We start from the raw sequence: 53,141 nt of genomic DNA, 5'->3' as shown, positions 1-53,141 counted from the left end.
TCCCCTCCCACTACCTCCCCGCCCCCCCCCCCCCCCCCCCCCCCCCCACCCCCCCCCCCCCCCCCCCCCCCCCCCCCCCCCCCCGGGCCGTCAGCAGGGCCGGTCGGCGGTGTCAGCCGCCGACCGCCTTGCGCATGTGCTCGGCGGCGCGCCGCTCGAACTCCTCGTGCGGCACGTCCTCGATGTGGGTGGCGATCGTCCACCGGTGACCGAACGGGTCGAGCACCTGCCCGGTCCGGTCGCCGAAGAAGTGGTCCTGGATCTCTCGCTGCGGCGTCGCACCGGCCTTCACCGCTCGGGCGAAGGTGGCGTCGACGTCCTCGACGAACAGGTACAGCGTGACCGGGGAGCCGCCGATGGCGTGGGGGCCGAGCAGTCCGGCCTCCTTGAGCTCGTCGGACAGCATGACGATCGTGCTGCCGATCCTGATCTGCGCGTGCATGATCTTGCCGTTGGGTGCGGTGGAGCGGGCCAGCTCCTGCGCCCCGAAGGCCTCGGCGTAGAAGGCGATCGCCTCGCTCGCGCCGTCCACGGACAGGTAGGCCGTCAGCTCCGCGTAGCCGTCCGGAATCGGATTGACCATTCTCGACCTCTTGGTTGTTCGGGTGCGGGTATCGGGTGTGGGGTGTCGGGTGTGGGGTGTCGGGTGTGGGGTGTCGGATGTGGGGTGTCGGGTCTACGCGGCGGTGATCCGGTCGAGTGCCGCGAGGAAGGTGCGCAGTTCGTCCTCGGTGCCGAGCGAGACCCGCAGGTGGCCGGGGTAGCCGAACATGCCGGTGTCCCGGACGAGGATCCCGTGCTCCTTCGCGAGTGCGTCCTGTGCCTCCCGGGAGGCGTCGACCCGTACGGCGACGAAGTTGGTCTCCGACGGCACGTACTGGTGGCCGCGCCGCTCCAGTTCCGCGTAGAACCACTCGCGGCGTTGCGCGGCGCCCTTGCGGATCCCGTCCAGGAACGGTTGGTCCGCCAGCGCGGCCAGGGCAGCCGCCTGGGCTACGCGGTTGACGCTGAAGGGAAGGACGGTCAGGGTGCGGCGGACTTCGGCGATGAGGTCGGCGGGGCCGACCGCGTAGCCGATCCGCAGGGCCGCCAACCCGTACGCCTTCGAGAAGGTGCGCAGCGCCAGCACCGGGGCGTCCCCGTCCAGGAAGTCCCGGGTCTGGGGCAGGCCCGGGTCGCTGAACTCCTGGTACGCCTCGTCGAAGACCAGCGGCACACCGCTCGCCCGCGCCGCGGCGACCAGGGCGGCGAAGTCCTCCTTCGCCAGGGCCGTCCCCGAGGGGTTGTGCGGGTTGCACACGTACCCGATGCCGTGCTCGGGCAGTGCGTCCGCGAAGTCCCCGATGTCGATGACCCCGTCGCGCAGGGGCCGGGCGACGGCTCCGCGGCCGATGCGTTCGAGGGCCTCCCGGTAGCCGGGGAAGGTTCCCGCGGTGACCAGGCCGGGCCGCGCGAGGTCCCCGAGGGTCAACGCTGTCGCCAGCACCAGTTCGTCGCTGCCGTTGGCCACGGCGATCCGGTCCTCGGAGACGCCCCAGTGCGCGGCGAGCGCCGTGACGAGGGTGTCCCGCTGCGGCGACGGGTAGCGGCTGACGCGTTCCAGTGCCCCGGTCGCGGCGGCGACCGCGGCGGGGCTCGCGCCGTACGGGCTCTCGCTCAGGTGCAGGCGCACCATCGAGTCCGCGTCGGGCACGCTGGTGTTGTAGACCTTCGGCTCCGGCCGGGCGGGCGCAGTCACAGGTCGGATCCCAACAGGATGCCGAAGCAGTAGCTGCCCACCGCTGCTTCCTTGGTGACGAACTGGTGGACGCTGCCGGCCGGGATGCGCATGACCGCCGGGGAGGTCAGCTCGTGGACCACCCCGTCGAGGTGGACCTCGATGCGGGCCTGGCCCGGAAGCGGCGAGACGAGGAGGTAGATCTCGTCGACGTCGTGGGTGTGCGGCGCGGCGACCGGCTTGTCGACGAGCGTGCTGAGCTCGCCGCCGGCGATCTGCACCGGCATGCCGCCGAACATGTCGCCGGTCAGGTAGAAGGGGGCGGGCTGGTGGTGTCCTGCGACCGCGAGCGGGATCGGCAGCTCGGACACGATCTCCGCGGTGGTCCGGAGGGTCTGGGTGGTCGGGGTGGTCACGCTGCCTCCAGGACGAAGAGGTACGTGTGCGGCGCGCCGAAGGGCACCGCGTTGCGCAGGCGCATGCCGCCCTTGTCGAAGAGCTCCTCGTACTGCTCGCGGGTGTAGATCGGGACGCCCATGAGGGCGTGCGCCAGTTCGAAGCCGCTGGAGAAGATCGGCAGGGTGCCGTCGCCGTTCCTCGGCCGGACGGTGGTGTCGCCCAGCAGGAAGGTGTTCGCCTTGGGGAACGCGGCGCGCAGGCGGGGTATCACCTGGTCGCGGCGCTGCGGGTCGACGAGCAGGTCGTGCAGGAACATGAAGCTCATCACGACGTCGGCCTGGTCGGCGCCCTCGACGCGGTGGTCGTTGAACAGGATGTCCAGCACGTCCGCGCACACCGGCTCGACGGTGCCGCGCAGCCCGTAGCGCTCGACGGTCTCCGCCCCGAGTTCGGTGGCGGACTTGCTGATGTCGATGCCGATCCCGCGGCTGCCGGGGCGTCCCTTGACCAGCCGGGAGACCCGCTCGCTGACGCCCGCGCCGAGGTCGACGAGGGTGGTGAAGTCGAGCCGGGCGATCTCCTGGTCCAGGAGGTGCCGCATGAGGGCGCTGTCGGCCTGGGCCGAGCCGAGGGCCACCATGCCCTCGTCGCGGTGCAGGTCGACGCCGAAGCGGCGGTCCCCTCGGGCGACGGAGGCGGCGTTCGCGAAGATGTCGTGGTAGCCGCCGACGCCCCAGGTGAAGAAGCCGATGGCCTGGCGGACGTCCTCGCCGCTGCGGGTCGCCTCGACGCGGTCGCCGCGGACGTCGACGTATCCGAAGGATTCGGCGCCGCTCACCAGGGAGCGGACGACGGCGGGATCGAGGTCGTTCTCCCGGCAGAACGCGGCGATCCCGACGGAGCCGTCGTCCTGGAGTCTCTGGAACAGTCCGAGGCGCTCCAGTGCGTGGAGCACGTGGGCGCAGATGAAGCCGTTGAAGGCGGTGTCGGGGTTCAGCGGCGTGGGCGCCTGGCCCTGCCACTGTTCAGTCAAAGCGTGTACCGGCGACAATCGTCTACACCTCTCAGGAATGCGGCGGGCGGGCCGCAAAGGCACCGCCCGCCGCGTGAAATGACCTGCTCAGAAGGCCTCGAGACGGGCCAGGTTGGTGGCGAGGGAGTACGGGGTGAGGTCGACGCCCGGCGCCTTGCCGAGGTAGAGGTCCCGGATGATCTGGCCGGCGAGGGGGGCCTGCGCCAGGCCGTGGCCGGTGAAGCCGCCGGCGAAGAAGATCCGGTCGTGCTGGCCGCTGCCCTTGCCGATGATGGCCGACTTGGTGGGCGTGACGTCCAGGGTGCCGGTCCAGGCGCTGTGCAGCTTGAGGCCGTCGAGCTCCGGGTACCACTTCGGCAGCTCGTCGACGGCGGCCTGGTACCAGATGTCGCGCAGGCCGTCCTGCTTGGAGATGCGCTCCAGGCCGACGAGGATCGACTTGCCCATGCCCATCGTCTTCAGCCCGGACACGGGGTGGAAGGTGAAGGGCAGGTTGTGGATGTCGCGGTCGGTGCGGAGCGGGTCGCTGTGCAGCAGCTCGGCGAACTGCCCCCACACCGGCAGGTCCAGGCCCGCCAGCTTGGCGACGTCGCCGCTCCAGGGACCGGCCGCGATGACGACCGCGCCGGCGGTGAAGTCGCCCATCGTCGTGGTGACCACGCCGCTGGCGCTGTCGATCCCGGTGACGGAGACGTGGGAGTACAGGCGGGCGCCGTGCTGCCGCGCGGCCTCGGCGTACCCCTGGACGATCGCCTCCGGCTTGATCCGGTAGGTCGCCGGGTTCCAGACCGCGGCCTCGATGGTGTCCTTGTCCAGCCACGGGTTGAGCTCGACGGCCTGCTCGGCCGTGAGCATCTCCACCGCGGCGCCGGCCTCGCGGTGGTCCGCCAGGTCGGCCTCCAGCTCGGCCGCCTGCTGCGGGCTGGTGAGGATCGTCAGCAGGCCCAGGTCCTCCAGGCCGACGTCGACGCCCGTGGTCGCGGCGAACTGCCGGAAATCCGCGAGGCTGCGCGTCGCGAGCTCGGAGTCGTGCGGCTTCCGGGGGAAATAGGTGCGGAAGGCACGGGCGGTCTGGGAGGTGGTCCGGGACCCGAACTGGTTCTTCTCGACGAGCACGACGTCAACGCCCGCCTTTGCGGCGTGGTAGGCGATGGACGTGCCGATCACCCCTCCGCCGATGACCAGCATTTCCGCCGTGTTCTTCTGCTCAGACATTCGCACCCCTCGTAATGGTCGGACGGTAGGTCCAGTTGTCGCCTTCGATGTCCCACGGGAACAGCTGCAGGTTCCAGGCACCGAGCGCATTCACGTACGTGGCCATCTGCGCCATGAGGGCGACGAAGTCCTCGCGCGTGGTGATGACGTCGAATGCGGCGACCACTTCCTTGGTGATGTCCCAAAGGGTGTTCATTCCGGTGTAGCCGAGGAACTCGGTCGGCTTCACGAGCAGGATCTTCGCCAGCTCGATCAGCGAGGAGAGCGGCATCTCGATGTTCCGGCCGGCCCGCACGAGGGTCGTGTAGTTCACGTATCCCAGCGGACGGGTCTCGCCGTTCACGGCGACCAGGGTCGTGAGGACCGAGTTCTTCGTGCCGGCCCCGGAGGTGCCGCGGGACTTGCCCTCGTGGATGTCGAGGAGTTCGTCGGTCGGGTCGACCAGGACCCGCTCGGTCTCCGCGGCGATCCGCTCGACCAGCCCGCGGAGCTTCTCGTTGCCGACGTCGACCCGCTTCACGCCGTGGCCGGCCGGGCCGTCCACGCGCCGGACGTGGGCGATGATCGGCTCGCCGTTGCCGTACACGGACTCCCAGATCATCTGCCCGATCTTGGGCAGCTGGTCGACGTCCTCGGGCACGACCTGCCCGATGGGCGAGGTCGGCATGGGCTCGGTGAGCTCGCCGTACTTGATGGTCAGGTGCTGCACCGGGGAGAGGAAGACCGTGCCGTTGGGCTGGATCTTCCGGTTCACCTTGTAATCCGGGACCGCGTGGAGCAGATCGTGGGCCGGCGGCACGTGGTAGAAGCAGTCGCCGGCCACGAGGGCGTGACCCTGCAGGGTCTTGTACGGCAATGACGCCCAAAGCGGCTCGACGAGGTCGGAGTTGCGCCCCTCGTCGAGGGTGACACGAACCTTGGCGCCGATGGGCTCCCAGGCGATCTCAATTTGTCGCATTGTACTCCTATCTCCTGCTATTCGGCCCCTGTCGCCCAGGAGAGAGCGCATGACAGGTTCCAGGGAGTTGGATACCGACAACGGGCTCGATGCCGTCGCGAATCGAATATAGGGATAGAGGCCGTTCGCCCGATCGACAGGCTTGATTTTTCTGTCAAATCCGAGGTTCTGTGTCACTTCAAGCCACGACCCCATTTAGGGAATACCAAATTCCGGCACCGCCGCAACGCTGCCGGAATTATTCGTTCAGGTAAATGAGAGGTAAAGGATTCCCCATGTCTGCTGGTCACATCCGGGGCGGCGCCCTCGCCGGAGCAACCCGGAAACGCAGCAGGGCCGCCCACGGTGAACGGTGGGCGGCCCTGCGGCCGAGCCGGCGGTCAGGCCGGATCGCGTGCGGTCACACCTCGTTGGCGGCCAGCGAGAACGGCGTGATGTCGACGCCGGGGTGCCGGCCGAGGTGCAGGTCCCGGACGATCTTCCCTACGGCGGGCGCCTGGCTGAGCTCGTGCCCGGTGAACCCGGTGGCGAAGAGGATGCGTTCGTGCCCGCCGTCGGCCCGGCCGACGATCCCCGACCTGGACGGCGTGATGTCGAGGGTTCCGGTCCACGCACTGTGCAGGGTGGCGCCCCGCAGGCGCGGGTACCAACGCCCCACCTCCTCGGTGGCCTCCCGCAGCCAGATGTCCCGCATGCCCGGCTCGGTGGAGAAGCGCTCCAGCCCGACCAGGAAGGACGGCCCCATCCCCATCGTCTTCAGCCCGGCCCCGGGGTGGAACGTGAACGGTGTCGTGACGACCTCTTCGCCGACCGGGTCGGTGCGGAACAGCTCTGCGAACTGGCCCCACACCGGAAGCTTGAGGCCGGCCAGCTCGGCGACCTCCCCGCTGCCCTGCGCGTCCGCGATCACGACGGCTCCGGCGGTGAAGTCGCCGGCCGAGGTGGCGACACGGCCGGTGGACGCGTCCAGCGCGGTCACGGTGACTCCGGTGACCACGCGCGCACCGTGCTTGCGGGCGCCCGCCAGATAGCCGCGGAGCACCTCGTCCGCCCTGAGGCGGATCATCTGCGGGCACCAGAGCGCGAACTCGACGCCGGCCGGATCCAGCCAGGGGTTCCGTTCGACGGCCTGGGCGACGGTCAGCTGCTCCAGCCGGACGCCCGCCTCGCGCTGTGCGGGCAGCTCGGCCTCCAGTTCGGCCGCCTGCTCGGGGGTCGTCGCCACCACGAGCATTCCGGTCTCGGCCACCTCGAGATCGATCCCCAGGGTGCTGCCGAACGATCGGAAATCGGCCAGACTCCGCACGACCAATTCCGAGTCGTACACCCGTCCGGGAAAATACGTACGAAATGCGCCGGCGGTCTGGGTCGCGGTGGCGCCGGCCTGATCCCGCTCGAGCAGAACGACGTCGACACCCGCTGCGGCGCAGTGATAGGCGACGGAGGCCGCGATCACCCCGCTGCCGATGACGACCAATTCCGCCGTGTTCTTCTGATCGGACATGCGCAATCTCCCGTGACGTGGCCTACCCGCGTCGGCCCGCACCCCGAACGGCGGAGGTACGGGGGTGTTCGTTCGGCCGATGGGCTGAATCAGCCGAAATCATGGGGAGCCGCTGTGAACCGGCCAAAGAATCGTGGCGCACATGTGTCAGGTCGACCGGCACGGCCGCCGAGTTGACGGATCATCCGTCAACTCGGCGGCCGGCGCGCCGGGGAGGCGGAGCATGGGGCGCATGAGGCAGCCTGCGTCGATCGACCGACCGGGGTCGCGGGAGGACCGCCCGCGGAGCCGCGGCGACAGGGGCCGCCGCGGCCGGTCAGTGCTGCCGTGGCGTCACTTCTTGGGCGCCTGCAGGCTCCAGATGCGGCCGTCGGGGTCGCGGACCTTCATCTCCTGGGTGCCGTAGTGGGTGTCCTCGAACGGCTGGACCACGTCGAGGGACGGGTCGGCGTCGAACTCACCGGCGTCCGCGACCCGGAGCACGACCTGGGCCTCGGGCTTCTGGTCCTCGGGGACCTCGGCGAGCAGGACGTACGCGCCGTTGCCGTTGCGGAGCATCCCCGACCCCTCCTCGGTCGAGAACTCGACGTTGTAGCCAAGCGCCTGGAGGAACTTGGCCGCCTTGCCCCAGTTGTGGGTCTCGAGGTAGACGCCTTCGATACCTTCGGTGGTCATGCCTGCTTTCCCTTCGAGTGTTCCTGCTCTTGGTCGGCGAGATACGTGCGCAACGCCTCGGTGACCAGTGCCGAGAGCGATTGCTCGTTCTCAATCGCATGGTGCTTTATCTGCCGGATCAGATCCACCGGCAAGTAGACGTTGAACTGCTTGACTTCTGCACGCATGCTAGCATGCTAGCATGCGCCGATTCCTTGAACCACGTTTGTATGAACGCGAGTTACGAGCCGAGGAGGGCTCCGAACAATGAAACGCCAATGGTGGACGCTGATCGTGGTGTGCGCCGCCACGTTCATGCTGCTGCTCGACGTCACGATCGTCGCAGTCGCACTCCCGGACATCCAGCAGTCCCTGCACGCGAGCTTCAGCGGCCTGCAATGGACGACGGACGCCTACGCGTTAAGTCTCGCGGCGCTCCTGCTCACGTCCGGGTCCCTCGCCGACCTGTACGGCAGGCGGCGGCTGTTCCTGATCGGCCTGGCGGTCTTCACCGCCGGATCGCTGCTCTGCGGCATCGCCCAGGACCAGCTGACGCTCGTCCTGTCGCGCGCCGTGCAGGGGGTCGGCGGCGCGATCCTGTTCGCGACCTCGCTCGCCCTGCTCGCCGGCGCCTTCCAGGGCCGTGAGCGCGGCGCGGCCTTCGGCATCTGGGGTGCCGTCGCGGGTGTCGCGACCGCGCTCGGCCCGGTGCTCGGCGGTGTGATCACCAGCGGGATCAGCTGGCGCGGCATCTTCCTGGTGAACCTGCCCATCGGCATCGCCGCGATCGTCATCACCCTGCGCCTGGTGGACGAGTCCCGGCCGCCGCGCGCCTCCCGGGTCGACTGGCTGGGCATCGTGCCGCTCACCGTGGGTCTGTTCAGCCTGGTGTACGCGCTGATCAGGGCCAGCGACACCGCGTGGGACGACCAGGGCGTACTGATCTGCTTCGGCCTGGCGGCGGTGTTCCTCATCGCCTTCGCGGTGATCGAGTCGCGGGTCTCCGAGCCGATGTTCGACCTGTCGCTGCTGAAGACCCCGACGTTCCTGGGCGGCTCGATCGCGGCGTTCGCGATGAACGCCTCCCTGTTCGCGATGTTCATCTACATCGTGCTCTACCTGCAGAACGGCCTCGGCTTCAGCGCGATGGGCACCGGCATCCGGCTGCTGGTCAGCTCCGGCTGCACCCTGGTCGCGGCCATGGTGACGGGCCGGGTGATGAGCCGCGTCCCGACCAAGTGGCTGATCGGCCCGGGCCTGGTCGTGGTCGGCATCGGCCTGCTGCTCATGCGGGGCGTGACCGCCGAATCGGGCTGGACCCACCTCATCCCCGGCTTCATCGTCACGGGCATCGGCGCCGGCATGGTCAACCCGCCGCTCGCCTCGACCGCGGTCGGCGTCGTCCAGGTGTGGCGCGCCGGCATGGCCTCCGGTGTCAACCAGACCTTCCGCCAGGTCGGCATCGCCGTCGGCATCGCCCTGTACGGCTCGATCTTCACGTCGTCGCTGCACGACTCCCTGCGGGACGGGCTCTCGGGCGTCCCCGCGCTCCAGGGGCGCACCGACCAGATCGCGGACGCCATCCGCATGGGCGCCCCCGAGCGGGCGATCTCCGCGGCCCCCGCGGAGTTCCACGAGCAGGTGCGGACCGCGGCCCACGCCGGCTTCGCCACGTCCCTGAACGACCTGCTGCTCGTCAGCGGCATCCTGGCGCTCGTCGGCGGTGTCCTGGCCTTCGCCCTCATCCGCGCCAAGGACTTCGTTCCCCAGGGCCCCCCTGGCGGCGGCCCGGGCCGCCCCCCGTCCCAGCCGCAGAACACGGAGGCCTCCCCGGCCCGCTGACGGTCCGGACCTCCTGACCGCGCCTCACCCGAGAACAGCACTGCACCCGACAGGCCCGTCGGGTGCAGTGCTGTTTTCCGTACCGGCTCCGGCGGTTCAGTTGGAGCCGGGGGCGTGGCGGCGGTGCTGTTCGAGGAACGGGGCGAGCAGGCCGGGGACCGCTTCCTCGGCGAAGGCGAGGCCCTCCGACACCGACACGTCGCGGACCTTGTAGACGCCGTTTCCGGCGGCCGTGGCCGCGCCGAGGGTGAGCAGCCCCGCCCGGCGCTGGAAGAACGAGCGGGTGATGGACCAGCCGATGATGCCGTCCCGCTGGAGGGCGACGGTGCGGCGGTTGAAGGTGCCCGCGCGGGTGACCAGGTAGTGGCCGTGGAGGGCGTGGCCGAGGCTCCGGTAGGCGTCGAGGGCGAAGGCCGCGCCGACCGCCAGCAGGGCCAGGCCGGTGATCCAGCCGGTGTGCACGAGCACCGGCGTGAGCCACAGCCCGGGGCCGATGAGGACCGCGGCGACCAGGGCCGCGTACATCAGGGCGCGGTTGAACCTGCGCCGCAGGGCGGCCCGGGGGTGCGGTACGAGCACCGCCTCGGCCGTCGGGGAGGTGGCCTCGCCCAGGACGTCGGCCGCGATCCGCTGGGACAGGGCCAGCGGTACGGCGGGGGTGAGCCGGCTGCGGCTGCTGTTCTCGTCCTCGTCGCCGAGGCCACTGGCGACGGCCTTCAGCCGGGCGCCGCCGGCCCAGCGCAGCAGCAGCGGTTCGGCCACCTCGGCCCCGCGCAGGCGCTGCTCCTCGATGCTGACGGAGCGGGTGATCAGCAGGCCGCGGCGGATGCGGAGCATGCCCGCCTCGGCGCGCTCCAGGCGGTAGCCGCCCCATCCTTCGATGAAGGTGACCGTCGATCCGACGATGCCGATCAGAACGATGACGACGAGCGTCACCAGGATGCCGAACCAGAGGGGCACGGAGCCGAAGCGGTCCGTCAGGTCCTTGACGATGCCGAGTTCCAGCGGGTCGATCTTCATCTCGTGCAGCGTGCGGTAGGTGCTCGCGACGGCGATGAAGACACCGCCGACGCCCCAGACCGTCAGCGGCGCGTACCGCAGCCACGCCCAGTCCAGTTCGGCCATGGCGGCGTCGGCGTCGGCCCCGGTGGACGCGTGGCCGCGGCGGGCCCGCCGCAGTTCGGTCAGGTGCCGGCTCAGCGCCGTCGCGTCGCTGACGCTGAGGCCGTCCAGGGACAGGCCGCCGGCCTCGGAGCCGCCCTGCTCGCCGGTGCCGACCTTCAGGGAGGTGAGGCCGAAGATCCGGTGCAGGGGGTTGGCGGTCAGGTCGACGCTGCGGATGCGGTCGACGGGCACCGAGCGCTGGCTGCGGAAGAGCAGTCCCTTGTGGAGCTCCACCCGGTCCTCGGTGACCCGGTACCGGGTGGTGATGAGCCGCATGATGCTGATGCCGGCGATGACGAGGCAGGTGATGAAGAAGGAAGCGAGCGTGATCAGGGCCTGGAGGTTCGGCTCGCCGCCGGTGAGGACCGAGGTGGCCGCGAACATGGCCACCGGGGCGGCCATCACGCTCAGGTTGACGAGGATCAGGCGGGGGTTGAGCCGGCCCCAGCCGTCCTGCCCGGTGGTGTCGTCCGAGCTCTGCACCGAGGCGTCGCGGGTCACGTGGCGTCTCCCGGCACGACCTGCACGGTCCGGGTCAGGTGTTCCACGAGCCCGGTGGCGACCTGGTGGTCCAGCCCGTTGATCTTCACGGCGCCCGCGGAGGAGGCGCTGGTGACGGTGATCCCGGACAGCCCGAACATCTGCTGGAGCGGGCCGCGGAGCATGTCCACGGTCTGCACGCGGGACAGCGGGACCACGCGCCACCGCTGCCAGAGCCATCCGGAGGCGGCGTAGACGGCGTCTTCCGTCATCTCCCAGCGGTGCACCCGGTAGCGCCAGAAGGGCATGACCGCCATGTACAGGAGCCCGGGTACGAGCGTGGTGAGGAAGAGCCAGCCGAACACCGGCCGCGCCGGCGGGATGCAGAGGTAGAGCACACCGAAGACGAGCGGAAGCGGCAGGGCGAACAGCGACGACTGGAGGGTCCACCAGCCGATCGCACGGCTCTCGACCCGGTTGCGGGGCGGCCGGAGCCTCAATTCATGGTTGTCTAGCACTGCTTCACCCAAATTCCTGGAACGATCTCAAAACCTCGGCGGACATCGGTCGGGTCGGCGGTCGACCCGTATCGCACTGCTCTCAGTTCGCCCTCCCGTCCCCGTCGGCGAGCGGCGCGGTCGCGGCCCGTACGGCGCGCAGCCGCGACACCACGACCGCGGTCCTGGCCACCACCATCGACAGCGACATCACGGCGAGGGCGCTCACCAGCACCTCGCTGCCGCTGAGCTGGAAGTCGGCGGTGAACCGGCTCATGCGTGCCCCGTACCAGTGCTCGCAGCCGTAGGCGAAGAGGATCTGGAGGCCCGACAGGAGGACCCAGACCACCGCGTGACCGATTCCGCCGGTGCTGCGGACGTCCCCCGCACGGTCCCGGTGGGCGGTGAGCTGAGAGGCCGCGACCAGCCCGCAGATGCCCCCCGTGCCGAGGGCGGCGAGGTGCAGCGAGGGGTCGTTGCCCGCGGTCGGGAAGGAGTGCACGCAGGCGCCGATGACGACGACCGCCGCCAGTGTGGGGCCGGCGATCCGCGCGGCGGTGATCCGCCGGTTGCCGGAATCGGTCGCGAGGATGACGGCCAGGATCGTCCCGCAGATGATGACTGCCGTCGTGAACTGACCCACCTGACCGGCCCCGCCCTTTCCGTACTCCCCCGACATCCCGTGCGGCGGTGCTCCCTCCGCTGCTCCCACGGTAGGCGGGGGGTCCGGGCCGCCGGGACGACCGATCGGTGGGACCGGCTGTCAACCGATCGACGGACAGCGTCAGCACGCGTGGTAGGACTGGTGACGTGCGCATACACACTCAGGAGGAGGCCTCCCGCTCCCCCCGGACCCCACGGCCCACACGGTCCCCGCTGGCGACCGCGCAGTACGGCCCCGAGTCGGGGAGCCGCTGGTTCGGGCTGTGGGACGGCTACTTCGCCATCTCCTACCTCGTCACCGTCGTTCTGCTGTTCACGTCCGAAGAGGACCAGGTCCACCGGGCGTTCGCCATCGGTGCGCTGACCCTGATCGTGCCCTGGTACGCGGGTGTCGGCCGCCGACCCATGATCCTACGGACCAAGAGCCGGCGGAACATGGTCTTCTGCGCCGGGCTGTTCCTGCTGTTCGCCTCCTCCAGCACGCTCGACCTCGGGGGTGCCTTCGCGCTGTTCGCGGTGGTCCCCATGCTGATGATGAGCCTGCCGATGCCGTCCGCGATCGTGCTGGTCGTCCTGGCCAACCTGTGGCCGCTGATCGTGGTGTGGCTGCGGGGCGGGCAGTTCGACCCCCACATCATGTCGGTGCTGCCCATCTCGCTGCTGGGCATCGCCCTGTCGGTGCTGCTCGGGCTGTGGATCACGCGGGTGGTGCAGCAGAGCACGGACCGGGCCGTGCTCATCGACGAGCTGCGGCTCAGCCGGGAGCGGGAGGCCCGGCTGTCGCACCAGGCCGGCATCTCGGCCGAGCGGGAGCGTCTGGCCCGGGAGATCCACGACACCCTGGCGCAGAGCCTCACCAGCATCATCAGCCTGGTGCAGGCGGCCGAGTCGGAGGTGGTGGCCAATCCGGAGCGGGCCCGCTCCCGGCTGGGGCTGGCCGGCCGGGTGGCCCAGGACAGCCTGGCCGAGGCGCGCACCTTCGTTTCCGCGCTCACTCCGCCGGCGCTGCGCGAGAGTTCCCTCGTGCAGGCCGTGCGCCGGCAGGCCGACCTGCTGATGGAGGAGACGGAGCTGACGGTGCGGTGCACGGCCCGGGGCGCGGAGCAGCCGCTGCCGATGGCCGTCAACGTGGTGCTGCTGCGCTCGGCGCAGGAGGCGTTCGCCAACGTCCGCAAGCACGCGCGGCACGCCCGTAGGGTGGAGGTGCTGGTGGCGTACGCGCCGGACGAGGTACGGCTCGTGGTCCGCGACGACGGCGCGGGCTTCGAGGCGGACGCCGTCCTGGCGGACGTTCCGGAGGACGGCCGCGGCGGCCGGCAGGACGGCGAGCGGAACGGTTACGGGTTGCGCGGGATGCGGGCCCGGGTGGAGGAGATCGGCGGAATGGCAGAGGTCAGCAGCAGCCCCGGCACGGGCACGGTCGTCGAGGTGACGGTGCCCCTGGCCCCGGTGGTGCAGGAGTCGGCCGGTGAGTGAGCGCGAGCCGATCGGGGTGCTGCTCGTCGACGACCACCCGGTGGTCCGGGAGGGCCTGTCCGCGATGCTGGAGCTGGACGAGGGGATCCGGGTCCTCGGGCAGGCCGGCTCCGGTGAGGAAGCGGTGCCGCAGGCCGCCCGGTTGCAGCCGGACATCGTCCTGCTGGACCTGCGGATGGGCGGGATGGACGGGGTGACGACGACCGGGCACATCCTGCGGGAGTCGCCGCGGACCAAGGTGGTCATCGTGACCACGTACGAGGACGACGCGGACATCCTGCGGGCTGTGGAGGCCGGTGCGGCGGGCTATCTGCTGAAGGGCAGTTCACGCGAGGAGCTGGTGCACGCGGTGAAGGCGGCGGCGCGCGGCGAGACGGTGCTGACGCCGTCGTTGGCCCCGAAGCTGTTCCGGGCCGCGCGGGTGCCGGAGGCGCCGGTGCTGTCCGAGCGGGAGCGCGAGGTGCTGCAACTGGTCCGGCAGGGCCTGACCAACGCGGACATCGGGCGGCGGCTGTTCATCAGCGAGGCGACGGTGAAGACGCACCTGCTGCGCTCGTTCAAGAAGCTGTCGGTGTCCGACCGTACGGCGGCGGTGATCACGGCGCTGGAGCGGGGCCTGCTGTCCTGACCGGGACACCGGTACATCGCGGTTGGGTTCCGATCAGGACTCCGGTTGGCAACGAATGCCCAGCTCATAGCACGTGTAGATAACGGATTCAATGTATCCGTTCGCGCCGCGTGGCTGGTTATGATCAGCGCGCTCCCGACTGGCTGTACCCCGTCTCCGCCCCTGTCCGGCCGCCCCCGAGGAACGATGTCTTCCACAGAACCCGAAGGCCCAGCAGTACCCGTGACGCCCCGGCAGCGGCAGCCGCGGCGGCGGACGGTGCGGCTGCGGACCCTGCTGATCTGGCTGGCGGTGGCCCCCACCGTGGCCATGGGGACCCAGACCGTCATGAACGCCGAGCGGCTGCTGGAGCAGTCCGCGCACCTGCGCGCCGACGTGGCGGCCAGTGAGGAGATCGGCATCCCGCTGTACACGCTTTTGGTCGACCTGCAGGCCGAGCGCACGGCGACCGCCGCCCGGTGGGCGGGCACCCCCGGCTCCGAGGAGGAGCTGCGGCAACGGCGCATGGCCACGGACCGGGCCGCGGCCAATCTCCGCCGGCTGGCCGCCGGATCGACCGCCTCCCTCGGGGACGTGACCCGGCGTCTCGGCGACCTGGCCGGGTACCGGGAGCGGGCGGACGTCCGCACCGGAACGCCCGACCGGCTGCTCGCCTCCTACACCGGGGCGATCAACGAGATCATCCGCCTGTACCAGGACGAGTTCAGCCACACCGAGGACGCCGAACTCACCCAGGCGAGCCGTCCCGTGGTGTCCATGCTCTCGGCCTCCGAGATGGTGGCGCGCGAGGACGCGGCCCTGGCCCTGGCGGGCCCCTCCAAGGAGCTCAGCTCCACCGGCTTCGACCAGTTCACCAGCTCCGTCGGCGCCCAGCGCTACCTGTACGAGACCTGGGTCGAGCCGTACCTGCCCCAGCGGGACCGGCAGTTCTACGAGCGGATCGTCTCCTCCCCGGACTGGCAGACGAAGGTCCGCATCGAGAACGCGATCATCCACGAGAACAAGGACACGGACACCGGCATCAAGCTGCCCGCCGAGGTCAGCGGTTGGAGTGCGGCGCACAGCAACGTCTCGGTGCAGATGGCGACGCTCAACATCGACCGCGCGAAGGGCGTCCTCGCCCTGGGCGCGGCCAAGGCCGACGCGCTGCAGACCGAGGTCGCCTGGCTGGTCGGCGGGAGCGGTGCCGGCCTGCTGCTGGTCGTGACCGTCGTCGTGTTCACCACCCGGTCGGTGCTGCGCCGGCTGGACGGGCTGCACCGGCGTACGGTGGCGGTCGCCGAGCGGATCCTGCCGGACGTCGTGGCCCGGCTCGACAGCGGCCGTCCCGTGGACGAGTCCGCGCTGCCCCGCGTCACCGGCCACCGGGACGAGGTCGGGCGGATCAACGACGCGTTCGCCCGGGTCGTCGCCGTGTCCGTGGACGGGCACCGTCAGCTCGCGGCCGAGCGCCACGGCTTCGGCGCGTTCGCCTCGGGCATCGCCTCGCGCACCGGGAACCTGGTGAGCCGCCAGCTCGCCCTCACCGAGGACATCCAGGACTCCTTCGGCCACGACGAGGCCCTGCTCGCCCAGCTGATGCGGTCCGACCAGCTGACGGTGGGCATGCGCCGCCAGGTGGAGAACCTGCTCATCCTGTCGGACGGCGAGATCCCCGACCCGCACACGGAGCCGATGCGCATCGCGGACCTGCTGCGCGAAGCCGCCGCGGAGGTCGAGGACTTCCGGCGGATCGAGCGGCAGGCGCTGGACGAGGCCAGTGTGGAACCGCAGTTCATCAGCCAGATCAGCCACCTGCTGGCGGAGCTGCTGGACAACGCCACCCGGTTCTCCCCGCCCCGCTCCAAGGTGGTGATCCGCGCCGAACTGGTCGCCGACGGGCTGTCGGTGGAGGTCGAGGACCGCGGGCCGCGCGTGGCGGGCTCCCGCTACGAGGAGATGAACCAGCGCCTGCACACCGCCCCGCCGTACGCCGTCCTCGCCGAGAACGCGCACCGGCTCGGCCTGTTCGTGGTCGGGCACCTCGCCGACCAGCTCGGGGCCAGGGTCACCCTGCGGCGCTCGGTGTACGGGGGCACCTCGGCGGTCGTGGTGCTGCCGGCGAAACTCCTGGTCCCAGCGGCCTCCGCCGCGGCGGAGCCGGCCCAGGCGGACGCCTCCGCGCCCGGCGTGCCCGCTCCCGCCCGCCCGGAACCCGCGCCGGGCCACGCCCCCGACCTCGTACCCGCCGCCCCGGCCGCGGAGCCCGCGCCGGCCCCCGCGCCCGTACCGGTGCTGGCTGCCGTACCGGCGTCCGCGACCGGTCCGCAGGCGGCCGACCCGGCCCCGCTGCCGACCGCCGCCGGGCTGCCGAGCCGCCGCCGGCCGGACCCGCCGGCCACCCCCGACGGCGTCGACGCTCCGCGCCCCGCCCTCCCCGGGCGGAACGCACGCCCCGCCCTCCCCGAGCGCGTCCCGCAGACCCATATGACGGAACGACTGCGCGGGCCGCGGGCACCGGAGACGGCGGTCGTCGCCCCGGACCCGGCCACGCCCGAAGAGGTGGCCGACGCGTGGGCGGACTACGAACACGGAACCCAGAAAGTGGAAGAAGAGCTCCGACAGGATCAGCCATGACGACGACACAGAACGACATGATCTACAGCGTCCTGGACAACAACCTGAGCAGGATCGCCGGCATCCAGGGCGCCGTGCTCCTGTCCAACGACGGGATCGGGCTCAGCGCCTACCTGCTCGAACGTGACCAGGCGGAGCGCATAGCCGCCGCCTGCTCGGGGATCGCCTCCACCATGAAGGCGATCTCCAGAGAGATCGACGGGGGCCGGGTGATCCGCCAGCTCGTCGAGATGGACGACCGCTACCTGTGCATCGTCGGGTGCGGGGAGGGCAGCACCCTCATCGTCGTGACCTCCCGCAAGGCCCGCCTGGGCGAACTGGGCGGCGAGGCCGTACGGACCGCCCAGGCGCTCGGCGAGTGGCTGGGCACGCCGGAGCGCGCACAGGCGCAGCCTCCGGCCTCGTAATGCCGGACGACGTGACGGACCCGGCACCGGACCCGGCGGCGGGCGCGGAACCACGCGAGCCGTCGTCCTCGGCCGCCCTGGGAGGGGCGGCCGAGGACGAGGGGCCCGAGGGGCCGGACGGGCCGGACGGGTCCGCGGAACCCGGGGGGCCGCTGCGGGAGCAGCGGTCCCGGGGCCGCCGGCGGACACGGCTGTACGCGCTCACCGACGGCCGTACCGCCGCCTCCTGCACCGTCCTCACCATGGACACCACGATCACGGCGGCGGTCGCCGAGGACGGCTGGAGCGGGCTGCCGAGCGAGTGGCGGGCCGTCCTGGCCATGTGCATGCCGCCGGACGGGCGGGCGGTCGCCGAGATCGCGGCGCGGATGCACATCCGCCTCACCCCGATGACGATGCTGCTCGGCGAGCTCGCGGACCGCGGGCTGATCCACCACCAGCCGCCCCTGGAGGGTGCCGAGACCACCAATGTCCACCTGCTCATGAGAATCAGGGACAACCTTGCCCGGATATGACCAGCCTGCCCGGCAGGCGGCCGCCATGAAGATCCTCATCGCAGGAGGGTTCGGCGTCGGCAAGACCACTCTCGTCGAGACGATCTCCGAGATCGAACCGCTGCGCACGGAGGAGCGGCTCACCGCCGCGGGCGTGGGCGTCGACGACCTCGACGGCATCGAGTCCAAGGCCGTCACCACCGTCGCGATGGACTTCGGCCGGATCACGCTCACCGAAGCCGGGGTGGTGCTGTACCTGTTCGGCACGCCGGGCCAGGAGCGCTTCTGGTTCATGTGGGACGACCTGCTGAGCGGGGCGCTCGGCGCGATCGTCCTGGTCGACACCCGCCGCCTGGACCGCAGCTTCGCCGCCGTCGACTTCTTCGAGAGCCGCGGCCTGCCGTTCGTGGTCGGCGCCAACTGCTTCCACGGCGAACAGCCCTACACCGCCGAGGAGATCTCCGCGGCCCTGCGCCTGCGCAACCCCGACACCCCCGTGCTGATGCTCGACGCCCGCGAGCGCGACGACGTACGCGGTGTGCTGCTCGCCCTGCTGGACCTGCTCATCGCGGCGGCCGGCGCGGCCCCCGCTCCCGGCCCCGCCCTCCCGACGGCCGCGTCGGTCCACTGACCGGACCGGCCCGCCGGCCCGGCCGCCGCCCGGTCGGGGCGGCCCCGGGGTTCGCGGGCCCGAACCCGCACGGTCGTTGCATAGGCTCGCTCATGCGCCCCATGCAACGAGGAGGACCCCATGAACCCCGCCGGGGAAGGGCTACAGCAGTTGGACGCGGTCAGCGTCCTCAACGCCAAGACGACGCTCGTCCAGCTCCTGCTCCGGGCGGGGGTGCACCCCGGTGACGCGGGGGAGCTGATCGGGCTCGTCGAGGCGGGCACGCTCGCCGTCGCGCACGAGCGGATCGGCGGGAGCGCGGGGACCGCCCCGACGGAGAAGGGCGAGCCGTACGCGTCCGGCTGGCTCGACGGTGCCCGCGCCGTCGCCGACGAGCTGGGCGACATCGCGGAGCGGACGCTGCGGGACGCCGTCGGAGCCGATGCCTCGGGGCGCGCCCTGGACGAGCGTCCCCCGGCCGGGAGGATGGAGCTGGAGCGGGCGAAGGTGGCCGTGCTGCCGCTCTACCTGTCGTTCACCACGGTCTCCGACCTCGATCCCGAGGTGTCCGAGCAGGTGCTCACCGCCGTGCTCGGCACGATGAGCACCCGGGAGCGCACCGGGTACGCGGGCCGGCTGACACGGTTCGCCACCGCCCACCACACGCGCCTGGAGCAGATGTACGCGCAGTACGGGCCCGGCAGCGCCATCGCGATCCACGGCCGCTACTCCCTGCTCCACTCCCCCACCAGCATCGCCGTGCTGGAGCGCCTCCTCACCGTGGCGTCGGAGCTGCGGGAGGAGTGGGACGCCGCCGAGCTGCCGCCCGCCTGGCTCGAAGGGCTGACCACGGCCTGGGACGCGGCCGGTTCCTGAGCGCGGCCGGCCCCGGTGGCGTGGTGGACGTACTCCTGCCGGAGGCGGAAGCCGGCGTGCCAGGCGAGCAGGCGGCTGGGGCGGTGGTCGCGGGGGCAGGTCCAACTGGGGGTCCGGCCGCGGTCGGCGATGTCCTCGCACAGGGCGTTGACGCAGGCCAGCGCGAGGTGCCGGCGCCGGTGACCGGGCGCGGCGAAGACGGCGACGTCCTCGTACCGGCTGCCCAGGACGTACGTACAGGCCACCGCCAGCAGCCGGCCGTGGTGGAAGGCGCCCCGGGCGACCCCGGCGCCGGCCAGGCCGTGCGGGCCGCCCCAGGTGCCGTGGACCCACTGCGCCTGCGGCCCCAGCGCCGCCAGCGCGTCGGCGTCCCCGGCGGTCAGCGGGCGGATCGTGACCCCGTGCGGCGGGCGGGCCGGGCGCGCGGGCTCCTCGTGCACGTAGACCATGCGCTCCCACGGGTCCAGGCGGGTGAACGCCGCCCGCATCACGGGGACGAAGTGGGCAGGGGCTTCGACGTAGCCGGACGCCAGGGGGCGTACGTCCTGTGCCCGCAGGACGCCGGCGCGGCCGCGGAGCAGCGCGTGGCCGCCGCAGACGACGGCGAGGACGCGCGGCTCGGCGGCACGGTCGGCGAACCAGCGGCCGTGGCCGGTGGCGAGCGCGTGCTCGGCGAGGGCGGGCATACCGGGCGCTCCGGACGGGAAGCAGCGGGGCAGTTCGGCGGGGGCGGGAAGCTCGATCACGGCGGGTCACACCTCGGAACGGGCGGAAGGGAGGCCGGGGCGGCCCGGACGGGAGCCGCTCCGGCAGGGGAACCGCCGCGGGGAGGCCGAGGTCACGCCGACCGGCGCGCAAGGCCGTCGGAGGTGCGTCGAGGCCGCGCGCGCCGACTCGTTCCCGCGAGCCGGGGGCGCGCCGTCCTGCGGCGCATGCCCGTGTGACGGCGCATGCCGGTGTGAGGATGTGACGGGCCCTGACACGGGGGTCGGCGCCGGTACGACCGGCCGTCGGCCCGCTCCTCGGCCGCTCCGTGCGAAGGGACCCGGCATCCGTCCGCCGACAACGCCGGACAGGGGGACGGTCGAGCGGCGATACTCTCCCGGTGACGTCGATCTACCGGAGTCGGCAGGGCGAAGCGGCCGTGCGCCGTTGGTGTCTGGACCGGCTCGACGGCTGGCAGCGGCCGCACGAGCGGGCCGAGTTCACCGCGGCCGGAGCCCGTACCCACGTGGTGACCGCGGGCTCCGGTCCGGTCACGGTCGTGCACGTCCCGGGCACGAACTTCAACGCCGCGGTCTCGCTCCCGCTCGCCGAGGCGCTGTGCGCGGCCGGGCACCGGGTCGTCCTGCCGGACGTTCCCGGGCAGCCCGGGCTCAGTTCGGGCGTGCGCGGGCCGGGGAGCGGCCGGCTGTCCTGGTACGGGGAATGGCTGGGCGAGGTGCTCGATGCGGCCGGGGTCGGGGGCGGGGACGTGGGCGGGGAGGGGGCCGTGACCGTGATGGGGCACTCGTTCGGGGCTGCCATCGCCCTGTCCTGCCCCTCGCTGCGCGCGGAGCGGCTCGTCCTGCTCTCCCCCGGCGGCTTCGGGCGGCTGCGTCTGACGCCCCGCCTGCTGGCCGCGTCGGCCGCCTGGTACCTGTGTCCCGCCCCGGCCCGCAGTGCGCGGCTGTTGCGGGCCATGGGCGCTCCGGGCTACGTGCCGCGCCCCGACCTGGTGGAGTGGATGACGCTGGTCGCCCGGCACGCCCGGTCGAGCGGGGCGCCCGGGCTCGCCGAGGCCCGCCGGAGGGTCTCGTACCAGGTGGTCACGGGCGCCCACGACACCTTCCTGCCGCCGCGCCGGCTCGGCCCGGCGGTGCGGGCCCGGCTCGGCACCGGGCTCGACGTGGTGGCGGACGCCGGGCACCTCCTGGTCGAGGAACGCCCCGACCTGGTGGCAGCGCTGGTCTGACCGGTGCCCGCCATCCGCAGGTGCCGCGTCGTCACCGGCCGGTCAGGAGCACTGCGGCCGCGGCACCGGGTACGACGGTGGCCGCGGCCAGGACCCAGGCGACCCCGACGCGACCCGGCCGGCGGCGTCCCACCGGGGCCCACTGCACGCAGCCCAGCGCGGCCCAGCGCCGGGCCGCTTCGTGCTGCTCCGCGTCGTGCTGGGCCCGGCCGTGGAGGAGCAGGGCCGCCGTGGCCGCGGCCCCGGCTCCCGCGACGGCGGCGATGAGCGCCCCCGGCGCCGACGCCAGCAGCAGGGGGATGACGAGCGCCGCGGTGCCCCAGCCGGTCAGGCAGGCCGTGGCCGCCGTCCGGCGCGATGCGGGGCGGTCGGCGCCCGCCCGTACGTCCGCGATCGCGGGCACGTACCAGACACAGCCCGCGGCGCAGAGGACCGCGACGGCGAGTGCCGGAACTGCGTGGGACATGAGCACCTCTCCCTGGGGGTCCGTTGGCTGCCGGACCGGCTCAGTGGTGGTCGAGGGAGGCGATCTCCGGGTGGTGGAGGTCGAACGCCGGCGACTCGGACCGGATCCGCGGCAGGGAGGTGAAGTTGTGCCGCGGCGGCGGGCAGGAGGTCGCCCATTCGAGGGACCGGCCGTAGCCCCAGGGGTCGTCGATCTCGATCTTCTTGCCGTACCTGGCGGTCTTCCACACGTTGTAGAAGAACGGCAGGAGGGACAGCCCGAGCAGGAACGATCCTGCGGTGGAGAGGGTGTTGAGGGTGGTGAAGCCGTCGGCGGCGAGGTAGTCCGCGTACCGACGCGGCATGCCCTCGGCACCCAGCCAGTGCTGGACGAGGAAGGTGAGGTGGAAGCCGGCCGTCAGGGTCCAGAAGGTGATCTTGCCGAGGCGCTCGTCCAGCATCCTGCCGGTGAACTTCGGCCACCAGAAGTGGAAGCCGGCGAACATCGCGTACACGACGGTACCGAAGACGGTGTAGTGGAAGTGCGCCACCACGAAGTACGAGTCGGAGAGCTGGAAGTCCATCGGGGGCGAGGCCAGGATGACGCCGGTCAGCCCGCCGAAGACGAAGGTGACGAGGAAGCCGACCGTCCACAGCATCGGCGTCTCGAAGGACAGCGAGCCCTTCCACATGGTGCCGATCCAGTTGAAGAACTTCACGCCGGTCGGGACCGCGATCAGGAAGGTCATGAAGGAGAAGAACGGCAGGAGGACGCCGCCGGTGACGTACATGTGGTGCGCCCACACCGTCACGGAGAGGCCGGCGATCGCGATGGTGGCGGCGATCAGTCCTATGTAGCCGAACATCGGCTTGCGGGAGAAGACCGGGACGACCTCGCTGACGATCCCGAAGAACGGCAGCGCCAGGATGTACACCTCGGGATGGCCGAAGAACCAGAACAGGTGCTGCCACAGCAGGGCACCGCCGTTGGCGGCGTCGAAGACGTGGGAGCCGAACTTGCGGTCGCACTCGAGGGCGAAGAGGGCCGCGGCCAGCACCGGGAAGACCATCAGGACCAGCAGCGCCGTGAGGAGCACGTTCCAGGTGAAGATCGGCATCCGGAACATCGTCATGCCCGGGGCCCGCATGCACAGGATCGTGGTGATGAAGTTGACGGCGCCCGCGATGGAGCCGAAGCCGGACAGCGCCACACCCATGATCCACATGTCGGCGCCGAGCCCCGGCGAGTGCACCGAGTCCGACAGCGGTGCGTAGAGGAACCAGCCGAAGTCGGCGGCGCCGCCGGGGGTGAGGAAGCCGAAGGCCGCGATGAGCGACCCGAAGAGGAACAGCCAGAAGGACAGCATGTTCAGCCGCGGGAACGCCACGTCCGGCGCGCCGATCTGGAGCGGCATGATCCAGTTGGCGAACCCGGTGAACAGCGGCATCGCGAACATCAGCAGCATGATCGAACCGTGCATGGTGAACGCCTGGTTGAACTGCTCGTTCGACATGATCTGCGTGCCCGGGCGCGCCAGCTCGGCCCGCATCATCAGCGCCATGACGCCGCCGACGATGAAGAACACGAACGCGCTCACGAGGTACATCGTGCCGATCCGCTTGTGGTCGGTGGTCGTCAGCCAATCGACCCACGAGGCCCGCCGCGCCGGCCCGTTCCCTGCTCCGGCGCCAACGGCCGCTCCGGTTCCGGATCCGGCTCCGACGGCCGCTCCGGTTCCGGATCCGGGTGTCGTCCGTCGAGCGGTCTCCGGCTCCGCGCTCGCTGCCTGCTTCTTCCCTGTCACGTCCACCGGACGCTGCCCTCCCTGTAGCCGTACCCATGGCGGACCGGGAGGTGCCGTACGTACGGGGAAACGGCACCGCCCGGCCGCCGCCCCATGATCCGTGCGGGGGGCAGGGGACCGGCAGGGCCGAACAGTCCCTGCGTCCCCTGCCCGATCAGGGACGTATGGCCCCCGCCGAGTGCCGTCCGGCACCGCCGGAACCGGCCGTGGCCAGCGGATACTTCATGCGGGGCGCCCGGGGTCGTGGCGGATCCGGTCGGCGGGCACGTCCAGGGCGACCAGCCGCTCCACCGTCGCGGCGACCATCGCGGGCGGCCCGCTGACGTAGGCGAGGTGCCCGGACCAGTCGCCGCCCCGGGAGACCGCCTCCACCACCGCACCGCAGTCGGCGGCGGCAGCGCCCTCCCCGATCACGGGGACCACGCGCAGCCACGGGCAGCGGTCCTCCAGCCCCGCCAGGGCCGGCGTGTCGTACAGGTCGTCGAGCGTGCCGGCCCCGAGGTACAGGTGGGTCCGGCGCGGTCGGGGCCCGCGCGCCAGCTCCTCCAGCAGTGACTTGGCGGTGGCCCAGCCGGTGTCCGCCGCGACGACCAGCACGTCCCGGTCGGGTGCTCCGTCCACGGTCATGGTCCCCTGGGCGGGCCCGATGCGCAGGGGGTCACCGGTGCCGGTGCGCGCCACGAGCGCCTCGCCCACGTCCCCGGGGCCGGTGCGGCGGACGTGGAACTCCAGCTCGCCGTCGGGGCGGGGCGCACAGGCGAGGGAGTAGGGCCGCCAGGCGTGCGGCAGGAGCGGCGTCTGGAGTTGGGCGTACTGTCCGGCCCGGTACGGGTACGGCTCGGCGGTGCGGACGTGGACCACGGCGAGGTCCGGTCCGCAGAGCCGGTGCCCGGTCACCACCCCGTTCCAGTAGGGCGGTTCGGCCAGGGCCTGCTCGGCGCCGGCGACCGTGGCCGCGACCGCGAACCGCAGCATCCGCAGCCACGCCTGTTCGAGCGCGTCGTTCCATCCCCCGCCGGCGTACCCCCGCAGCGCCTCGACGAGGGCCGCCTCGAAGACCTCGTAGTGGACCGGTCGCACGCCCAACTTGCGGTGGTCGCGGCCGAGCCGGGAGCAGAAGGCGGCCAGTTCCTGCGGCTGGTGCAGGTGGTCGATGAGGTACCGGAGCGCCCTCTCCAGGTGGGCGCGCTGGAACGCCATCGAGTGGGGGAACAGGCCGCGGAGGTAGGGGTGGTGCTCGAACATCGCGTCGTAGAGACGGTCGATGAGCTCCCCTGAGGGGCTCACCAGGGGCAGGTGCAGCATGATCAGCCGCTGGTCCGCCGCGCCGTCGTAGGAGCCGGGGCCGAGCGCGGCCGGCTGCCGGGCCGGGGCCATCAGCTGCCGCCGCAGCCGCATCGCGTCCTGCCGTGCCAGGAGCGCGTGGTACCTGTCGTAGGTGTCGTGGGTGTCGTGGGTGTCGTACTGGTTCACGTCGTGTGCTTCTTCCGGTTGTGCTTGCCTCCTTGCCGTCGCGTTCCGCGGGCGGTGGCCGGCAGGCCCTCGCCGTGCACCCTCCGGGCGCCGCCGACCGGCGTAACGTCACAGCAGGCTCGCCCAGTAGGGCCAGAAGCGGGTGGCGACGAGCAGCACGACGACCCCGTACCAGGTGGCCGGCAGCACCCAGTGGAACTCCTGCACCCCGCTGACGAGGGCGCGCGGGGCGCGGAAGACACCGTGCCGGAGGTTGTGCACCGTCGTGTACCAGAACATGGCGATGGTGGCCGCCCACGCCAGGCAGCACCACAGGCACAGGGCACCGATCTCGTACAGCGCCTGGCTCATCAGCCACATGCAGAAGCCGGCGCCCAGGAGGGTCCCGAGGTTGAGGCCGGCCCAGAACCACCGCCGGTAGCGGGCGCCCGCGAGCAGGCCGCACCCGACCGCGACGACGACCGCGTACGCGACGAGGCCGATCAGCGGGTTGGGGAAGCCGAACACTGACGCCTGGCCGCTGCGCATCACGTCGGCGCAGGAGATCACCGGGCTGAGATTGCACGAGGGGACGAAGTCCGGGTCCCGGAGCAGCTCGAACTTGTCGAGGGTGATCACGAACGAGGCGAGGATCCCGGCCGCGCCGGTGACGACGAGCAGCCAGGCGAGGGCGCGTCCCGCGCCGATCACGCCGGGCCGGTCGCCGCCGCCCGTCGGGCGGCTCTGCGCGTCCGCCGGGCGGTCAAGCAGGGTGCCGGACATGGCCGCCCTCCCTTCGTGCCGGTGTACCGATCGGAGCGCGCCCCACCGCAGGGAGGTGCGGGGGGTACGGGGGGCGCGGGAGGTGCCGGACGGGGGCCTGGACTTCCTGGACCCGGCTCGCGCCCTCGGGCCAGACGACGTCCACGGGAATGCCGCGGGCCCTGGCGTAGGCCACCAGGTGCGCGGTGGCGTCCCGGCCGTCGGACGGCGATCCGTCCCACACGGCCAGCAGCCGGCTGCTGCCGCGGACCATGCGCTCGTCGGCGCCGATGCAGGCCTCGCGGCCGTCCGGGTCGAAGTCCAACAGGCGCACCCGGTCGGCGAGCACCAGCAGTTCGCCGGCGGCGGCGCGGTCGTGCCGGGGCAGCGGGGCGGACACCGCCCCGTCGGCCGGGAGCAGCAGCACCAGCCGCCGGCCCGACGCGCGCACGGCCCGTCCGATCACCACCGGCAGCCCCGCAGCCGCACGGACCACCACCGTGGCGCTCCCCGCCCAGCGCTCCAGCCACGCCCGCACCTCGGGCTCCACCCGTTCGAGCGTCTCCGGGGACAGATCGGCATGGCCCACCGCCGCGATCATCCGTCCGCTCGCTTCCCCGCCATACGGCGCCCTCCACTCGTCCCGCACGTGAACGGGTCCGCCCGCCGTCACCGACGGGCGGACCCGGTTCACGAGTGAACACGCGGCAACGCCGGACCCGAAAGGGCCCGAACGTCCCCCGGCCCTTCGCCCCGGGGGCCGAACGTCCCTGGTCGGCCGCCCGCTTCGGGACGGGCTGCTGCAGACATGGCGCGGCCGAGAGGGGCGGGCAGTCGTTTGACTGAAAATCCAGTCAGTGTCAGAGTGGCGGCACGCGGCCGTTCCGCTCTCCTGCTGGACGGCCGATCGCGGGATCGGCGCGCACCCTTGCCGTAGGAGCCCGGAGGACCTCGACCCTCGGCCCTCGTCGCGCCCCCGCGCCCGCCCCGGCCGGACGACCGTGTCCCGCCGGTCCACGATCGGAGTCGCCCGTGTCGAACCCGCCCCCCACGCGCCGGACCACTCTCCGCAGCCTCGCCGGGCTCGGAGCCCTCGCCCTGGGCACCGCGGCCTGCGGCCGCGCCGAGGCCGCCCTGCGGTCCGGCACCCCGGCGGGATCCGCCCCGTCGGCGTCCGGCGGCGGTCCGAAGCGCCGGCTCGGCGCCGAGTGGGAGAGCCACACCCGTACGTTCATGTCCTGGCCCGCCCTCGCCAAGGGGGTGTGGGAGGAGGACCTGCGCTACGTCCGCGAGGACATCGCCCGCATCGCCCGCGCCGTCGGGGAGTACGAGGCGGTGGTCATGATGGCCCGCCCCGACCAGGTGGCGGCCGCGCAGCGGGCGTGCGGTTCCCAGGTGGAGGTCGTCCCGCTGGCCGTGGACGACCTGTGGGCCCGCGACACCGTCCCCGTCTTCGTCGAGGAGGAGGGCGGCGGGGTCACCGGCGTCGACTTCAACTTCAACGGCTGGGGCGACAAGCAGGTGCACACCAACGACGCCAAGGTGGCGAGCGCCCTGCTGCAGCAGTACCGGATCCCCCGGGTGCAGGCGCCGCTGGTCGCGGAGGGCGGTTCCTTCGAGCCCGACGGCGAGGGCACCCTGCTGATCACCGAGAGCTCGATCGTCAACGACAACCGCAACCGGGGCAAGTCGCGCGGCACCGTCGAGGCCGAACTCGAGCGGACGCTGGGCGTCGAGAAGGTGATCTGGCTGGCCGGCGTGCGCGGCGAGGACATCACCGATGCCCATGTCGACAGCCTCGTACGGTTCACGGCGCCGGGAGTGGTCCTGCTGGACCGCGCACACCCGAGCACCCCGCCGGACTCCTGGTCCCGCTCCGCCGACCAGGCGGAGTCCGTCCTGTCGAAGGCGACGGACGCCCGCGGCCGGCGCTTCGAGGTCATCGACCTCCCGCAGCCCGACCTGAACCGGATCACGGGCCGCGGCGACGACTTCGTCTCCACCTACGCCAACTTCTACATCGCCAACGACGCCGTGTTCATGCCCCGGTTCGGCGACCGCAGGGCCGACGACCGCGCCCGCGGCATCCTGCAGGAACACTTCCCGAAGCGCGACGTCGTCCCGGTCGCCATCGACACGATCGCCTCGGGCGGCGGCGGCATCCACTGCTCCACCCACGACCAGCCCGGCAGGCCGGCCGCCTGACGCACGCCCTCCCCCCGCACCACCTGAGCCGTCGCGCTGTCAGACCCGCGTGGTGCACTGTTCTTGATCCCGAGAACAACGAGGGGGAGGGGTAGTCCGTGGGAGCCCGTCCGTACGACGCACCGTGCGAAGAAGTCCACCAGGCGGCGGTGGCCGCCGTCGACCTGTTGCGCAGCCTCGCCGCCGAGCAGGGCGGGGGCGCCGCCCCTCCGCTGCCCGCGGATGCCGAGGTCGTGCGCTTCCTGGGGCGTACGCACCCGAACCGGTACCCCAAGTCCGTCGGCCGCCCCGAGTGGCTGGCCGAAGCATGGCACCGCTGCGGCCTGCCGACGGACGAGAGTGCGCCCCGCCCGGCGGCCCCGGCGATCGACGGGGCCGCGGCGCTGGAACTGCTGCGGCAGAACGTTGCGGACGGCGATCCCGCACCGCACCGCCGCTCGGCCCACCTCCACGGGCTGTCGGCGGCCTACACCGCGGGGACGCTGCGGGCCGCCGACATCCTCGGGGCGTTCCCGGCGCGCTGGTCGATGCAGCTCCGCCCGCTGTCCGACCACGACCCGGCGCGCCCCGCCTTCGAGCGGGAACTGCGCGCGCACCTGACGACCGCTCTGGGGACGGACCCGGCCGCCTGGCTGAAGCTGCTCACCACCGCCGACGCCCTGTGCCGGCCGAACGGCAAGGACTTGGACCGGCTGCTCAGTTGGCCGGCGCTGGTACAGCGCTCCCGGGACACAGCGGCGGTCGCATCCGCCCGGCTGCTGCCCGACCGCGCGCCGACCGGCCGGAGCGTCCAGGACCAGCTGTCCCGCGCACTGTGGTGGTGGCCCACGGGCGAGGTCCTGCGGCGGTGCGGCGCCGATGTCCTGGACGCCCTGATGCCCGAACTGCCGCCGGAAACGGGCACGCTGCTGGCGCAGTACGTCGTCGCGGCGCGCCGCGGCACCCCCTCAGCCGTCCTGGAGCACCTCCTGCGCAGCCGGAACCGGGAGGCCCTCCTGGTGATCGCCCGCGGCATCGACCTGACCCGGGGCACCGCGCTGCGGCTCCTGGAACACGGCGATCCGGAGATCCACCTCGCCGTCCTGGACCTCCACTTCTCCATCTGCGCCGAGGAACGCCGCGCGGCCGTCACCGACCCGTCGGTCCCGCTCGCACCGTACGCCGACCGCATTCCGTGGAACGCGCTCCCCGACTGCCTGCACGCCGTCGAACCGGAGCTCGTCGAAGCGGCGTTCGCCAGCAGCCACCTGCCGAAGTTCAAAGTGCCCGAGCAGCTGACGGGCTGCCTCAACCTGCTGCGGCACGCAGGCCCGGCCCGGCTGTCGGCACTGCTCGCCACCGGCCGGGTGGGCCCGGCGGTCACCCGTATCTGCGAGACGGCGCTGACCGCCGCCGATCCGCTCGCGGCCCTCCGCGCCCGGGTGGAGAAGGAGCTGACCACGCAGAAGCTGACCTCGCGCCTGCGCCGCCTCGGTCCGCGAGCCGGCGCGGATGCCGCCGACCGGTTGATGGAGCTCATCCCGAACGCCGACTGGGAGCACCTGGAAGCCGAGCACGCCCGCGAGCCGTTCCGGTACTGGCCGCAGATGGTCAACCGGCCCGGCACACCGCCCGCCGTCGCGGCCCGCCACATCGACGCGATACGCCGCGACTACCGCAGCCACCGCTCGTACGAGGAGGTCTGGATCGCGGACAAGGACGCGCTGCGCGCCGGGCTGGGCTACCGCGCCGACCACGAGAAGGCCACCGGACGACTCGACGACCTGCTCACGAAGGGGCTGATCACCCCCGACGACCTCCTGCGGCAGGTGGGGCAGGGCCCGTGCGTACTGCGCCGCCTCGGCGACGACCGGCTCCGGCCGGACGCCCCTCCACAGATAGCGGAAGCCGTGGAGGAACTCTCGGCGCTGGTCCGCACGCACCTGCCGGTGGACGACGGGGCGGCCTGGCAGCGGCTGTACCGGCGGCTGGCGGGCCGCGACCCGCAGCACCCGGAGCGGGGCACGGTCGAGGAACTCCTGACGGTCACCGCGGCGGCGACGTGATCCGGACGGTCCCGTTGACGGTGACCTGGTCGATTTCCGTGGTGCGCACCGTGACGTTCAGGGTCCACTCCCCGGGCATGGGCAGCCGCAGGTCATATGCGGCCCAGTAGCCCTTCTGGTTCTTGAGCTTGGCGTCGATCGGGCCGATGTCCAGCTCCTCCTGGGTGAGCGTCAGGCGGAGTTCGGGAACGGTGGCGAGGCCTCCGTCCGCGGTGTACACCACGGCTTCGACGGTGTTCTCGCCGACGCGTCCCGGCCCCAGGGTGATCTGGACCGTGCCCTGGTGGTTGGCGGTCCCCATGTCGAAGGGGACCGTGACCACCTTCACCTGCGGGCCCTGCGCCGCGGCCGCGGCCACGGCGCTCTCGGCGGCGGCGCGGCTGGGCTGGGTACCGGTGAGCAGGGTCGTGATCGCCAGGACCACGGCGCTGAGCACGGCCTCGACGGCCACCGTGCGGCGCAGGCGCCGCTGATGTCCGTCGGCCTCGGCGCGGGGCGGCTCGGAGCCGGGCGGCTCGGTGCCGCCGTCCGCATCGCCCCCGCCGCCCGTACGGGGTGCGCTGCTGACGGGGTCCGCTGCCTCGGGGGAGGCCGACGCGCCCACCATCTGCGCGACCTTGGCCCGCTCGGGCGCGGGCTCGGGCGCGGGCACGGAGGCGTGCTCGGGCACCGGCGCCGGCTCCGCGGTCGTGGGCGCCGCGTGGACGAGGCGGGCGGTCCAACGGCGGGAGAACGAGGCCACCCACAGCACGAGGACCACGGCGGCGATCTTCACGGTGAGGATCCTCCCGTAGGACGTGGTGGACAGCGCCTCCCAGGAGCCGACCTGCCGCCAGGACTGGTACACCCCCGTGCCGACGAGGACGGCGACGGCGGTGAAGGCCAGCGTCGAGAAGCGCCCGATCGCGGACGCCGGGACCGGGCCGCTGCCGCTACCGGAGGCCCCCCGGCCCCGGAGGACGACCACCAGCGTGATCAGTCCGCCCAGCCAGACCCCCATGGCCAGCAGGTGCAGTACGGCGGCGGGAACGGCCAGCGGCACCTGGATGCCGGCGGAGGCGTGCTCGGCGCCGGCCCAGGTGAACGCCAGCCCCAGCGCGAACAGAGCCGCGGCCGCGCGGACACGGGGACCGAGGTGCTGCGGCTCCGCCCCGTCGCCCGGGCCCCGGAGCCGCGCGGCCGACCACCTCAGCAGCACCGCGGCCCCGGCGAGCAGCACGAGCCGGGCGATCAGCGCTCCCCCGGGCCTGCCGGTGACGGTGCGGCCCAGCTGGGACGGGTCGAGCACCGACGTCAGCGGCCCGGCCGCTTCGTACGGGCCGCGCAGCAGCAACAGCGCCGCGGTGGACACCACCAGCGCCGCCCACCCGACGACCAGCAGCCTGCGCACCGCACGGACGGCCCCCGCGGAGGGCCAGCACACCAGGACGAACGCGGCGGCGCCGATGAGGAGGGCGAGCCCGCTGTAGGCGGCGTAGCGGAACAGGCCGTACAGGCGGCTGGCTGCGGTGTCGTCCGGGGAGCCGGTGGGCCTCACGGCGGCGGTCCCGGACGGTTTGCCGATGGAGAAGGAGAACGCGCCGGAGATCGGGTGGCCGTCGGCGGAGACGACCCGCCAGGCCACCGTGTAGGTGCCCTGGGGAAGCTTGTCGGACAGCTCCACCCGGCCGGTGTTGTCCTTGCCGTCCACGTGCTGCGCCGGGCGGGGGTTCACGCGCTCGTTGTCCGGCGACAGCACTCTGAGCGAGTTCTCGGAGAGGCCGACCGATTCGGTGAAGGTGAGCGTGACGTGCTTCGGCGCCGTCTGGAGGACGGCGGCGTCGGCGGGGTCGGAGCCACTGAGGCCGGCGTGCGCGCATGCCGGGCCCGCCCCGCCGAGGAGCAGGGCGAACGTGGCGGCGACCAGCGCCAGAACGGTCAGCGACCTCCTGGCCGGAGGCGATCCGGTGTGCATGACCAGGCAGTCTCGGCGGTGACGGTCACCGACGGAGCCGGTTAAGCAACTTCCGCTAAAGAGCGGTGCAGAAGGCCCTGCTGCGGACACTCGTGCTGTATGAAGGGACTGCGGGCAGCCGGGGTGCGGCTGCCCGTCCAAACTTTCCGAGGCGCAGGACAGCTGCGCCGCCGCCTCCTCGGCCGGCCCGGCTCCGGAACCGTCACGTGAGGAGGGGGCGCCAGCGGTCGGCGGAGTCCCGCATGTCGTGGATGACCCGTTCCAGGAACGACCCGCCCCTGAACAGCCGCTGCCCGACGGGGCTGCCCGGCCCGAACGCCTCCGCCGCCGCCATCGCGGCCTGCGCCGTTTCGAGCGTCTGCCGCGCGCTGATCACGATCGAGTTGTACCAGGCCTCGTCGTCGACCACGTAGATGTCGCGACGCCGCTGCGGATCGCGCTCGCGCCGGACGTACCCGTGCTGGACCAGGGTGTTCACGGCCACGGAGACGGAGGCCGGGCTGACGTTCAGCCTGCGGGTCAGCTCCGCTGCGGTGCGCCTGCCGTCCTCGGACAGCAGCAGGTCGACGTGCACGCGGGCGGTCATCCTCGGCATCCCGGACCTGACCGCCAGCTCGATGATCTCGTCCTCGGCCGTGCCGCCGGGCGGCTGGTCCACGGGTGGGGGTGGCGGTGTGCCGCGCCGCGCCCGCTGGACCGTCGCCTGGTGCGCCTGCTGGGGCCGGTAGCCGCCGGGCCCGCCGTTGCGTGAGACCTCCCGGCTGATCGTCGAGGTCGGACGTTCGAGCCGCCTGGCGATCTCCGCATAGGAGAGCCCGTCGGCGAGTCCGGCCGCGATGCGGTGGCGTTCCTGCTGGGTCAAACGTCCTCCTGGCATGCCGTCAGTATTGCTTTCGCCCCCATTCATTGCAATGCATCGTTGCATTCGACCACAGACCATTGCATCAATTTCCGGCCTGCTACCTGGATATACGCGTTACGGTGATTGACGACATCATGAATGCAACGTAGCTTTCGAGATACATCAAACACGTCATATCGCGAGACGAGGAATGGTCATGAGCGAGTCCGTCCACACCGTCACGGCGCTGCCGACGGAGCGTCAGCACGGTTGCCCCTTCGACCCGCCGGGACAGCTGACCGACGCCCAGCGGAAGGGCCCCATCAGCCGTTTCACCCACCCCGGCGGGAAGCCCGGCTGGCTGATCACCGGGTACGACCTCGTCCGGTCGGTCCTGGCCGACCCCCGGTTCAGCTCGCGCAAGGAGCTGATGAACGTCGTCGACTTCGAGCTTCCTCCGGCGCCGCCCGGCGAGTTCCTCCTCATGGACGAGCCGCAGCACAGCCGCTACCGCAAGCCCCTGGTGGGCAGGTTCACCGTGCGGCGGATGCGGCTGCTGACCGAGCGCATCGAGCAGATCACCGCCGAGTGCCTGGACGCCATGGAGCAGGCCGGGCCGACGGCGGACCTGGTGACGGCGTTCGCCAAGCCCATCCCCACCATCGTGATCTGCGAGATCCTGGGCGTCCCGTACGAGGACCGCGCTTCCTTCCAGGAGCAGATCGACACGTTCATGGGCGGGGAGGTCAGCGACGAGGAGCTGATCGCCGCCTACACCGCGACCCAGGAGTACCTCGCGCAGCTGGTGGCGGCCAAGCGCGCGAACCCCACCGACGACGTCCTCAGCGAGCTCACCGGCAACGATCTGACCGACGAGGAGCTGAAGGGGATCAGCCTCATCCTGCTGGCGGCCGGCTTCGACACCACCGCCAACATGCTGTCCCTCGGCACCTTCGCGCTGCTGCAGAACCCGGCGCAACTGGACGTGCTGCGCGCCGACCCCGCGCTCACCGACGGGGCGGTGGAGGAGCTGCTGCGGTACCTGAGCGTCGCCAAGACGTTCCACAGGACGGCTCTGGAGGACGTCGAGGTGGGTGGCCGGACCATCGAGGCCGGTACGACGGTCGTCCTGTCGTTCCACACCGCAAACCGCGACCCCGACCGCTTCACGGATCCCGACGTGCTCGACGTCCGCCGGCCGTACGACGGGCACCTGGCCTTCAGCCACGGCATCCACCAGTGCCTGGGCCAGCAACTGGCCCGTATAGAGATGCGGGTGGCGTTCCGCGCCCTGATCGACCGCTTCCCCACCTTGCGCCTGGCCGTACCGGCCGACGAGGTCCGCCTGCGCCCGGAGACGGCGGACATCTTCGGCGTGAAGAGCCTTCCGGTCACCTGGGACGAGAAGTGAGCACGACCCGCCTGAGCATCGACCGTGAGCGCTGCATCGGCGCCGGGATGTGCGCCATGACCGCCCCCGAGGTCTTCGACCAGGACCCCGAGGACGGCCTCGTGCTCCTGCTGCACGCCGAACCGGCCGCCGCGCAGCTCGCGTCCGCGCGGATGGCTGCCGGCGTCTGCCCCTCCGGGGCGATCACCCTCGACGAGCCGGAAACCGGCGGCCCCGCAGAAGGCCGACAGCTCTCCCGCTGAGTGGGATCAGTCGAGCGAGCCCGGAGACCACCGCACGACGCACGCCCGTCGGCGTCGAAGCGGTGCCAGGGGCAGCAGGGAGGGGGGAACGCGGAGGGCCGGGGACGGGGACGGCACCCTCAGGCGAGGCCCGGCAGGGTGGAGACGACGAGGTCGATGAGCTTGGTCGGGTCGGAGTCGAGGTCGACCATGTTGCCGGCCTCCTTGGCGGCCGACGTACCCGTGTTCATCGCCACGCCGACGTCCGCCTGGGCCAGCGCGGGCGCGTCGTTCGTACCGTCGCCGGTCATCGCCACCAGCCGGCCGCCGGTCTGCTCGCGCCGGATGAGGGACATCTTGTCCTCGGGCGTGGCCTCGGCGAGGTACTCGTCGACCCCGGCCTCGGCGGCGACGGCGCGGGCCGTCAGCTCGTTGTCCCCGGTCACCATCACCGTGCGGATGCCCATGCGGCGCAGCTCCGCGAACCGCTCCCGGATCCCCTCCTTGACCACGTCCTTGAGGTGGATGACGCCCAGGACCCGCGGGCCGTCCCAGTCGTGGACGGCGACCAGCAGCGGTGTCTCGCCTGACTGCGAGACCTGTGCGGCCCGGGCGGCGGCATCCGCCTGCACGGTGCCGCCGCGCCGGGCCACCCAGTCCATGACCTCGGCCCCCGCACCCTTGCGGAGGGCGAGGCCCGCGCCGTTGTCCCAGCTCAGGTTGATGCCGCTCATGCGGGTGCGGGCGCTGAACTCGGTGAAGCGGGGGTTCGCGAGCTCGTGCACGTCCGGCGGGGTGAACCCGTACCGGGCGGCGAGTGCGACCACCGACCGGCCCTCGGGCGTGTCGTCGGCCGGGGAGGAGAGTTGGGCGGCGTCCGTCAGGGTGCCGTGCTCGACTCCGGGCAGCGGGATGAACTCGACGGCCTCCCGGTTGCCGTGGGTGATCGTCCCGGTCCTGTCGAGGAGGAGCGTGTTCATGTCGCCGGCAGCCTCCACGGCACGGCCGGACATGGCCAGGACGTTGCGCTGGACGAGGCGGTCCATGCCGGCGATGCCGATGGCGGACAACAGGGCGCCGATGGTGGTGGGGATCAGGGTGACGAGCAGCGCCACCAGGGTGGTGGTCGACTGGTCGGCCTTCGCGTGGTCGGCCATCGGTCGAGGCTGACGACCACGAGGACGTAGACCACGGTGAGCGCGGCGAGCAGGAGGTTGAGCGCGATCTCGTTGGGGGTCTTCTGCCGGGAGGTGCCCTCGACCAGGGCGATCATCCGGTCGACGAAGCTTTCACCGGGCCGCGAGGTGACGCGGACGACGACCGAGTCCGACAGGACGGTCGTACCGGCCCGTGACGCCCGACCGGTCGCCGCCCGCCTCCCGCACCACGGGGGCGGACTCGCCGGTGACGGCCGACTCGTCGATGGCCGCGCCGTCGACGACGTCGCCGTCCGCCGGGACCGGCTCCCCCGCCGCGACGAGCACGAAGTCGAGCGGCTGGAGCTCGGCCGGGGTGACCACCTCGGATTCCGCGGTGCGCAGGTTCGCCCCGTACGTCCCAGTGCCTGAGCCGCACGGCGACCGTGTCCGTGCGGGCCTTGCGCAGCGAGGCCGGCCGCCTGGGCGCGGCCCAGGCCCTCGGCGACCGCCTCCGCGAAGTTGGCGAACAGCACGGTCAGCCACAGCCAGACGCTGATCACCCAGGTGAACACGGACGGATGGATCAGATCCGACGACGAACAGCACCGGCTTCTTGACCAGTTCGCGCGGGTGCACCTTGGCGACGGCCTCCCGCACGGAGGCCGCGAGCTGGCCGGACTCCAGCAGGTTCGCGGGCCCCGGGCGCTTGCGGGGCGGCCGGGTGGCGGGTGGCCGCGGAGGAGTCCCGGGACCCGGGCGGCGTGCTGTGCGGCGGCGGAGGACATCGAAGTACCTTCTCGGCGAGTTCGACAGGCAGCCCCTGCCCGCGTGGTGGCGGACAGGGGCACGGAGTGGAGGGGGCGCTGCCGAGCACCCTCATGGCCCCCTCGGCCGTCGCACGGGAATCGGTGGTCCGGCAGCGCGACAGGCAGGAACTTCATGCCCGTTCGCGGGCAGGAGCAGCTCCCCCAGGGGGAATTGGCAGCTTCTTGATGGGCTGCAGACGGGCTGCGTCAGGCCGCCGTCAAGAGCGTGTCAGCGAGCGCCGGCGCGGGGAGCGAGCGCCGGCGGGCGGAAGCCGTGGCCCCGCCGCCGCCGGCGCGCGTCAGCCGGTGCCGGCGGGTGTCGGCGATCGTCAGCGCGCGTCGGCCGTGATGCGGAACCGCAGGCGGCAGATGACCGCGTCGGTGTCGCGGCGGACCGCGTGGGCGACGACGGAGCCGCGCTGGTTCTGCAGGATCCGCTGCCACAGCCGTTCCGGCTCGGTCTCCGGGATCAGGACGGTGACCTGGGTGCCGGGCTGCTGCGCGGCCAGTTCGAGGACGTAGCCGGACACGGGGCGGCCCAGGGAGCGGGTGGGCGAGGGGAGTTCGACGAGCTCGACGCCCGGGTCCCACAGCTCCCAGTCGCGGCGCAGTGCCTCCGCGGCCGCCCGGTCCTCGGGGGCGGGGTGGGTGACGGTGACGGCGAGGACCTCGTCGCCGAGCGAGCGGGCGGCGGTCAGCGCCCGGCAGGTCAGCAGCGACAGCCCTGACACCGGGACGACCACCAGTGAGCGGGAACGCTGCGGGGGCTGCGGCACACGACCCAGCTCCAGCCGCTCACCGATCTGCCCGTACGTGCGGTGCACCTTCTCGAACGCGAGGACGAGCAGGGGCAGGGCGACGACGACGAGCCAGGCGCCCTCGGTGAACCTGGTCGCGGTGACGACCACGGCCGAGACACCGGTCAGGAGGGCGCCGAACCCGTTGAGGGCGGCCTTCCGCTGCCAGCCGCCCGGGCGTTCGAGCGCCCAGTGCCGGACCATGCCGACCTGGCAGAGGGTGAACCCGACGAACACGCCGATCGCGAAGAGCGGTACGAGGGTGTTGGCGTTGCCGCCGGAGAACACCAGCAGGGCCGCGGACACCAGGGCCAGCCAGACGACACCGTGCCGGTGCACCTGCCGGTCGGCCTTCAGTGCGAACACGTGCGGGAGGTGGTTGTCGCGGGCGAGCAGGCTCATCAGGACGGGCAGACCACCGAAGGAGGTGTTGGCGGCGAGCGCCAGCAGCACGACGGTGGCGAACTGGACCACGTAGAAGGCGGCGCCGTGGCCGAACGAGGCGTCCGCGAGCTGGGCGAGGACGGTGACGCCCTCGACCGGCTGGAGGTGGAAGCGGCCGATCAGCACCGACAGGCCGATCAACATCACCCCGAGCAGGGCGCCGAGCGCGACCTCGGTGCGCTGGGCCCGGCGGGCTGCCGGCGCGCGGAAGGACGGCACGGCGTTGGCGACGGCCTCCACACCGGTGAGGGCCGAGCAGCCGGCGGCGAAGGCCTTGAGCAGCAGCAGCGCGCCGACGGTGGTGGCGCCGTCGCCGAGGGCGGAGACGTGCCCGGCGGCGGTCTCCGTGGAGACCGGGCCGTCCCGGAACAGGCCGACGGCGGTCATCGCCAGGACCGAGCCGACGAAGACGGCCGTGGGGACCAGGAACGCCTTGGCGGAGTCCGCGACCCCGCGCAGGTTGACGGCCGTGACCAGGACCAGCACGCCCAGGCAGATCCACACCCGGTCCCCGTACAGCCCGGGGAAGGCCGAGGTCAGGGCGGCGACTCCGGCGGTGACCGACACCGCGACGTTGAGCACGTAGTCGAGGACCAGCGAGGCCGCGGCGACCAGGCTCGTCCGGCGCCCCAGGTGCCGCGCGGCCACCGCGTACGAGCCGCCGCCGTCCGGGAAGGCCGCGATGACCTGCCGGTACGAGGCCACCAGCACCGCCAGCAGCGCGGCGATCGCCAGCGTCACCGGAAGGGTGAAGCCGAGCCCGTACGCACCGGCGGCCGCGAGCACGAGCACGATCGACTCGGGCCCGTACGCCACCGAGGCCATCGCGTCCAGCGACAGGGCGGAGAGCCCCTGGAGGGCGGTCAGCTTGTGCCGCTCCCCCGCCTCCGCAACCACCCCGGTGCCGGTATCGGGGGGCTCCTCCCGGCCCGGCCCCCGTCCGGCAGCCGTCGGTTTCCCTGTGTGTATGGCCATGTCGCCGTGTTCCTCCGAAGTGAGCAAGGTGAGGACAGCGTCGAAGTCCCGGACCACCCCCGCCAGCCACCTTGGCGAGATCCATACGCCGACCCGGCCGCTCTTCACGCATTCCATACGCGGGATACGGGCGGTCGTACCGGGTGCGTCGCAACACCGCGCCAGGGTCCGTGCCGCCCTTCGCGGCCGGCGGCACCCCGTCGGCGTCAGGGCCGCGTTAAAGGTTCCGGTGCGCCCGTATGGACCTCATCAAGGTCCCTTAACGCGGGGGACGAGGCGCGGTTTGCTCTGTCTCGGCCACTCCGGCCGATTCCATCTCATCACTTCATCAGGAGCTCACGATGGCCGATCTGGCCTTCGTCGTCACCACGGTCGCGGTCTTCGCGCTGGTGGCTCTCATCGCCAGGGGGGTGGCGAAGCTGTGACCGTCGAGAACATCGTCGGCCTCCTCGTCGCCGCCGCCCTGCTCGGTTACCTCGTCCTCGCCCTCGTCAAGCCGGAGAGGTTCTGAGCCGACATGAGTCCCCAGATCGCCGGTGTGCTCCAGCTGCTCGCGCTGATCGCCGCCCTGGCCCTGGCCTACCGCCCGCTGGGCGACCACATGGCCCGGGTCTACTCCTCCGAGAAGCACTACGCGCCGGAGAAGTGGATCTACAAGGCCATCGGTGCCAACCCCGGCACGGAGATGCGCTGGCCCGCCTACCTGCGCGGTGTCCTCGCCTTCTCCGCGGTGAGCGTGCTCTTCCTCTACGGTCTCCAGCGGCTCCAGGGCTCGCTGCCCGGTTCGCTCGGCTTCGCCTCGATCGACCCGGACCAGGCGTTCAACACGGCCGCCTCCTTCGTGGCCAACACGAACTGGCAGTCGTACTACGGCGAACAGGCCATGGGCCATGTCGTGCAGACCGGCGGCCTGGCGGTGCAGAACTTCGTGTCGGCCGCGGTCGGCATGGCCGTGGCGGTGGCCCTCGTCCGGGGCTTCGCCCGCTCCCGTACCGGTGAGCTCGGCAACTTCTGGGCCGACCTGGTCCGCGGCACCGTCCGCATCCTGCTGCCCATCGCCGTGACCGGCGCGATCGTCCTGGTCGCCTGCGGGGCCGTCCAGAACTTCGCCGGCATCCACGAGGTCGGCCAGTTCATGGGCGGCAGCCAGCAGTGGAACGGTGGCGCGGTCGCCTCGCAGGAGGCCATCAAGGAGCTGGGCACCAACGGCGGCGGCTACTTCAACGCCAACTCCGCCCACCCCTTCGAGAACCCCACCCCGCTCTCCAACCTCTTCGAGGTCTTCCTGATCCTCGTCATCCCCTTCGCGCTCACCCGCACCTTCGGCAAGATGGTCGGCAGCGTTCGTCAGGGCTACGCGCTCCTCGCCACGATGGCGATCATCTGGATCGGCTTCACCGCCCTGATGATGTGGACCGAGTTCGCCGGTCGCGGCCCGGCCTTCGAGATCGCCGGCGGCGCGATGGAGGGCAAGGAGACCCGCTTCGGCATCGGCGGCTCGTCGATCTTCGCCGTGGCCACCACACTGACCTCCACCGGCGCGGTCAACTCCTTCCACTCCTCCTTCACCGGCTTCGGCGGCGGCATCACCCTGCTGGGCATGCAGCTCGGCGAGATCGCCCCCGGCGGCGTCGGCTCCGGCCTCTACGGCATGCTGATCATGGCGATCATCGCGGTGTTCATCGCCGGCCTGATGGTCGGCCGCACTCCCGAGTACCTGGGCAAGAAGATCGGCACCCGCGAGATCAAGCTCGCCGCCTGCTACATCCTCATCACCCCCGCCCTGGTGCTCTGCTTCACCGCCGCGGCGATGGCGCTGCCCACCCCGGTGAACTCGATGACGAACTCCGGCGCGCACGGGTTCTCCGAGATCCTCTACGCGTACACCTCCGGCGCCAACAACAACGGCTCCGCCTTCGCCGGCCTGAACGCCGACACGCAGTGGTTCAACTCGACCATCGGCATCGCGATGCTGCTCGGCCGCTTCCTGCCCATGGTGTTCGTGCTGGCCCTGGCCGGCTCGCTCGCCGAGCAGAAACCGGGCCCGGAGACCGCGGGCACCCTGCGCACCGACAAGCCGCTCTACGCAGGCCTCCTCGTCGGCACGATCGTCATCATCACCGGTCTGACCTACTTCCCGGCCCTCGCGCTGGGCCCGCTGGCCGAAGGGCTGGCGTCATGACCTCCGACACGAGGAAGCAAGAGGACGTCATGTCGACCGTGACTCCGACCCGCGCCCCGCACCAGGACGTGCCCTCCGGCCCCACGCCGGACGGCGGCCGCGTCGGGGGAGGGCTGTTCGACCCCAAGCAGCTCGTCACGTCCTTCCCGGACGCGATCCGCAAACTCGACCCGCGCGTGATGATCAAGTCGCCGGTCATGTTCGTGGTCCTGATCGGCTCGGTGGTCACCACCGTGCTGGCGCTGACGGACCCGACGGACTGGTTCGGCTGGGCGATCACGGCCTGGCTGTGGCTGACCACGATCTTCGCCAACCTGGCCGAGGCCGTGGCGGAGGGCCGCGGCAAGGCCCAGGCCGACACCCTGCGCAAGGCCAGGACCGACACCGTGGCGCGGCGGCTGACCACCGACGGCTCCGAGGAGTCCGTTCCCGGTACCGACCTGCGCATCGGTGACCTGGTGGTCTGCGAGGCCGGCGACATCATCCCCGGCGACGGTGACGTCGTCGAGGGCGTCGCCTCCGTCGACGAGTCCGCGATCACCGGCGAGTCGGCCCCGGTCATCCGGGAGTCCGGCGGCGACCGCTCGGCCGTCACCGGCGGTACCAAGGTCCTCTCCGACCGCATCGTCATCAAGATCACGACGAGGCCCGGCGAGACCTTCATCGACCGGATGATCAACCTGGTCGAGGGCGCCGCCCGACAGAAGACCCCGAACGAGATCGCCCTCAACATCCTCCTGGCGTCCCTGACCATCGTCTTCCTCCTGGCCGTGGTCACCCTCCAGCCGTTCGCGGTCTACGCCGGCGCCGAGCAGTCGATGATCGTGCTGACCGCGCTGCTGGTCTGCCTCATCCCGACCACCATCGGCGCCCTGCTCTCGGCGATCGGCATCGCCGGCATGGACCGCCTCGTCCAACGCAACGTCCTCGCCATGAGCGGCCGCGCGGTCGAGGCCGCCGGCGACGTCTCCACCCTGCTGCTCGACAAGACCGGCACCATCACCCTCGGCAACCGCCAGGCCGCCGAGTTCGTCCCCGTCAAGGGCACCACCCGGGCCGAGCTCGCCGACGCCGCCCAGCTTTCCTCCCTCGCCGACGAGACCCCCGAGGGCCGCTCGATCGTGGTCCTGGCCAAGGAGAAGTACGGCCTGCGCGAACGCCACCAGGGCGAACTCGTCCGGGCCACATGGATCGAGTTCACCGCCCAGACGCGCATGTCGGGCGTGGACGTCGGCGGGAAGAAGATCCGCAAGGGCGCGGCCGGCTCGGTCATCACCTGGGTCACGGAGCAGGGCGGTCAGGTCACCGACGAGGCCGGCGCGCTGTCCGACACGATCTCCCAGGCGGGCGGCACCCCCCTGCTGGTCGCCGTCGAGGACGCCGACGGCGCCCGCGTCCTGGGCGTCGTCCACCTCAAGGACGTCGTCAAGGAGGGCATGCGCGAGCGGTTCGACGAGCTGCGCCGGATGGGCATCAGGACCGTCATGATCACCGGTGACAACCCGCTCACCGCCAAAGCCATCGCCGAAGAGGCCGGTGTCGACGACTTCCTCGCCGAGGCCACCCCCGAGGACAAGATGGCCCTCATCAAGCGGGAGCAGGCCGGCGGCAAGCTGGTCGCCATGACCGGTGACGGCACCAACGACGCGCCGGCCCTGGCCCAGGCGGACGTCGGCGTGGCGATGAACACGGGTACGTCGGCCGCCAAGGAGGCCGGCAACATGGTCGACCTCGACTCCGACCCGACCAAGCTCATCGAGATCGTCGAGATCGGCAAGCAGCTCCTCATCACCCGCGGCGCCCTGACCACCTTCTCCATCGCCAACGACGTCGCGAAGTACTTCGCGATCATCCCCGCGATGTTCGCCGTGGTCTACCCGGGCCTGGACAAGCTCAACATCATGGGCCTGTCCTCGCCCGAGTCCGCGATCCTCTCCGCCGTCGTCTTCAACGCGCTGATCATCGTCGCCCTCGTACCGCTCGCCCTCAAGGGCGTCCAGTACAAGCCGACCAGCGCCGGCAAGATGCTCCGCCGCAACCTCGGCGTCTACGGACTCGGCGGCCTGATCGCCCCGTTCATCGGCATCAAGCTCATCGACCTGCTCATCTCCCTCGTCCCCGGAATCGGCTGAGACACGACCATGAACACATCCGTAGGCACCACGGCACGTCTGCTCGGCGCGGGCCTGCGCGCCCTGCTCGTCCTGACGATCGTGTGCGGCGTGCTCTACCCGCTCGCCGTCACCGGGATCGCCCAGGCCCTCTTCAACGACAAGGCCAACGGCTCCGAGATCAAGGACAAGAACGGTCAGGTCGTCGGCTCCTCCCTCATCGGACAGACCTACCACCTGCCCGAGCGGAACCCGGACGACCCGGAGGAGGCGGCCAGGCCGGACCTGAAGTGGTTCCAGCCGCGCCCCTCCAACGGCCTCGGCGCCAACAGCGTCAACACCCGGTACTCCCTCATCCTCTCCGGCGCCACCAACCGCGCCGGCGACAACGAGGACCTCATCACGTGGGTCACCGATGCCAAGGCCGCCGTCGTCGCCGACAACTCCACCGCCACCTACACGGTCGAGCCGCAGGACGTGCCCGCCGAGGCCGTCACCTCCTCCGGCTCCGGACTCGACCCGCACATCTCCCCGGCGTACGCGGAACTCCAGGTCCACCGGGTGGCCGAGAGGAACGGCCTCGACGTCGAGCAGGTCGAGAAGCTGGTGAAGGACCACACCGAGGGCCGGCAGCTCGGCTTCATGGGCGAGCCCCGCGTCAACGTCCTGGAGCTCAACACCGCCCTCAGGGCACTGAGCAAGAACTGACGGACCGTCCCGCGCGAACGGGGAACCGGCGGGGTGCGGCTTCTCGACCCCGCCGGTTCCCCACCGTGCCGCACGCAACGAAGGAAGGGCTGCACACCCATGACCCGGGTGCTGGTGGTGGAGGACGATCCCCAGCTCGTCCGCGCGCTCAGGATCAACCTCCAGGCACGCAAGTTCGACGTCGAGGAGGCTCCCGACGGCGGCTCGGCCCTGCGGCTGGCCGCCGCCCGCAAACCCGACGTCATCGTGCTCGACCTCGGGCTGCCCGACATGGACGGCATCGAGGTCATCAGGGGCGTACGCGACTGGAGCCGCGTCCCGATCGTGGTGCTGTCCGCCCGGCACACCTCCGAGGACAAGATCCGGGCGCTGGACGCCGGCGCGGACGACTACGTCACCAAGCCGTTCAGCATGGACGAACTCCTGGCCCGGCTTCGGGCCGCCTCCCGCAGACAGGCGGAGCCGGCACGGCGGGCCGACGACGTCACCGTGGTCGAGACCGACGGGTTCACCATCGATCTGCTCGCGAAGAAGGTCCGGCGCGGCGAGCGCACCGTCCGGCTCACCCCGACCGAATGGCACCTGCTGGAGATCCTCGTGACCCATCCGGGTCACCTGGTCTCCCAGAGCCGGCTGCTGCTGGAGGTCTGGGGCCCGACCTACCGGGAGAACACGAACTACCTGCGCGTCTACATGGCCCAGCTGCGGCGCAAGCTCGAAGCGGACCCGTCCCACCCCCGGTATCTGATCACCGAGCCGGGCATGGGCTACCGCTTCGAACCCTGAACGGAAGAAGAGTCACGAGCATGGGACGCGGAAAGCTCCGCATCTACCTGGGCGCGGCACCGGGCGTCGGCAAGACGTACGCGATGCTCTCCGAGGCACACCGCCGCATCGAACGGGGCACCGACTGCGCGGTCGGCTTCGTCGAGCACCACAACCGGCCGCGCACCGAAGTGATGCTGCACGGCCTGGAGCTGGTCCCGCGGCGGGACCTCGCGTACCGGGGCACCACGTTCGCCGAGATGGACGTGGACGCCATCCTCGCCCGGCGCCCGGCGGTGGCGCTGGTGGACGAGCTGGCGCACACCAACATTCCCGGATCCCGCAACGCCAAGCGCTGGCAGGACGTCGAGGAACTGCTCCGGGCAGGGATCGACGTGGTCTCCACGGTGAACATCCAGCACCTGGAATCCCTGGGCGACGTCGTCGAGACCATAACCGGCGTGCGCCAGCGCGAAACCGTGCCCGACGAGGTGGTGCGGCGGGCCGACCAGATCGAACTGGTCGACATGTCGCCGCAGGCCCTGCGCCGCCGGATGGCGCACGGCAACGTCTACAAGGCGGACAAGGTCGACGCCGCCCTGTCGAACTACTTCCGCCCCGGCAACCTCACCGCCCTGCGCGAGCTGGCCCTGCTGTGGACCGCCGACCGGGTCGACGAATACCTGCGCGAGTACCGCGGCGAGCACGACATCCGCACCACCTGGCAGGCCCGCGAACGCATCGTCGTCGGCCTCACCGGCGGGCCCGAAGGCCGTACGCTGATCCGCCGCGCGGCGCGGCTGGCCGAGAAGGGCGCCGGCGGCGAGGTCATGGCGGTCTACATCGCCCGCAGCGACGGGCTGTCCTCCGCCTCCCCGAAGGAACTGGCCGTCCAGCGCTCCCTGGTGGAGGACCTCGGCGGCACGTTCCACCACGTCATCGGGGACGACGTCCCCGACGCCCTCCTGGAGTTCGCCCGCGGGGTGAACGCCACCCAGATCGTCCTCGGCGTGAGCCGTCGACGCTCCTGGCAGTACGTGCTCGGGCCCGGGGTCAGCGCGACCGTCGCCCGCGAGTCCGGCCCGGACCTCGACGTGCACATCGTCACCCACGACGAGGCCGCCAAGGGCCGCGGCCTGCCGGTCGCCCGCCGGGCCCGGCTCGGGCGGGCCCGGATCGTGTGGGGCTGGATCGCCGGCGTCGCCGGTCCGGCCCTGCTCACCCTGCTGCTCAGCCAGGTCGTTCCCGAACTCGGGCTCGCCAACGACATGCTGCTGTTCCTCACGTGCACCGTGGCGGCGGCCCTGCTGGGCGGGCTGCTGCCCGCACTCGCCTCGGCAGCGGTGGGCTCGCTGCTCCTGAACTACTTCTTCACCCCGCCCCTCTACCAGCTGACGGTCTCCGACCCGAGGAACATCGTCGCCATCGCCATCTTCGTCGGTGTCGCCGTCTCCGTGGCGTCCGTGGTGGACCTCGCGGCCCGCCGCACGCACCAGGCCGCCCGGCTGCGCGCCGAGTCCGAGATCCTCTCGTTCCTCGCCGGCAGCGTCCTACGCGGCGAGGACTCCCTCGACGCCCTCCTCGAACGGCTCCGGGAGACGTTCTCCATGAACTCGGTGGCCCTGCTGGAACGCGCCGACGAGGTCGCCCCCTGGACCACGGCGGCGGCGGTCGGCTGCCACCCCGTGGCCCGGCCCGAGGAGGCCGACGTCGACATGCCGATCGGCGAGAACATGGCCCTGGCCCTGTCCGGCCGGGTACTGCCCGCCGAGGACCGGCGCGTCCTCGGCGCCTTCGCCGCCCAGGCGGCCGTCGTCCTCGACCGGCAGCGCCTGGTCGACGAGGCCGAGGGAGCCCGCCGCCTCGCCGAGGGCAACCGCATCCGCACCGCGCTCCTCGCCGCCGTCAGCCACGACCTGCGCACCCCGCTGGCCGGCATCAAGGCCTCCGTCACCTCCCTCCGCTCCGACGACGTGGACTGGTCCGAGGACGACCGCGCAGAGCTCCTGGCGGGCATCGAGGAGGGCGCCGACCGCCTCGCCGCGCTGATCGGGAACCTCCTCGACATGTCCCGCCTCAACACCGGCACCGTCGTGCCCCTGATCCGCGAGACCGACCTCGACGAGGTGGTCCCGATGGCGCTGGGCGGCGTACCGGAGGACAGCGTCGACCTGGACATCCCCGAAACGCTGTCGATGGTCGCCGTCGACCGCGGCCTGCTGGAGCGCGCCGTCGCCAACATCGTCGAGAACGCCGTCAAGTACAGCCCCGGCGGGCAGCCGGTCCTCGTCACCGCCAGTGCCCTGCACGACCGGGTCGAACTGCGCGTGGTGGACCGCGGCCCCGGCGTCCCGGACGAGGCCAAGGACCGCATATTCGAACCCTTCCAACGTCACGGCGACGCCCCACGGGGTGCCGGCGTCGGCCTCGGCCTCGCCGTCGCCCGTGGCTTCACCGAGGCCATCGGCGGCACCCTCACCGCGGAGGACACCCCGGGCGGCGGCCTCACCATGGTCCTGACCCTGCCCATGGCGAGGCATGAACCTCCGGTCACGGCCGAGCTCCCCACTTCGGCGGTCAGCTGACGGGCAGCGGCCCCCCGTACCCCCCGCAGTACCTGGCCCCGCCCTGACGCGCGGCGTGATCGTCCAGGCCATGGAGGTCCACACCGACGCCGTTCGGGTGGTCCTGCACGTCAGCGGTGGTCCAAGGCGCGCCGCACCTGTCCGGCGACACCTTGCAGGGGCGCGAACGGGCACTCCACAAGGGTCCGCTGTCCCGCAGTCGGAGGCCGCATCGCCGGACCGGCCCTTCCTTCGTGGAGCACGCCGAGCCGGGTCCCTCGCAGGTGCAGGCCGCGGACGTTCATAGCGTGCGGCGCGGAGGAAGTCCTGGTCAGGCGTCACAGCCGGCCTTTGGACTCCCTCGTTTCATCTCATGCGTGCCAGCCAGCCCTTGGCCTCATCCATCCAGTCGGACCGGGAGTTCACACGTGAGGCCTCAGACCACCGACGTGCGCCAGATCGCCGAACCGCGCCGGACGGCCGACCCGGGGCAGAACCGGCCACCGCGTCCCGCCCTGCGCGCCGCGCTCGCCGCCGCCATGGAGGACGCCCGTCATCTACGACCTGGACGGCATCGGCCGCCAGTACGCCGCCCTGTGCGCCGGGCTGGTGCCCGCCGGCCTGTCGGTACACGTCGGCTCCCAGCAGATGACCGCCGAGGCCTGGGCCGCGGCGATCGACTCGCTGGCGGCCGTCCTGGAGGCGCTCGACCGGAGCGGCATCACCCCGGACCGGATCAACCTGGGCGGCGGACTGCCCGCCCTCGGCGTCCTCGACCGGCGCGGCCGGCCGCTGGAACCGCCGCTGGACAAGATGTCCGCCCGGGCCGGGGCGGCCCGCTCGGCTCGGGGGTACGTGGTGGCCATGCCGGTCATGGTGGCGTTCGCCGCAGCCGGTGCGCCAGCGACCGGGTGGGAGTTCACCCGTCCATGATTTCCAGGGCGGAGCGTCGGGTGTGGCGCGCTGTCATTTCCCGCCCTCTCGGCAGTCACCAGGAAGGCGATCGCCGGTCATAGGTAAATTGGAAAAGCACTCCACTCCCGGTGAATGCACCTCTGGCAATCCGTATCGGCCGGAACATGGATGGCACTCTCATGAGTGAAACCCGCCGGGCCCGTTTGGCCTCGACGGTCATGACTGGGCTACGGTGATCAAGGAGCGGACGGTTTACCCCCTCGGCAAGGAATTCAACCCTGCAGGAGTTCGGCGGGGAATATCGAGAATTCCGGAAACGGGTGCTTCCGCCTTCCCCGCTGTGCGTGCTCCGGGGTTCACAGTGCCCTGGGTCCACTGTCCTCCGTCTGGGCATAGAGGTTGGAGCATCATGCCGCCCGTCGTTCCGCCGTTCCTGATCGGTCTCCTCGTTGCGCCCCTGGCCAAGCGTCTCCTCAAGCCGCTGGTGCTCGGTGCCGTCAAGACGTCCGTCGGTCTTGTCATGGAGGTGAAGAAGGCGGCCCAGGAGGCCGGAGAGAACATCCACGATCTCGCGGTCGAGGTGGCTGCCGAGGTGATGGCGGAGCAGATCGCCTCCGGTGACGGCCACCGGCCCGCCGGGGGTGCGGCCTCGAACGGCGAGAAGGACGAGGCCAGGACTCCGAAGATCCGTGCCGCCGCCGGCGCCGGAAAGGCGCAGTAACGGTCGGAAGACGGACCTCGCAGCGGTCGACCAAGCGCCTTTCGGCTGCGCTCGTGCCCCTTTCGGGCTTTCCGCTCCGTCGCAGTAATCCGCCGTGGGCGACGACACCGGGGCCGCCGCGGTCGCCCACGCCGACCGGATCCACGTCATGGACGGGGGCGGCATCGTGACGCCGTCCCCTTGGCGACTCCGGGCCGGCGAACCCACCCGCCCGACTGCAACAGCCGCCCCTTCCCCCTCCGCCGGCCGACCCCGTGACGACACCGCCGTCGGCGCGGTCCGGCGCGCCCCGCCCCCCACGCCTGCCCCCACCTTCGGAGATACCCCCATGCCCCGTCGCGACGGTGACGCCCTTCCCCTGACAGCGGCCCAGCGCGAGATCTGGCTCGCCGAGCAGCGCTCCCGGACGCCGATCCCGGGCTACCGCGTGGGCGAGTGCCTGGAGATCCACGGGCCGGTGGACCGGCAGCTGTTCGAGACCGCGCTGCGCCGGGTCGTCGACGAGGTCGACGCCGTGCACGTGACCTTCGTCGACGACGGCGAGGGCCCGCGCCAGGTCCTCCGGGAGAGCTGGGACTGGGCTCCGGCCCACCTCGACCTCAGCGGGGAGCCCGACCCCCGGGCCGCGGCCGTGGAATGGATGGAGCGGGACCTGCTGCGCCCGCTGGACCTCGCCCGTGACCCGCTGTTCGGCCATGCGCTGATCAAGGCGTCGCCGACGGAGTACCTCTGGTACCTGAACTACCACCACGTGGTGTTGGACGCGATCAGCAGCTCCATGCTGCGGCAGCGGGTCGGCGAGGTGTACTCGGCGCTGGCCGGAGGAGACGCCGTGCCGACCTGCCCGTTCGGCTCGCTGCGGGACCTGGTCGACAGCGACGCCGCCTACCGCGCCTCCCCCGACTTCGCCGCCGACCGCGCCTACTGGACCGAGCGCTTCGCGAACCTGCCCGCCCCGACCCGGCTCACCGACTCCTCCGCGACCGACCCGCACCGCGCTCTCCGGCTGGCCGAGGAGCGGGAACTGCGCCGCCCGGACGCCCTGCGGGCGGCGGCGGGGCGTTGTGGCGTCCGGTGGTCCCGGCTGCTGGTCGCGGCGGCGGCGCTCTACGCCCACCGGCTGACCGGAACGCAGGACGTGGTGCTCGCCCTGCCGGTCACCGCCCGTCGGGGCGCCGACCGTGACCTGATGGCGGTGCCGGGCACGATGTCCAACGTGGTGCCGTTGCGGCTGACGGTGCGGCCGGACATGCCGTGGCGCGAACTCGTCGCCCAGGCGGCGCGGGAGGTCGAGACGGCCGTCGCGCACGAGCGCTACCGCAGCGAGGACCTGCTGCGGGACCTCGGCGCCCCCGGCAGCATCGGGACGGCGTTCCCGCTGATCGTCAACATCATGGCCTTCAACTCCAGGCCGAGCTTCGCCGGGCACCCGGCCTCCGTGCACCACTTCGTGTCGGGGTCGACCACCGACCTCGCCGTCTGGGTCTTCGACTACCGGGACGGCAACCCGCCGCTGCTCCGGCTGCACGGCTCGCCGGAGGCGTACGGCGATGACGACCTCGACGCCCACCAGCAGCGGCTGCTCACTCTGCTGGACACCCTCGCGGACTGCGACGAGGACGAGCCGGTGGGTCGGATCGAACTGCTCACCGCCGAGGAGCGCCGTGAACTGGCAGTGCTCGGTGCCGGGCCGGTGGCGCCCGCCCCGGCCGTGAGCCTGCCGGAGCTGTTCCGGGAGCACGTCGGGGCGTCTCCCGACCTGGTCGCGCTGGTCTGCGGCGAGGTCTCGCTGACGTACGCAGAGCTGGACATGCGGGCCAACCGGCTGGCGCACGCCCTGATCGCGCGGGGAGCGGGCCCGGAGCGGCTGGTGGCGGTGGCCCTGCCGCGCTCGGCGGAGCTCGTGGTGGCGATCCTCGCGGTGCTGAAGACCGGGGCGGCCTACGTGCCGATCGACCCCGAGTACCCGACCGCCCGGACCGCGTACCTGCTCGACGACGCCCGGCCGGCCCTGCTGGTCACCGACTCCCGCAGCGAGGGGCGGCTGCCCGCGGCCGGGCCCGTCGACCGGCTGGTGCTCGACGACCCGGAGACGGCCGCCCTGGTGAGCGGCTGCGCGGCGGCCGACCCGATGGTGGCCGTCGACCCGGGCCTCCCGGCGTACGTCATCTACACCTCCGGCTCCACCGGACGGCCCAAGGGGGTGCTGCCGACCCACGGCGGCCTGCTGAACCTGCTCACCGACCTCCGGCAGGTGCACTTCGCACCGGTGCTGAAGGCACGGCAGCGGCTGCGGGTGGCGCTGACCACCTCGGTGTCCTTCGACGCCTCCCTGAACCAGTTGCTCGCCCTGTTCGGGGGCCACGAACTGCACGTCATGGAGCACGCGACCTGGACCGACCCCGACGCCTTCGTCGGTTACGCGGCGCGCTGCGGACTGGACTACATCGAAGCCACCCCGTCCTACCTGCACGTACTCGTCTCCCACGGGCTGTTGGACGACCCGCAGTGGCGCCCTGCACTGGTCGCGGCGGGCGGCGAGGCCGTCCCGGAGCGGCTGTGGGAGCAGCTGAGCGCGGCGGAGGGCGTGACCTGCCTCAACCTCTACGGACCGTCCGAATGCACCGTCAACTCGGTGGTCGCACCGCTGGAGTCGAGCCCGCGCCCGGTGATCGGCCGGCCGGTCACCAACGCCCGGCTGTACGTGCTCGACGGCGCCCTGCGGCCGCTGCCGACCGGTGCGGCGGGTGAGCTGTACATCGGGGGCGCGGGGCTGGCCCGCGGCTACCTCGACCGGCCGGCGCTGACCGCCGGGCGGTTCGTCGCGGACCCGTTCGGGCCGAGCGGGGCGCGGATGTACCGCACCGGGGACCTGGTGCGCTGGGACGCGGCCGGGAACCTGGAGTTCCTCGGCCGTACCGACGACCAGGTCAAGATCCGCGGCTTCCGGGTCGAGCTCGGCGAGATCGAGGCCGTTCTCGCCGAGCACCCGCAGGTCGCCGGGGCCGCCGTGATGGTGCGCACCGAGGAGGAACCCCGGCTGGTCGCCTACGCGGTGCCCGAGCCCGGCGCCACCGTCACCGGGACCGCCCTGCGCGACCACCTGCGGGACCGGCTGCCCCGGCAGATGGTGCCGGCCGCGTACGTGCTGCTGGACGCGCTGCCGCTGACCCCGAACGGCAAGCTGGACCGGCGGGCCCTCCCGGCGCCCGAGCGGCAGCCCGCCGCGCCGGGCCGTGCTCCGCGCACCGCGACCGAGCACCTGCTCGTCGGGCTGTTCGCCGAGGTGCTCGGGGTGGCCGGGCCCGGGCCGGACGACAGCTTCTTCGACCTCGGCGGGCACTCCCTGCTGGCCACTCGGCTGGTCGCCCGGGTCCGCTCGGTCCTCGGCGTGGAGCTGCGGCTCGGCGACCTGTTCGACGCGCCGACGGTGGCGGAACTCGCGGCGGCCGTGGACGTCGCGGGCCGGGCGCGCCCGGCACTGGGGCGGCGCGAGCGGCCCGAGGTGATCCCGTTGTCCTTCGCGCAGCGCCGGTTGTGGTTCCTGCACCGCATGGAGGGCCCGAGCGCCACCTACAACATCCCGCTGGCGCTGCGGCTGTCCGGGGACCTGGACCAGCGGGCCCTGGCAGCCGCCCTGGCGGACGTGGTCGAGCGGCACGAGAGCCTGCGCACCGTCTTCCCGACGGTCGACGGCGTGCCGTGCCAGCGGGTGCTGGACCCGCAGGAGGCCCGGCCGCGGCTGAGGGTGATCGAGCTCGGCGAACGCGAGCTGCCGGAGCGACTGCAGGGGGCGGCCCGGTACGGCTTCGACCTCGCCGAGGAGCCGCCGCTGCACGCCGAACTGTTCCGGCTGGCGGCCGAGGAACACGTGCTCCTGCTCGTGGTGCACCACATCGCCGCCGACGGCTGGTCGACGGGGCCGCTCTCGCGGGACCTCACGGCCGCGTACGCGGCGCGCGCCGAGGGCGCGAAGCCGGAGTGGTCGCCGCTGCCGGTCCAGTACGCCGACTACGCCCTCTGGCAGCGGGAGCTGCTCGGCGACAGCTCGGACCGGGACAGCCTGCTGAGCAACCAACTCACCTACTGGAGGGAGCAGTTGGCGAGCCTTCCGGAACACGTCGAGCTGCCGTTCGACCGTCCGCGGCCCGCCGCGATGTCCTACCGGGGCGCCCACCTGCCGGTGCGGATCGACGCCGAGCTGCACCAGGGCCTGCGGAGGCTCGCCCGCGACGGCGGGGCCAGCCTCTTCATGGTGCTCCAGGCCGGACTGGCCGCACTGCTGGGCAAGCTGGGCGCGGGCACCGACGTACCCGTGGGCACCCCGATCGCCGGACGCACCGACGAGGCCGCGGACGACCTGGTCGGCTTCTTCGTCAACACCCTGGTGCTGCGCACCGACCTCTCCGGCGACCCGTCGTTCACCGAACTGCTGGGCCGGGTACGTGCCGACGCGCTGGCCGCGTACGCGCACCAGGACGTGCCGTTCGAGCACCTGGTGGAGGCACTGAACCCGACCCGGTCGCTGGCGCACCACCCGCTGTTCCAGACCATGCTCGCGTTGCAGAACGCGCCTCTCGGCACGTTCGACCTGCCCCGGCTGCGGGTGGCGACCGACCTGGTCCACACCGGGACGGCCAAGTGCGACCTGACTTTCATCCTGGGCGAACAGCCCGCTGAGGGCGGC

Annotated in this window: 41 protein-coding genes and 3 pseudogenes (1 of these 44 only partly in view); 22 read left to right on the top strand and 22 right to left on the bottom strand. The window is 72.0% G+C overall.

Annotation, left to right across the window (positions count from 1 at the left end):
• Positions 1-112: 112 nt before the first annotated feature.
• From ACZ4VL_RS03985 to ACZ4VL_RS03945, 9 genes are all read right to left on the bottom strand, one after another.
• The gene (locus ACZ4VL_RS03985; protein WP_468195493.1) at positions 113-583 is read right to left on the bottom strand and encodes a VOC family protein; all 471 of its coding nucleotides are present in this window, start codon (positions 581-583) and stop codon (positions 113-115) included.
• A 93-nt stretch (positions 584-676) separates the two neighbouring features.
• Positions 677-1,738, bottom strand: a complete 1,062-nt coding sequence (locus ACZ4VL_RS03980; protein WP_468195491.1) for a pyridoxal phosphate-dependent aminotransferase — start codon at positions 1,736-1,738, stop codon at positions 677-679.
• Positions 1,735-2,133: a cupin domain-containing protein gene (locus ACZ4VL_RS03975; protein ID WP_468195488.1), complete on the bottom strand. Its 399-nt coding sequence runs from the start codon at positions 2,131-2,133 to the stop codon at positions 1,735-1,737. The genes ACZ4VL_RS03980 and ACZ4VL_RS03975 overlap by 4 nt, the downstream gene beginning before the upstream one ends.
• The gene (locus ACZ4VL_RS03970) at positions 2,130-3,149 is read right to left on the bottom strand and encodes a class I SAM-dependent methyltransferase (protein WP_468195485.1); all 1,020 of its coding nucleotides are present in this window, start codon (positions 3,147-3,149) and stop codon (positions 2,130-2,132) included. Before ACZ4VL_RS03970 ends, ACZ4VL_RS03975 begins: the two co-directional genes overlap by 4 nt.
• Positions 3,150-3,236: 87 nt before the next feature.
• Complete coding sequence (locus tag ACZ4VL_RS03965) at positions 3,237-4,364, bottom strand: NAD(P)/FAD-dependent oxidoreductase (RefSeq protein WP_468195482.1); 1,128 nt, start codon at positions 4,362-4,364, stop codon at positions 3,237-3,239.
• Positions 4,357-5,322, bottom strand: coding sequence for a cucumopine synthase-related protein (locus tag ACZ4VL_RS03960; protein ID WP_468195479.1), 966 nt, complete (start codon positions 5,320-5,322; stop codon positions 4,357-4,359). Before ACZ4VL_RS03960 ends, ACZ4VL_RS03965 begins: the two co-directional genes overlap by 8 nt.
• Positions 5,323-5,722: 400 nt before the next feature.
• Entirely contained in the window at positions 5,723-6,826 is a 1,104-nt protein-coding gene (locus ACZ4VL_RS03955) for an NAD(P)/FAD-dependent oxidoreductase (protein WP_468195476.1), read from the bottom strand.
• 333 nt (positions 6,827-7,159) lie between these two features.
• Positions 7,160-7,501: a VOC family protein gene (locus ACZ4VL_RS03950; protein WP_468195474.1), complete on the bottom strand. Its 342-nt coding sequence runs from the start codon at positions 7,499-7,501 to the stop codon at positions 7,160-7,162.
• On the bottom strand, positions 7,498-7,668 hold the full coding sequence (locus tag ACZ4VL_RS03945) for a ribbon-helix-helix domain-containing protein (protein WP_385804543.1): 171 nt from the start codon (positions 7,666-7,668) through the stop codon (positions 7,498-7,500). Before ACZ4VL_RS03945 ends, ACZ4VL_RS03950 begins: the two co-directional genes overlap by 4 nt.
• A gap of 79 nt (positions 7,669-7,747) precedes the next feature.
• On the opposite strand from ACZ4VL_RS03945, the gene ACZ4VL_RS03940 reads away from it, so the two are divergent.
• A complete protein-coding gene (locus ACZ4VL_RS03940) occupies positions 7,748-9,322 on the top strand; it encodes an MFS transporter (RefSeq protein WP_468195469.1) in 1,575 nt (524 codons plus the stop codon).
• Positions 9,323-9,418: 96 nt separating this feature from the next.
• Here ACZ4VL_RS03940 and ACZ4VL_RS03935 read toward each other — a convergent pair whose 3' ends face one another.
• The 3 genes from ACZ4VL_RS03935 to ACZ4VL_RS03925 all read right to left on the bottom strand — a co-directional run bounded on the left by ACZ4VL_RS03935 (position 9,419) and on the right by ACZ4VL_RS03925 (position 12,106).
• The gene (locus ACZ4VL_RS03935) at positions 9,419-10,987 is read right to left on the bottom strand and encodes a PH domain-containing protein (RefSeq protein WP_468195467.1); all 1,569 of its coding nucleotides are present in this window, start codon (positions 10,985-10,987) and stop codon (positions 9,419-9,421) included.
• Positions 10,984-11,466 (bottom strand): PH domain-containing protein, encoded by a 483-nt coding sequence (locus ACZ4VL_RS03930; protein ID WP_468195464.1) that lies wholly within the window; start codon positions 11,464-11,466, stop codon positions 10,984-10,986. Before ACZ4VL_RS03930 ends, ACZ4VL_RS03935 begins: the two co-directional genes overlap by 4 nt.
• A gap of 100 nt (positions 11,467-11,566) precedes the next feature.
• Entirely contained in the window at positions 11,567-12,106 is a 540-nt protein-coding gene (locus ACZ4VL_RS03925) for a hypothetical protein (protein WP_468195462.1), read from the bottom strand.
• 167 nt (positions 12,107-12,273) lie between these two features.
• Between ACZ4VL_RS03925 and ACZ4VL_RS03920 the strand changes: the two genes are divergently transcribed.
• From ACZ4VL_RS03920 to ACZ4VL_RS03890, 7 genes are all read left to right on the top strand, one after another.
• Positions 12,274-13,602 (top strand): sensor histidine kinase, encoded by a 1,329-nt coding sequence (locus tag ACZ4VL_RS03920; RefSeq protein WP_468195460.1) that lies wholly within the window; start codon positions 12,274-12,276, stop codon positions 13,600-13,602.
• The gene (locus tag ACZ4VL_RS03915) at positions 13,595-14,230 is read left to right on the top strand and encodes a response regulator (protein ID WP_468195458.1); all 636 of its coding nucleotides are present in this window, start codon (positions 13,595-13,597) and stop codon (positions 14,228-14,230) included. Before ACZ4VL_RS03920 ends, ACZ4VL_RS03915 begins: the two co-directional genes overlap by 8 nt.
• A 186-nt stretch (positions 14,231-14,416) precedes the next feature.
• Positions 14,417-16,846, top strand: a complete 2,430-nt coding sequence (locus ACZ4VL_RS03910) for a sensor histidine kinase (RefSeq protein WP_468195455.1) — start codon at positions 14,417-14,419, stop codon at positions 16,844-16,846.
• Positions 16,843-17,253: a roadblock/LC7 domain-containing protein gene (locus ACZ4VL_RS03905; RefSeq protein ID WP_361085880.1), complete on the top strand. Its 411-nt coding sequence runs from the start codon at positions 16,843-16,845 to the stop codon at positions 17,251-17,253. Before ACZ4VL_RS03910 ends, ACZ4VL_RS03905 begins: the two co-directional genes overlap by 4 nt.
• 11 nt (positions 17,254-17,264) lie before the next feature.
• A complete protein-coding gene (locus ACZ4VL_RS03900; protein WP_468195452.1) occupies positions 17,265-17,768 on the top strand; it encodes a DUF742 domain-containing protein in 504 nt (167 codons plus the stop codon).
• 25 nt (positions 17,769-17,793) lie between these two features.
• Positions 17,794-18,378 (top strand): GTP-binding protein, encoded by a 585-nt coding sequence (locus tag ACZ4VL_RS03895; RefSeq protein WP_468195450.1) that lies wholly within the window; start codon positions 17,794-17,796, stop codon positions 18,376-18,378.
• A gap of 120 nt (positions 18,379-18,498) precedes the next feature.
• Positions 18,499-19,233: a hypothetical protein gene (locus tag ACZ4VL_RS03890; protein WP_468195447.1), complete on the top strand. Its 735-nt coding sequence runs from the start codon at positions 18,499-18,501 to the stop codon at positions 19,231-19,233.
• Positions 19,234-19,319: 86 nt separating this feature from the next.
• Here the strand turns inward: ACZ4VL_RS03890 and ACZ4VL_RS03885 are convergent.
• A pseudogene (locus tag ACZ4VL_RS03885) lies at positions 19,320-19,682 on the bottom strand (GNAT family N-acetyltransferase); the annotation flags it as partial.
• 656 nt (positions 19,683-20,338) lie between these two features.
• Here ACZ4VL_RS03885 and ACZ4VL_RS03880 point away from each other — a divergent pair.
• Entirely contained in the window at positions 20,339-21,187 is an 849-nt protein-coding gene (locus tag ACZ4VL_RS03880; protein WP_468195444.1) for an alpha/beta fold hydrolase, read from the top strand.
• Positions 21,188-21,218: 31 nt separating this feature from the next.
• Here the strand turns inward: ACZ4VL_RS03880 and ACZ4VL_RS03875 are convergent, their stop codons facing one another.
• From ACZ4VL_RS03875 to ACZ4VL_RS03855, 5 genes are all read right to left on the bottom strand, one after another.
• Positions 21,219-21,653, bottom strand: a complete 435-nt coding sequence (locus ACZ4VL_RS03875) for a hypothetical protein (protein ID WP_468195441.1) — start codon at positions 21,651-21,653, stop codon at positions 21,219-21,221.
• Positions 21,654-21,693: 40 nt separating this feature from the next.
• Positions 21,694-23,442: an aa3-type cytochrome oxidase subunit I gene (gene ctaD / locus ACZ4VL_RS03870; protein ID WP_468195439.1), complete on the bottom strand. Its 1,749-nt coding sequence runs from the start codon at positions 23,440-23,442 to the stop codon at positions 21,694-21,696.
• Positions 23,443-23,658: 216 nt separating this feature from the next.
• The gene (locus ACZ4VL_RS03865) at positions 23,659-24,909 is read right to left on the bottom strand and encodes a globin domain-containing protein (RefSeq protein ID WP_468195436.1); all 1,251 of its coding nucleotides are present in this window, start codon (positions 24,907-24,909) and stop codon (positions 23,659-23,661) included.
• A gap of 108 nt (positions 24,910-25,017) precedes the next feature.
• The gene (locus ACZ4VL_RS03860) at positions 25,018-25,671 is read right to left on the bottom strand and encodes a vitamin K epoxide reductase family protein (RefSeq protein WP_468195435.1); all 654 of its coding nucleotides are present in this window, start codon (positions 25,669-25,671) and stop codon (positions 25,018-25,020) included.
• Positions 25,652-26,239: a hypothetical protein gene (locus ACZ4VL_RS03855; protein ID WP_468195432.1), complete on the bottom strand. Its 588-nt coding sequence runs from the start codon at positions 26,237-26,239 to the stop codon at positions 25,652-25,654. Before ACZ4VL_RS03855 ends, ACZ4VL_RS03860 begins: the two co-directional genes overlap by 20 nt.
• 443 nt (positions 26,240-26,682) lie before the next feature.
• On the opposite strand from ACZ4VL_RS03855, the gene ACZ4VL_RS03850 reads away from it, so the two are divergent.
• Both ACZ4VL_RS03850 and ACZ4VL_RS03845 read left to right on the top strand, forming a co-directional pair.
• The gene (locus tag ACZ4VL_RS03850; protein ID WP_468195430.1) at positions 26,683-27,855 is read left to right on the top strand and encodes an agmatine deiminase family protein; all 1,173 of its coding nucleotides are present in this window, start codon (positions 26,683-26,685) and stop codon (positions 27,853-27,855) included.
• Between the two features lie 98 nt (positions 27,856-27,953).
• Positions 27,954-29,900, top strand: a complete 1,947-nt coding sequence (locus tag ACZ4VL_RS03845) for a hypothetical protein (protein WP_468195427.1) — start codon at positions 27,954-27,956, stop codon at positions 29,898-29,900.
• On the opposite strand, the gene ACZ4VL_RS03840 is transcribed toward ACZ4VL_RS03845, so the two are convergent.
• Both ACZ4VL_RS03840 and ACZ4VL_RS03835 read right to left on the bottom strand, forming a co-directional pair.
• Positions 29,881-31,854 carry a copper resistance CopC/CopD family protein gene (locus ACZ4VL_RS03840; RefSeq protein WP_468195425.1) on the bottom strand — a complete coding sequence of 658 codons (1,974 nt, stop codon included), beginning with the start codon at positions 31,852-31,854 and terminating at the stop codon, positions 29,881-29,883. The two genes, ACZ4VL_RS03845 and ACZ4VL_RS03840, sit on opposite strands and share 20 nt — an antisense overlap.
• Positions 31,855-32,056: 202 nt before the next feature.
• Positions 32,057-32,731 (bottom strand): helix-turn-helix domain-containing protein, encoded by a 675-nt coding sequence (locus ACZ4VL_RS03835; RefSeq protein WP_468195423.1) that lies wholly within the window; start codon positions 32,729-32,731, stop codon positions 32,057-32,059.
• A gap of 181 nt (positions 32,732-32,912) precedes the next feature.
• On the opposite strand from ACZ4VL_RS03835, the gene ACZ4VL_RS03830 reads away from it, so the two are divergent.
• Entirely contained in the window at positions 32,913-34,106 is a 1,194-nt protein-coding gene (locus ACZ4VL_RS03830; RefSeq protein ID WP_468195420.1) for a cytochrome P450, read from the top strand.
• Positions 34,103-34,348, top strand: a complete 246-nt coding sequence (locus tag ACZ4VL_RS03825; RefSeq protein WP_468195418.1) for a ferredoxin — start codon at positions 34,103-34,105, stop codon at positions 34,346-34,348. Before ACZ4VL_RS03830 ends, ACZ4VL_RS03825 begins: the two co-directional genes overlap by 4 nt.
• A gap of 146 nt (positions 34,349-34,494) precedes the next feature.
• On the opposite strand, the pseudogene kdpB (ACZ4VL_RS03820) reads toward ACZ4VL_RS03825, so the two are convergent.
• Together kdpB (ACZ4VL_RS03820) and ACZ4VL_RS03815 are read right to left on the bottom strand one after the other, a co-directional pair.
• Positions 34,495-36,251: pseudogene (kdpB, locus tag ACZ4VL_RS03820) on the bottom strand (potassium-transporting ATPase subunit KdpB); the annotation flags it as partial.
• Between the two features lie 350 nt (positions 36,252-36,601).
• Positions 36,602-38,488, bottom strand: a complete 1,887-nt coding sequence (locus ACZ4VL_RS03815) for an APC family permease (RefSeq protein ID WP_468195415.1) — start codon at positions 38,486-38,488, stop codon at positions 36,602-36,604.
• Positions 38,489-38,909: 421 nt separating this feature from the next.
• Between ACZ4VL_RS03815 and kdpF the strand changes: the two genes are divergently transcribed.
• From kdpF to ACZ4VL_RS03770, 9 genes and pseudogenes are all read left to right on the top strand, one after another.
• The gene (gene kdpF / locus ACZ4VL_RS03810; protein WP_384410667.1) at positions 38,910-38,999 is read left to right on the top strand and encodes a K(+)-transporting ATPase subunit F; all 90 of its coding nucleotides are present in this window, start codon (positions 38,910-38,912) and stop codon (positions 38,997-38,999) included.
• 6 nt (positions 39,000-39,005) lie between these two features.
• Positions 39,006-40,670, top strand: a complete 1,665-nt coding sequence (gene kdpA / locus ACZ4VL_RS03805) for a potassium-transporting ATPase subunit KdpA (protein ID WP_468195411.1) — start codon at positions 39,006-39,008, stop codon at positions 40,668-40,670.
• Positions 40,667-42,802, top strand: a complete 2,136-nt coding sequence (kdpB, locus tag ACZ4VL_RS03800) for a potassium-transporting ATPase subunit KdpB (protein WP_468195409.1) — start codon at positions 40,667-40,669, stop codon at positions 42,800-42,802. The genes kdpA and kdpB (ACZ4VL_RS03800) overlap by 4 nt, the downstream gene beginning before the upstream one ends.
• 9 nt (positions 42,803-42,811) lie before the next feature.
• The gene (locus ACZ4VL_RS03795; protein ID WP_468195406.1) at positions 42,812-43,489 is read left to right on the top strand and encodes a potassium-transporting ATPase subunit C; all 678 of its coding nucleotides are present in this window, start codon (positions 42,812-42,814) and stop codon (positions 43,487-43,489) included.
• Positions 43,490-43,588: 99 nt separating this feature from the next.
• On the top strand, positions 43,589-44,275 hold the full coding sequence (locus ACZ4VL_RS03790; RefSeq protein WP_468195404.1) for a response regulator: 687 nt from the start codon (positions 43,589-43,591) through the stop codon (positions 44,273-44,275).
• A gap of 20 nt (positions 44,276-44,295) precedes the next feature.
• On the top strand, positions 44,296-46,839 hold the full coding sequence (locus ACZ4VL_RS03785; protein ID WP_468195401.1) for a DUF4118 domain-containing protein: 2,544 nt from the start codon (positions 44,296-44,298) through the stop codon (positions 46,837-46,839).
• Between the two features lie 570 nt (positions 46,840-47,409).
• Positions 47,410-47,640: pseudogene (locus ACZ4VL_RS03780) on the top strand (type III PLP-dependent enzyme); the annotation flags it as partial.
• A gap of 502 nt (positions 47,641-48,142) precedes the next feature.
• A complete protein-coding gene (locus tag ACZ4VL_RS03775) occupies positions 48,143-48,454 on the top strand; it encodes a DUF5132 domain-containing protein (protein WP_468195398.1) in 312 nt (103 codons plus the stop codon).
• A 328-nt stretch (positions 48,455-48,782) separates the two neighbouring features.
• On the top strand, positions 48,783-53,141 hold the start of the coding sequence (locus ACZ4VL_RS03770; protein ID WP_468195396.1) for a non-ribosomal peptide synthase/polyketide synthase. 19,590 nt of this gene lie beyond the right edge of the window; the window shows 4,359 of its 23,949 coding nt (coding positions 1-4,359); its start codon is at positions 48,783-48,785; its stop codon lies beyond the right edge, outside the window.

The organism is Streptomyces sp. NPDC029014, assembly GCF_055564695.1.
The sequence above is the reverse complement of the archived record's forward strand: the minus strand, read 5'-3'. Positions and strand labels throughout refer to the sequence as shown.

Excerpts from the sequence above, each read along its gene's own strand:
- ACZ4VL_RS03985 (WP_468195493.1), bottom strand. The coding sequence starts at position 583 with ATGGTCAATCCGATTCCGGACGGCTACGCGGAGCTGACGGCCTACCTG.
- ACZ4VL_RS03965 (WP_468195482.1), bottom strand. The coding sequence starts at position 4,364 with ATGTCTGAGCAGAAGAACACGGCGGAAATGCTGGTCATCGGCGGAGGG.
- ACZ4VL_RS03960 (WP_468195479.1), bottom strand. The coding sequence starts at position 5,322 with ATGCGACAAATTGAGATCGCCTGGGAGCCCATCGGCGCCAAGGTTCGT.
- ACZ4VL_RS03955 (WP_468195476.1), bottom strand. The coding sequence starts at position 6,826 with ATGTCCGATCAGAAGAACACGGCGGAATTGGTCGTCATCGGCAGCGGG.
- ACZ4VL_RS03950 (WP_468195474.1), bottom strand. The coding sequence starts at position 7,501 with ATGACCACCGAAGGTATCGAAGGCGTCTACCTCGAGACCCACAACTGG.
- ACZ4VL_RS03945 (WP_385804543.1), bottom strand. The coding sequence starts at position 7,668 with ATGCGTGCAGAAGTCAAGCAGTTCAACGTCTACTTGCCGGTGGATCTG.
- ACZ4VL_RS03940 (WP_468195469.1), top strand. The coding sequence starts at position 7,748 with ATGAAACGCCAATGGTGGACGCTGATCGTGGTGTGCGCCGCCACGTTC.
- ACZ4VL_RS03910 (WP_468195455.1), top strand. The coding sequence starts at position 14,417 with ATGTCTTCCACAGAACCCGAAGGCCCAGCAGTACCCGTGACGCCCCGG.
- ACZ4VL_RS03905 (WP_361085880.1), top strand. The coding sequence starts at position 16,843 with ATGACGACGACACAGAACGACATGATCTACAGCGTCCTGGACAACAAC.
- ACZ4VL_RS03895 (WP_468195450.1), top strand. The coding sequence starts at position 17,794 with ATGAAGATCCTCATCGCAGGAGGGTTCGGCGTCGGCAAGACCACTCTC.
- ACZ4VL_RS03890 (WP_468195447.1), top strand. The coding sequence starts at position 18,499 with ATGAACCCCGCCGGGGAAGGGCTACAGCAGTTGGACGCGGTCAGCGTC.
- ACZ4VL_RS03875 (WP_468195441.1), bottom strand. The coding sequence starts at position 21,653 with ATGTCCCACGCAGTTCCGGCACTCGCCGTCGCGGTCCTCTGCGCCGCG.
- ACZ4VL_RS03860 (WP_468195435.1), bottom strand. The coding sequence starts at position 25,671 with ATGTCCGGCACCCTGCTTGACCGCCCGGCGGACGCGCAGAGCCGCCCG.
- ACZ4VL_RS03840 (WP_468195425.1), bottom strand. The coding sequence starts at position 31,854 with ATGCACACCGGATCGCCTCCGGCCAGGAGGTCGCTGACCGTTCTGGCG.
- ACZ4VL_RS03835 (WP_468195423.1), bottom strand. The coding sequence starts at position 32,731 with ATGCCAGGAGGACGTTTGACCCAGCAGGAACGCCACCGCATCGCGGCC.
- ACZ4VL_RS03830 (WP_468195420.1), top strand. The coding sequence starts at position 32,913 with ATGAGCGAGTCCGTCCACACCGTCACGGCGCTGCCGACGGAGCGTCAG.
- ACZ4VL_RS03815 (WP_468195415.1), bottom strand. The coding sequence starts at position 38,488 with ATGGCCATACACACAGGGAAACCGACGGCTGCCGGACGGGGGCCGGGC.
- kdpA (WP_468195411.1), top strand. The coding sequence starts at position 39,006 with ATGAGTCCCCAGATCGCCGGTGTGCTCCAGCTGCTCGCGCTGATCGCC.
- kdpB (WP_468195409.1), top strand. The coding sequence starts at position 40,667 with ATGACCTCCGACACGAGGAAGCAAGAGGACGTCATGTCGACCGTGACT.
- ACZ4VL_RS03795 (WP_468195406.1), top strand. The coding sequence starts at position 42,812 with ATGAACACATCCGTAGGCACCACGGCACGTCTGCTCGGCGCGGGCCTG.
- ACZ4VL_RS03790 (WP_468195404.1), top strand. The coding sequence starts at position 43,589 with ATGACCCGGGTGCTGGTGGTGGAGGACGATCCCCAGCTCGTCCGCGCG.
- ACZ4VL_RS03785 (WP_468195401.1), top strand. The coding sequence starts at position 44,296 with ATGGGACGCGGAAAGCTCCGCATCTACCTGGGCGCGGCACCGGGCGTC.
- ACZ4VL_RS03775 (WP_468195398.1), top strand. The coding sequence starts at position 48,143 with ATGCCGCCCGTCGTTCCGCCGTTCCTGATCGGTCTCCTCGTTGCGCCC.